The following is a 57671-nucleotide window of genomic DNA, read 5'->3' as shown; positions in this document are numbered from 1 at the left end:
ATTGAATAGCGTAAACATTATTGCCCGAAAACCCCTTATAGAAAGACAAATTGATAAAACAGTACTGAATGTCGAAAACAGTGTTTTGGCAGCAGGTAATACTGCACTGGAAATTCTGGAAAAAGCACCAGGTGTGAGCGTTGATAAAGAAGGGAACGTAAGTCTGAGAGGGAAAACTGGTGTAACAGTTATGCTGGATGGCAAACCTACTTATCTCTCCAGCGAACAACTGGCTAACCTTTTACGCTCTACAGAAGGTAATGCAATACAGTCTATTGAACTGATTACTAATCCTTCAGCTAAATACGATGCTGCCGGAAACTCGGGAATTATCAATATTAAACTGAAAAAAAACCGCAACTATGGTACCAATGGTTCCATAACAGCAGGTGCAGGCTACGGCAGATATTACAAAGCAAACAGCGGGGTATCACTCAACCACAGAGAAAAAAAGTTTAATGCATTCGGTGAATTTAATTTTGGGAAGAACAAAAAATTCCATAACCTGGATATTGACCGGGTAAATAATACCGCAACAGATCAAACCTTTTTCAGACAGACAAGTGCGCAGATAGGGCAGAGGCAGAATTATAATTATAAGGCTGGGTTAGATTATTTTATCAATGATAAAAACACAATTGGGGTAGCAGTGAATGGCTACAGGGCTACCGGTGATAATAATGATACTAAAGTCGTAACCCTGATTGGAAGTCAGCCTTTTAAAACAGATTCATCAGTTGTAGCCTCTAATCCAAATCAATATAAATATACAGGTATCACTTACAATGTGAACTACAAAGGTATTATTGATACTGCTGGCCAGGAGATTTCGGCTGATGCAGATTATTCAAAATATAGCGGATTACAGAATTCCAATTACAATAATACCTATTTAAATGCTGAAGGTCAGCCCTCCAAAGCACCATACATCTTTAGAAACAGGACACCATCCTTAGTGAAAATATGGGCCGGAAAGGTAGATTATACTTTACCTATCAATAAAAAGATGAAACTGGAGACCGGGCTGAAAAGCAGTAAAGTCAGTACAGACAATGTCTCCTCTTTTGAAAATTTCCTGAATAATAACTGGCAGAATGATCTTGTCCGCAGCGATCACTTCATCTATGATGAAAATATAAATGCTGGTTATGTAAATCTGAACCGTGAATTCAAAGGATTAACTGTACAATTGGGACTCAGAGCAGAACAAACGAATTCTAAAGGTAATTCTGTGTCCAAACAACAAATCTCTGACCGCCATTACTTTGATTTGTTCCCAAGTGTTTTTGTAAACCGGGTACTTTCTAAAAATCATGAAGTTGGTTTTTCTTACAGCAGAAGAATTGACCGTCCTGATTATGAAGATTTAAACCCTTTTGTGTACTTCGTGGATTTATATACTTACAGTATAGGAAATCCCTTTCTGAATCCTCAGTATACGAACTCGTTTGAAGTTTCCTACGCTTATAAAAAAACGATAAATGCTACGCTTGGCTACAGCCATACCAACAATGCTATTTCAAGGGTACTGGTTTCCGATACAGCAAAGAAAACATTATTTATTTCTTCTCAGAACCTTGCACAAAAAAAATCATACAGCCTGAATATCAATTCTCCTTTAACCCTGTTTAAGTGGTGGACAACAAATAATAACCTGACCGTTTTTTATAACGAATTCAGTACACCAAATCTTTTGGGCATACCCTATAAAGGAGGTAAAACTGCTTTTAACTTTAATAGTAACCAAACCATCACTTTGAACAGTACAACAAACTTTGAGCTGTCAGGTTTTTACCGTTCGGCTCAGGTAGATGGAACATTATCCGTAAAACCTAATTACGGTATTGATTTAGGTGTCAGTAAATCATTTATGGAGAAAAAACTTAGCCTTAAACTAGCTGTAAATGATGTATTTAACTTACAGAGATTCAGAATTACGAGTGAAATTCCATCTCAGATTTATTCAGTAAATGAAAAAAGTGAAACCAGGGTTTTCCGTTTAACTTGCAGCTATAGATTTGGCAGTACAGCCATTAAAGGAGCGCGTAATCGTTCTAAAGGATCATCAGAAGAAGAAAGCCGTGTGCGGTCAGGAGGATAAGCACGGCTCAGCACTATAATTATCTTTATAAAGGCAGCCCGATTTCGGCTTTTGACTGCGAGATCACCAATGAACTATGTACATTACCCACCCGTTCAAGCGGAGCAATCTTTTGGCGAAGAAAAGCATTATAAGCATGCATATCTGGAATGATAATCTTTAACATGAAATCATACTTTCCCGTAATATGATAACATTCCAGAACTTCAGGATATGAAATAACGGTTTTCTGGAAAGATTCCAAAGCATCTTCACTATGACTGGTGAGTGCAATCTGGGGGAAAGCAACCAGAGAGGTTGTGATTTTTTCCCTGTCCAGTATGGCAACATACTTTTTGATATAACCCATTTCTTCCAGTCTTTTTCTCCGGTCAAAAATCGGAGAAATTGTTCTGTTCAGCTGATGTGCAAGTTCTTTGTTGGTTAACCTTCCATTTTCCTGCAGAAGATTTAATATTCCCAAATCAGTAGGATCTAAATGCGAATTCATAAATAGAATTATTGGCTTAGTGTAAAGTTATTTGCAGGTAAATGATAACTCAAATATAAGGTATTTCATAATTGAGTAGGAGCTAAAACGGGTAAAAAATAGACTTACAAGGGGGATAGTGTAAAATGCTATCAACAATTATTCAATGATAAAACGATTTTATAATAGCACATGACACAGCTCTCAACAGCATCATGCGCTATTATAAAATTCAATTCATTAAGGCTGGTTCCACCAAAGAGGTGTTAATAACCTGGTCTTTTCAGAATTATCTGCTACATTTTTCGGATTTCTTGTCGCTTCATTTGTCTCATAGACCATCCCCTGAATCCATGGATCAGCATCGTTTGAAGAGAAAATTGTCGTATTGATATTCAGCGGTTTTTTAAGGCTGGGACCATAAATCTCTTTGCTATAGTCCATTCTGCGCATATCTACCCAGGTTTCATTATTTAAGCATTGCGTAATATACTTCTGACGGAAAATATGACTTAATCCCTGCCTCTGGTTGGAGAAATGTGAAACGAGGCCATCACTAAGCTGTGCTGTCCAATACGCATTAATATCCTGAGCGTTCACGCCCAGCTTTCTCATGTTAGCTTTCACGCCCAATTCATAATCAGTTAAAGCACCAGCTATATTGCCGGAACGTAATTTAGCTTCAGCTTCGATTAATTTCACTTCAGAATAAGTAATAAAAGGGAATGGAGAGGTGGTATTCGTATAATATCCACTCTTACTGAAAGGGCCATAATCAGCAACCGCAGTTTTGGTCGCATCACCATTTGAGCCATCTGCCAATATACCCTGTCCGCCAGCAAGAGCGCCTCCAGACCTTAACCCTCTGTACTTTCCATCAGATGCTGCGGGAAGCATAATCTTTTTGATGCGCGGATCCTGGTAAATGTTATTGGTTACCGGGAAGCTGGTTAGCATATTGACAAAAAACTGGCTCCATGTAAAGTACCTTGGATCTGTAGTACTTGTAAAACCACCCCAGCTTGACCATGGACTCTCATCAGTTTGCAATGCACCAGCGATATAGTCAAACTGTGCATCCATACCATCTGCATTAAAAGCATTTTCGCAAGCTTCTATTACTTTTGCCGGATTATAAAGTGCTGTCTTTTTTGTTAAATGATTCAGATAGCGTGCTTTCAGCGCATAAGCAAAACGTTTCCATTTACTCACGTCTCCCTGGTAGAGGATATCTCCATTTTTGGAATTCAGGGCGGCAGTTTTATTAGTGCCATCAAAAGAGACGATTGCCTCATCCAGTAAGGTTTGAATGCGTTGATAAGCCGTTTGCTGGTCATCAAATGAAGGAACGAGATTGATTCCTGAAACTCCATTGTAAAAATCATTCACCACAATTGAACCATATTGATCTGTTAACATGCCGAGATTTAATGCAAGCAGTGTTTTTCCTGCTCCTGTGAAATGGGGGTTACCCTCAGTCTCACCCAAATTGATCAGATCGACGCAGTTCGGCATCGTATAGACATAGGCATTTTGCCAGAAAAAATAAGAGGCCGTATAACGCCACTGTTCTGCGTTTCTATTGGTTCCGGTATTTAACTGTGTGGTTCCATATTGTACTAATCCGGCAATCTCTCTGGAACCACGCCACATTGCAGCGCCGTTAGTAGTGGTAATTGCACCAACCAGACGATTTGCAGCAGAAACTGAGGTTGGATTATTTGGATCTGTATTCACATCCAGGTATTTTTTACAGGACGTCACCAGTGTTAAAGCAGCAAGGCTTAAAACAGAAATAACTTTTATATATAATGCTTTCATGATTGATAATATTAAAATGATAATCTCAAACCCAGATCAAATCCTCTTGTTGCCGGGATACCCAGGTTGTCAAACCCAAAAGAACCCGAACCATTTACTCCGGCCCCGCTGCCTGAAACTTCAGGATCTGAACCAGAATAATTAGTGATCAGAATCAGGTTACGGCCAGTTAATGAGACCTGTAAATTGGATAATCCAATCCCCTTAATCCTTGCTTTTGGAAAGCTATAACTTACTGTAGCATAGCGAAGGCGATACCAGCTGCCATCTTCCACAAAATCGTATCCTTGTTTAGCATATAATGTTTGATAATAATTCTGATCAAGATTGATGCTTTTTGTATTCACCAGGCCCGTAGATTCTATGATTCCATCAAAAACTCTGGTCGTTCTGTCCAGTGTCTTTTTACTGGTACCTGAATAAACCATCGCATTCTCTGTATTGTTGAAAATATCGCCACCCCGTCTGATATCAATCATAAAGGATAAAGACAAGTTTTTATAAGTGAAAGTATTCGTGATCCCTGCTGTGAAATCTGGATTTCTATCACCAATTACACTTAGTGCTGGTGCTACCTGAGGAGCCCCGTTGTTATCTAACAGCAATTTTCCGGCACTATTGGTTTTCCATGTCGTTCCATTGATACCGAATAAAGAACCATTCAGGAATGCAGCTGCCTGTGCTACATTTGTACCACCGGCAGCTACCCACGCATCTGATAATTCTATTCTGTCTAATTCGCCCGGTAATGATTTTACTGTCGATTTATTCTTTGCAAAGTTCAGATCTACAGACCATTTGAAATTTTGACTGACCACAGGCTGGATATTTAATATAGCTTCCACACCCCGGCTATTGATAGAACCTCCATTCAAATAAGCCAGAAATGCACCAGATGAAGGTGTTGTGCGTGTGCCAAGAATCTGATTATCTGATGTAGAATTATAATAAGTTATGTCCAATCCTATGCGGCTTTTGAAAAACCGGATATCTGCTCCAAGTTCAAAGGAATTTGTGAATTCAGGCTGAAGTAATGGATTTCCATAATAAGCACCTGAATTTATAATGAAACCCCTCGGGTTTATCGTAGAACTATTAGTTGTTGTACCTAACGTGGTTGCCAGTACGTAAGGAGGGGCATCCTTACCAACCCTTGCCCACGAAGCCCTGAACTTTCCGAATGAAAACACCTTGTCATCAGATTTGAGACCCATTTCCTTTAATATTTCAGAGAACAGGATAGAAGTACTTATTGCAGGATAAAAGAAAGAACGCGCATCTTTCCTGACCGTAGATGACCAATCATTACGACCACGGAAATTCAGGTAAATCAGGTTCTTATAATCCAGATTCAAATCTGCAAAAACGCCCATGATTCTTCTTCTGGTAATGTTATTGATGCTTGTCCTGGTATTTGGTAAAGTATTGTTCAGTGAAGTGAATGCCGGGTCGATGAATCCTGAACCTGTTGTAGTTACCCCTTCATATGCAGTCGATTCAAGATTATGTCCAAGTGTAAGGCTGGTGTTAAAATCATTCCAGAAAGTCTTCTTTCCAGTAATCAATAGCGTAGATGTAGTGATCTGATTGGTAGAAGCGACTTCAGAAATTGCCCCTTTTTCTTCACCAACAACAGTTGTACCGGCTCCTCTTATGCTCTTAAATTTCTCATTATAGAAATCTGTTCCCAGGCGGTAAGTTACATTCAGAAAAGAAAACGGATCATATACTATGTTCCCATTAGCAATTACCCTGTTCACTTTGTCGGTAACCGGTTTATAGTTCCGGCTCCAATATGGATTATCTATCCCCGTAAGTGTCCGCTGACTGCCATCCGGATTTAAATATATACTCATGTTATCACTTGTTGGCCACAGGGAAGCACCCATTACGCCGCTGCCACTGCCTTGCAAAACATATTTACGATCAGACTCTACATAATTCAGCGTTCCGCCAACCTTTAGTTTCTCCGTAATTTTACTATCCCCGCTTAACCTGAATGACTTGCGCTTATAATTCGTGTTCTCTACAATTCCCTGCTGATCCAGTAAACCGGCTGAAGCAAAAAAAGTTGTCTTTTCATTGCCGCCACTTGCTGAAACATCATGTGTTTGCGAGAACCCGGTTTTAAAGAAATCCCGGAGATTCGTGTAAACCGGATCTCCAGGATTGGATAGCGAACCCCATGAACCAGTAGCTACAGCATTAGAAACACCCTGTTCTCCCTGTTTATAAGTGGATTGAAGTTCTGGTAGTTTATTAATCCTGTCAAAAGAGAAATTATTGGAATAGGTGATCTTACCAGCTCCGGAAATTCCTTTTTTGGTGGTAATTACAATTGCACCAGAAGCTGCCCGTAAACCATACAGTCCGGCAGCAGCAGGGCCTTTTAATACCGTAATACTTTCTATATCTTCCGGATTGATATCAATTGCCCGGTTGGAAGCTGGTGCTGCACTTGCAACCAATCCGCCTTGTGAAACAGGCGTACTATTGTCAATAGGAATCCCGTCTACCACAAAAAGCGGCTGGTTATTTCCGCTTAATGAAGATCCACCGCGAATGTTAATACTCGCTGAAGAACCCGGAGCACCGCTTGAATTATTGATTTGCACACCAGCAACTTTTCCCTGAAGTGCATTTACAATATTAGGCTGATTAGATTCTACGATCTCCTTTGCCTTTACATTTTGTGTGGCATAGCCTAGTCCGCGTACCTGTTGCTTCACTCCAAAAGCAGTTACTGCAACTTCATTCAAACCCTTTGAATTTTGTTTCAGACTCACGTTAATTGTGGTTGTTGTTCCAATAATTTGCTCCTCATTCATCGAACCAATAAAGGAAAACACCATGATTTGTCCTGGTTTGGCTTTGATTGCATAATTTCCATCCGTGTTAGTCATCACGCCCAAAGGCGTTCCTTTAATTTTTACAGTTACCCCAGGGAGTGGTAATCCATCTTCTGTTGAAGTCACTTTTCCCGATACTATTTTTTCCTGTCCCGTTACCTGCAGGGAAAAGAATAAAACAGCCGTCAGGAATAAGAGTATAATTCTTTTCATTTCTTAATGGTTTAAGTTGATAAATAGATTAATATATATTTGAAAGAAGATAATAAATCCTGTGGAAATACCAAGGCCACTTCGTGATTTTATCTGAAGATAAACCGAAGGGAAATACTGAGCCAGAATAGGGTTCTGGTCAAATAGCTAATAGCGGAACAGGAGAGCAGGGGAGAGTTTCGTGTCAAAAAAAGAACGGGCAATAATGCCCGTTCTGTACTGCATTAATATTCTACAAATACCTCGTCCGGATAACACCATAACCAGCGTTCTCCAGGTTCAGCAGAGGAGATTACCGGATGTTTACTTTCATGATAATGTTTGGTCATGTGCTTTTGTGGGGAATCATCACAGCAAAGTGTTTGTCCGCAAGTCTGGCAGATGCGTAAATGCATCCATTCAGTATGTTGCTTAATACACTCTTCGCAAACATAATCCTTACTTAATTTGACGTCTTTGATAGCAGTAATATGGCTGCAAACTTTTTGTTCATCCATTCCTTTGTCGTTTATGTGATATAAAGTTAAATAATATATCCAATCAGTTTGTGTGAAACTCCATTAACGCAGACCCTTATTTATAATACAATCTGACGCTTTTAAATTGTCGTCCGTTATCATTTGAGAAGTTGGTTCTGCTATGTATAATTCTGTGGTTATTGAGTACTAAAAAATCTCCCTCATTCAGAAAATAATGCTCTCCAATCTCATGGATAATATCTTCAAGCTTTTTAAGTACATCTTTGGCAATGTGTAATAAGGTAGTGGTATTGATTCTTTCCCCATTATAGCGCAGCTGGTACTCCTCCTCATTTTTAGTGAGTACTGCAGCTTTTCCCGAGCTGAATTCGAATATTGGTGTGCTTAGAATCTCTATATCAATTTCAGTCAGCTTAGCCAGAATTTTATCGATAGTACATAACACAGCTGGCTTATTGTTTGTGTGAGCTGAATTCAGGCATAAATGAGCGATGACATCATGAAAATAGTCATCCTCACTCGAAACCTCAAAATACTGCTCTGTGATAGGTGAACCAACTTCATTACAAATTGATTTAAAAAGATCGAGTGAATTGACGGAAGTATTTTTGACAATACATCCAAATTTGTCTTTGTGTAAGCTCTCGGCTATTGATGTAGAAATGGCAGAGACATAGTCATGTCGCAGCTCCTGATTCTGGAGATCAATGATGTGCATAATTGTAAATTTAAATGTTTAAAACAGGTAGGTAGTTTTAATCACTACGCGCAAGGTTAAATACTATTTTGATATTTCAAATGATATTTCACCTATTAGTGAATAGTGTAATTTACTGATAATTATTCAGTTATTGAAAAATAAAGGAAGAGTAATTATTTTTTAGCCTGAGTATAGCTCCACTTCACAATCTGGCGGAGGCTTTTGATGATTCTTTTTTGATCAGGCAGTTCATTAATATCCAGACCACAAAACGTACTGCCATTTGACTTTGTATGTAAAATCAGGTAATAGATACCTCCAATTAAAAGGGCCTGTATAGCTCTTATATCTACATCAGTTCCGCCAAAATGCGGGTCAGTAAGCTTAAAGAGTTCGTTCCCTAAAACTTCTCTGGCATCGGCTATTTCCCGCATCAATTCATTCTTTTCACTGATTTCCCAAAGAATAACTTTCTGCATTTCTTCTGCATCAAGAAAAAAGTTAAACTGATCTACTAAGATCTGGCTGGCAAGTTCCTCACCGAAGTTGCCTTGATTTGCTTCAATTAATCCCTGGATACCCTCAGAAAAGGCGCTCCAATAATCCTTTTGCCTTACATAAGTTTCTACGAGCTTATCGACATTTTCAAAATAAAGATAAATCAGTTTCTTATCGGCTTTGGCTTTAGCGGCAATATTATTTACCCCCAAACCTTTATACCCTTCGGTTTTTATAATTTCACCAACGGCATTCAGCAATTTTAGTCTGGTTTTTTCTTTATTCCTTATCGGTCCTTCGGTAATTTTTCTTACCATCCTATACGCTTTGTCCTGCAATATCAAGTTTTTGATTTACAAATTCAAACGCACTCAGGGCTTTATCTAATTGTTCCCTCGTATGAGTTGCCATTAAACTCATCCTTATCCTGGCATCTTTTTTTGCAACAGCAGGATATAATATTGGATTGGTATAGATACCAGCCTTCAATAATAACTTGCCAGCGTCACCAGTTTTATGGGGATCTCCGATTTTAACAGGAATAATAGCAGACTCCGTAGTACCCGTATCTATACCTATATCCAGAAGTCCTTTTTTAAAGTAATTGATGTTTTCCCATAACTTTAACTGCCATTGCGGTTCTTCATCAATTAATTCAATTGCTTTAATGATGCCCGCTGCTGCCGGTGTGCTGGTTGCTGAAAATATCTGTTGTCTGGACTGGAACTTAAGAAAGTTGATGAGGTGTGGATTTGCAATCACATAACCGCCAATATTTCCAAATGTTTTACTGAAGGTTCCCGAAATAAGATCGACCTCATTCAGCAGGTCAGACTGCTCTAAAGCTCCTCTTCCGGTAGCACCAAGCACTCCAATTCCATGCGCATCATCTACCATAACATACGCACCATATTGCCTGGCTAACCTAACAATTTCGCGTAAAGGTGCAAGATCACCATCCTGAGAATACACACCGTCAACAATTACCAGTTTAGTTCTGTATTGAGTTCTGGCAGCTTTTAAAATTCGTTCCAGAGACTCCATATGGTTATGAAGAAAGGTTTTCGTATTCGTTAATATGCAGCCTTCATAAACACTCGAATGCACAGCCATATCAACTATTGCCAGATCCTCTTTTTGTAAAAGGCTCATTAAAGTAGCACTATTGGCTGTATAACCTGTCGTGAAAATTACAGACGAATCTTTGCTTCGCTTAAAGAAACCTGCAATTTTCTCTTCTAAAATCTCATGGTAAGAAAAATGTCCACCAATTAGCGGGGATGCACCTGCACCAGTGCCGAACTCTGTTATTCCCTGTATCGCAGCAGCTTTTACTTTTGGATGCTGCGTAAAACCAAGGTAATCATTGGAAACAAAGCTTACATAATCAAAGCCCTGCTGATGTATTGAAGTTTTTACACGCATTTCTGGCCCGCATCCTGAGAAATTCTGAAGCCGGTAATTCATGTGGCCATTATCGTTCATGTACTGCAGGAAATCACCGAAAACAGCTGCTCTGTCATACATATCATGACCTTCAATGTTCTCGAAATTTTTAAAAGTGGCGGTTGCGAAATCCATTTTCATGGCTGTTTAAGATTGATAAGTGAGCGAAAATAATTTAATACAATGCTAGTCAACGTTGTTTGAGTTTGCAAATAAATTTCACATTAATCCTGGGTGATAATAATTTATCTGGCGAAGAAGAAGATAAATGACGAATTTCATGTTATAATAGCCAATAATTGCAAGGGCTATTATATTTACTTTATTTTTAATGGACAGTAAATATATCTCCTTATTAATAACACACAATTGAGCAAACTAAAAACATATTTTAACTGGAGTACAGGCAAAGATTCTGCCCTTGCTTTGCACTATCTGATGCAGGATAAGAACTATAACATAGCGCACCTGCTGACCTCAGTTAACCAACAACATAACCGGGTCAGTATGCACGGTCTGCGCAGAGAACTATATCAACTGCAAATCGATGCATTGAACTTGCCATACAGCACTATAGAATTGCCAGAACAACCCTCTATGCAGGAATATGAAACATTGATGGAAAAAGAAGTTTCCAGCCTGCAACAACAAGGATTTACCCATGCTGCTTTCGGTGATATCTTTTTAGAAGATCTGAGGAAATACAGAGAACAACAATTATCGGCTCTGAACATAAAATCTGTTTTTCCACTTTGGAAAAAAGATACCAGGGCACTGCTCACTGAATTTATTGATCTCGGATTTAAATCTATCCTGGTCTGTATCAAAGCAGACTTACTTGACCCGGAATTTGCCGGAAGAATTATTGATGCAGACTTTATTAAAGATTTGCCTTCAAATGTGGATGTTTGCGGAGAGAATGGTGAATTCCATACCTTTTGTTTCGATGGGCCAATCTTCAATAAGCCTATTCCTTTTGAAATAGGGGAAAAGGTTTACAGGGAGTATCAAGCTCCTGAAACGGATACTGACTCCTGCTCAGCCCAACCCGTCAAAAACAATAGTGGTTATTGGTTTTGCGATTTATTGCCAGTGAAAAACAGCTAATCATTATAAATGAGATCTATGAACCGAAAATATTTCATTTCTTCTTTGATGGCCTCGGGAGCGGTGTTTTCCACTTTCAAAAGCTGGGCTAATCTGTCGGTAAACAATGAAACCAGTAAGATTAAAATTCCTCCCTATTTAAAACCAGGCGATACGATAGGCATTACCAGTCCTGCGGGATCTATTAGCTTAGCAAGTATCCAACCCGCTGTTCAGCTTATGGAAAGCTGGGGATACAAAATTACAATTGGTTCAACCATAGGAAAAAAAGATTTTACTTATGGAGGTACAGACAGAGAAAGGCTTGAAGACCTTCAGCATATGCTTGATCATCCGGCTGTCAAAGCAATTATGTGTGCCAGAGGTGGATATGGTATAGTGCGTATTATTGATCAGCTGGATTTTACTGAATTTATCAAACATCCTAAATGGTTAATCGGATTTAGCGATGTCACCGTTTTACACTGTCATATTAATCAGAATTTTGGTATCGCAACCCTGCATTCTAAAATGTGTAACAGCTTCCCTGATGATTGGACAAAAGCAGAACCCATACAGATTTCTACAATTTTATCAATCAGACAGGCATTAGCGGGTGAAGATTTCAAATATACTGCTCCGATAACGCAATCAAACCGCATTGGTAGGGCAGAAGGAATATTAGTTGGCGGTAACCTAAGCATTATTGCCAGTAATTCTGGTACAAAATCAGATTTAGATACAAAGGATAAAATCCTGTTTCTGGAAGATACCGGTGAATACTTATACAATCTCGACCGGATGTTCTGGAATTTGAAGCGTACAGGAAAACTGGCTCATCTTGCAGCATTGATCATTGGCGGATTTAATGCAAAGCCAGATGATCCGGGTGAAATATTCGGTAAAACTATAGCGGACATTGTATTGGAGAAGGTAAAAGAATACAATTACCCGGTTTGTTTCAATTTTCCTTCAGGACATCAGCGTGCTAACTTTGCGCTGAAATGTGGAATCAAGCATCTGCTTGAAGTCGGAACCGGAGGAACGACACTCAGTTCATTGAAATAAGCAGAGCAGACGGCTCTCTTTCTAACGCTGATTATTTTTTAGCCGCATGAATTCCGGTTTGATGTATTTGTCATTTTAACGTCTTATTTTAAATCAGTCTAAATAATGAGTACTTAGAATCAGTTGATGTTGTAAGTTTGTTGCCTCAAACAACACACACCAATATTTATGCTTTTTTCTACAATAAAAATCGCTGTAACCGCATTTTTTCTTTTGCTGGTTATTTCAGTTTCCTTCGCGCAAACAGGAGGAATCAAAGGAATTATAAAAACATCAGACGGGGTGCCAGTAGAACTGGCCATGGTTGCAATTAAAGGCGTTGCTAATACAGCGACTGATCAAGATGGCCAGTACCTGTTGAAAAATATTCCAGCCGGGACTTACACCATAGCTGCACGCCTGGTCGGTTTAAATTCAGTATCTCAGAATGTAACCGTAACCAAAGGGGAGACTACAATTGTAAATCTAAGCTTTACAGCTTCCAGTCAGCAATTAAAAGAGGTTATTGTGAGTGGTGGGAAGACCAATAAATTTGCAGTAAAGGAAAGTAATTATGTTTCCAAAATGCCTTTGAAGAATCTTGAAAACCCACAGGTTTATGCTGTGATCTCTAAAGAACTGATGACAGAGCAGGTGATCACCAACTATGATGATGCTTTAAAAAATACGCCTGGTATTGACAAATTATGGTCTTCTACAGGACGTAGCGGCGACGGTGCTGGTTATTTTTCCCTCAGAGGTTTTGCCGTTCAGCCTACGCTGGTGAACGGTTTACCAGGATTAACCAATGGTAGTCTGGATGTTTCCAATATAGAGCGTATTGAAGTACTTAAAGGCCCTTCAGGAACTTTATTTGGAAGCAGTTTGATTTCTTACGGCGGATTGATTAATACGATAACCAAACAGCCTTTTGATGGTACTGCAACAGATATTACATATACAGCAGGAAGTTATGGATTAAATAGAATAACCGCAGATTTCAATACACCGATTGATAAAAACCATAAATTACTTTTTAGAATGAATGCAGCATTCCATAATGAAAACAGTTTTCAGGATGCCGGATTTAAGAAAACAAGATTTATTGCGCCATCGTTGTCTTACAAAGTTAATGACAGGTTATCATTCCAGCTGAATACTCAGTTTTTAAGCTCAAAAGGCACGAACCCTACGATGTTGTTTTTTGACAGAGGTACTGCACTGAAAGTGACTAATCTGGGTGGTTTAAACTATGATCCTAAGCAATCATTTACAAGTAATGATTTGAGCATGAAGACCCCGGTTGCTAATGCGCAGGGCCAGATGAATTATAAAATATCAGATAAATGGAATTCTCAGACTATAATTTCCATAGGTTCTGCTAAATCTGATGGTTACTATTCTTATTTATATGAGTCGGGGAAGTCAGTTGCCGGATCTTCTAAATTTGACCGTTATATCAGTGACCAGAATTCAACTACAAAGACTACTGATATTCAACAGAACTTCACCGGTGACTTTCATATCGGCGGTATGCGCAACAGAATTGTTGCCGGCCTTGACTATTTTAACAGAACATTTATAGACAAGAGTTCTCCTTACGCTGGCTTAGGGCTGGTTACCCTTGGTGGAACTGATACTGGTATATTGACCAGGGAAAGTGCAGATGCTGCGATAGCAGCGTCAGGAAGTTATAATGACAGCAATACCAGTCAACAGGTTTATAGTGCTTATATCTCAGATGTTTTAAATTTTACACCTGCGCTTTCAGGAATGTTCAGTTTACGCGTAGACAGATTTCATAATGGCGGAAAAACATTAACGGCTGCGGAAAAATATTCACAGACAGCATTATCTCCTAAATTTGGACTAGTCTATCAGTTATTGAAAGACAAGCTTTCCGTTTTTGGAAATTATATGAACGGTTTTACCAATGTGCAGCCAGTAAATGTTACTATCGATGGGGTTTCTTCTACAAAAAACTTCAAACCTGAACATGCTAATCAATGGGAAACAGGTGTGAAGGCTGATTTATTAGAAGGTAAATTAACCGGTTCTTTGAGCTATTATGATATCCGTGTAGCAAATGTTGTCTTGAATAGCGGTCAGAATGACGTTTCACAAGGCGGAAAAAATTATAGCAAAGGATTTGAAGTAGAAATCCAGGCTAACCCTTTCCCTGGTTTTAATATCAACGCAGGTTATAGTAAAAACACCAGTAAACTTACAGGCGCAAGTGCGGACTATGAAGGCAGAAGACCTGAAAGTGCAGGACCTTCAGATCTTGTCAATGCCTGGTTTAGCTATAAAATTCTGAATGGCAGTGTAAAAGGACTGGGTTTTGGTTTTGGCGGAAATTACGCAGGAAAAAACCTGATTCTGAACAGAGCGACAACCGGGGTATTTACACTTCCTTCTTATACAGTGCTGAACGCTTCGGTTTCTTACGGTATAAAAGCCTTTACTTTTGCATTTAAAGTAGACAATCTGACCAATAAAGAATATTATAAAGGCTGGAGTACAATTGAGCCGATGAGGCCAAGAACAGCAGTGGGAACAGTAGGTTATCACTTTTAATAAAAAATAGAGGAAGAAGTCGTTTGAATATCAGTATTCAGACGACTTTTTTATTTGATCAGGATCTGGTCTATCGCCTTGTCGGTAAAACGATTCCCGCTATAGAAGCTATTATAAAAATCTAACCGGTTCCTTGAATAATTCAGCTCACTGCTTACCGGAACACCTGTTCCTTCATAAGTTTTTCCAGCTGGATCAGTATAAATCTCATTCGATAAACTGAATTCCCATCCATTAGGAAGTTCTTTCCATAAAATTTCCGAGAAGATACCATTAGTTCTGGAACCTATAGTTTTAATACTCGGGTAACTGTGTGCTGCCAGGGCGAAAATTTCTGCTGCACTTGCTGTCTGACCACTTAAAAGTAAGTAGACTTTACCTGTATAAGCAGTATTTGCCGGCTTCAAAATGTATTTTTGTATTGCAGTATTGCCCTGATCGGTTTTGGCTTCCACAGAAAGAACGTGTTTGTTTTCTCTAACAAAATAGCTCAAAAGTTTCAAAGCTACCGTTTCCAGTCCGCCGCCATTGAACCGAAGATCAATAACTACGGAACCGGATTGCCCAATGTCGGCCAGTATTTTTTTCATCACGTGGTCGACTCCGTTAAGTTCATCATCAAACTGCACCAGAGGTTGTTTGGAATCTTTGCTCTTATTATTGTAGTCTTTTGCAAAATTGTTCATATCCCTGATCAGGATATAACCGCTATTTGAGCCTTTCAACTTTCCCCAACTGATTACCCCATGATTATAAGTACGTGTGTCTGCTAAATAAGTATCTTGTATGGCCTTAATGAGATCATCCTTTTTTAGTCTGATTACTGGTTTAGCTGCAATTACTTTTGTTTTCAGAGAATCCGGGATCTCCAGTCTGATATGACCGTCATCTATTTTTCTGACGATTTCAAGCAGGATATTTGCTAATTCCTTTTGCGAATGTATTTTCTTTACCCTTGGCAGGTATTCTTCATAAACCTGTTTCCAATTTATATTTCGTTCCTTGAAAAAGGCATAATTATCATTGAAAGTTTCCCAGAAAATCTTAAAGTTTTCCTCATAGGAGGCCACAGCACTATCGGCATTAATGCACATCGGAGGTAATGAATCAACACGCTTAAAAATATAATTTACAATTCCCCCGGGATTAAGAACAAGTTTATTCTTATCTAATGAGATTATAGTGAACCTTCCTTTCAAGTTGCCTTCTGCCAGGGGCTTACAAGTCAGGCTATTCGTATTATAGTAAGTGTAATTAGATTCCTCAATCTTTAAGCATCTTCCATAACCCTGTTGAACCCAGGACGTGTTTTTTAATTGTTCTTCAGGATCTTGCTGGGCAATGGCACCTGATGCTATGAGCAGGATGCAAATAGTGAAATAGAAATTTCTCATAATTTTTTAAATTTTATTCCTGCTTTAGATATTTGGACATATTTGCCTGATTAGCCTTGAATATATGCCATGAAACGCTGATTAAAGTAGTAGAAATTAAGGCAATGACTGCTAACCCAATTGGTAACAAAGAAAATTCAGAGTGGGTAGATAGCTGCTTGAACATGCTGTCGGTCAGGAAAAAAGAAAGAGGTACACCCACTATAATTGCCGTGGTCAAAGCAAATAAAAACTCTTTGTATATCAGGTAAATAAGATGAATGATGTCAGCACCCAAAACTTTACGGACACTAATTTCTTTCATCCTTTTTCCTAAAATAATAAGTGCAAGTCCAAAAACCCCTGAAATTGATATTACAGTCATTAACAGGGAAGTAACTACTAAGACTTCTGAAATTATGGAAAAACCATTGAAATACCCATTAAACACCTGATCCTGATCATAAAAATCAAATGGGAGATATGGATATAACTTCTGCCAGATGTTTTTGATTTCTTCATGCGCACCTGAAAATAGATTGGATGAACTTTTAATATAAACAAACTTCACATCTTTTGGAGTAGTGTTCATCAATAGGATAGGGGCAACCTCATATTCAAAACTTTCATAATGAAAATCATTTACCTGTCCAACAACCGAATAGTTGTGATTATTATAGCGGATACTTTTTCCAACAGCAGTTGACCAATTCATCATTTTTAAAAAAGCCTGATTGACTATTACAGCATCTTTTTGATCTGTTAACTGTTTTTCATTGAAATCTCTGCCCTCAGTAATTGTTATTCCCAGTTGATTTATAAAACCAGGTAATACACTGATACTTTTAACCTGCTTAGTTTTGCCTTCGTTTTTAATCAGAATTTCTTTCGTGTAATTACCTATAGGCTGAACCGATCCGGTAATAGCTACTATACCTTTACTTCGCTTCAGTTCTTCTTTAAAAGTCTGGTAAGATGAGCTGTTATCCAGGCTCACTACCACATTATTTTTAGGCTGATAGCCCCAGGGCTTACGTTTGATCTGTGTTGTTTCCTGTATAAATGCAATAGCAGCAGAAACAGAGAGAAAGGTGAGAATGAATTGAATGCCGAGTAAGACTTTCCTGAATCGATTATTACTGCCCATTTCAGCTTTTCCTTTCATCATACTTATGGTATCTAACGAAGAGATATAAAATGAAGGATATAAAGCCCCGCTTAAAGCAGAAACCAAAATAAGAAGTATTGCTGCTATCCAGATACGGGAGTTTAAGAAAAATCCTGTACCCAGCTGGAATCCTGCAACGGAGCTGAACCATGGGAAAAAGAAGACTTCTGCCAGAAATAATCCTAGAAATACTGCGATTGTGCAGATGATAATGTTTTCAATGATAAATTGAAAAATGATCTGTCTTCTGCTGCTACCCATTACTTTTCTTACACTGATTTCTTTCAGGCGGCTGGAGGCCGATGCTACTGTAATGTTGATATAATTGAAATATACCATCAGTAAAATCGAAACTGCAATTACAATGAGCATAATCAAGCCGATCGGTTCCATTGTACTGAAATGATTGTCGACAACTTTATAAGAGTGAAAGTTCATAGTTTTTAGCGCCTGATAATGAAAGGACACTATCTGATGATCAGGATGTACTGCGTTGTACTGGTCAATATATTTTTTGTCCTGAGACTTGATGGATGACAGCGTCTTTTCATCAGCTGTTTCAATAAAAGTGATATTGGTGGTTTCACTCCAATCACCAACTTTATCTATTCCTAAAGAGACCATTCTCGAATGCGGTATGAGCGCGGAAAAACTAAAGGATGCGTTGGCAGGATATTTACTGAAAACACCCTTAACTATGAAATTCTCTGTTACGGTACGGCCTTTCACATTAAACGTAATCGCCAGCGGATTACCAACAGCGTTCCGATGACCAAATAACTTTTCCGATAATTCTGAAGTCAGCACAATTCCATCTTTATCAGTGAAATGATGCTTGTTGCCCCATTTTACAGCATAGTCGAACATCTTATAAAAGTCATCGTCAACAAAAGTCACCTTGTCCCTGAATACGTTATCCTTTTGCTTGATGATGACACTGTTGTAGTTTAAGCGGGCTATATTTTTTACCTGAGGGAAGTCATTTTTAAGAGCGGGGCCTAAAGGAGATGGGCTGTCACCATGATACTGCTGATTCCCGTTTTTGTCCGTCACTTTTTCAATCACAAACAAGTGATTTATCCTGGTATTAAATGCATCCTGATGCATTGCCCAGTAAGTATACTCGAAAACCATTAAACAACAACCTACAGCTAATGCCAGCCCGGAAATATTGATAAATGAAGATGCCTTATGTTTAATCAGGTTACGAAAGCCCAGCTTCAAGTAGTTTTTAAGCATAATATAATTTAGTCGGATAACCAGTTTTGTTTACAAGGGCAAGCTATCAACATGCCAAAGTAAAGACGGCAGCTGATTGCATATCAGGGCATTAATTCAGGACTAAGATACAGTAAGGTGTTCATTATCGAACTTTGGTGAACGAAACTGTACAGCGGAAACTTGTACTGCAAAGTTTGTAAATTATTCTTTAATAAAATCCATGACATATTTAACATGGAGTCCAGTGCTTTTGTGAATTCTGAAATTGCATGCTCTTTGGCAGTGTGTTTTTCGATTTTAGATTCTTCGGTTAATGCTTTTTCATGAATAATTTCAGCTCTAGATGATTTTTATATCCTTACAGTAAGCTATTAATTGTTCATTTTTTGAAATATTCAGTGCTGTTTTCATTTCACTCAAATGTTTCTCAACAGTGCTTAAACTCGATGGCTTGATATTGTCTTTTTTTAGATAAACCGGAATATCTTTTTGAGGGATCCCTTCTGATAAAAGCAGGATGATTTTTTTATCTAAAGGTGTAAACTTAAAATATCTCTCTTCCTCTGAAGTCTTTTTAAGATTATTCGAGACATATTTCTTATTATTTGCAATTGTTTCTATCGCATTCTTCAAATCTTTTATATCCTGCCGGCCTTTTGGCACAAATGCATCAATGTCTAAGTCTCTGATCAATGAATTAACAATAATAGATCTGTTTTCAACAGAGAATACTAAAATCTTCAGATCAGGCTGGATTTTTTTGACTGTTTTTATAAGTTCGGCACCTCCAGAAATAAGCTGAGGTACATCTTCATTAAACGAAAGATCGGTAATTAATAAATCATAGGGTTGTTCCTGGCGAATTGCCTTTTTTATACGACTTAAAGCGTCATCGCAATAATAGGCATAATCACATTTGTTATGCGCTATATTGAGATCTGATAATGTCTTTTGAACGGAAATATTTATACTTTCGTGGTCTTCCGCAATCAATACTTTTTTGAACATATTTCGGGTAATTAAGAAATGGGGTTGGAGTTCAATATTTTCACTCTCTTTTCAACTTTATGTTTCAAAGATAATTTCGTCATGAATATGCTTTATACGGTTTCCCTTTTTTGAAGGCGTTAGAAGCTTATTGAGCTTTATAAGACTCTGGAAATTCTATGATGGTCATCAGGCTGATTATTCCATTACGACTACGGGTAACCGTAATAGTTTTAGTAATTGTACCCTATTTTTATGCTTCAATTTTTAACGGATGTTTGAAGAATATAAAAAAGAAGTATTAGAGTTTTACTTTTTTAAAAAGGGAGCGGGCGAACTTTCCTCTAATTTGGAAAACCCGGGACGCTTAAAGTTGAAAAATGAATGCCTTAAAATTTTTGCAGAAAAATATACTAAGAAGGATGATCAAATACTTAAGCTGTTTTTCGATCCTTTAGGCAAATTTAATGACCATATAAAAAGTATTGAAAAATTCGGATTAGATAAATTCAGGCCCTTAGTTAAGTTCTTAAAAGAAGGAACAAGTATCAGAGATGAAGCAGCTGTAAAGCTCCTGGCATGGTTAACAGGCTTCGATTCTTACCAGGATTGGAGGTCAAAAAAAGAAAGTAGAGAACCGGATGAATCTGAAAATTCAGACACCGGTCAGCAGGGGGATTCCATACCTGAAACAGGAGACAAAGAAATAAGTGAGGAGAATGACAATTCTCTGAGTAATTCAGCTGGAACTTCGACTGAAAAAAACATCAACAGCAATGAAAAGGCAGATGATAACGAAGACAAAGAAGAGGAAGTAGTAATTGATTCTGATACTATTGAACCTCAGGGCACACCGATTAAAACTGTGACCCTAACCTGTGTTGCGCTTCTGTTTCTGGCCAGCGGGTTCTTCTTTTTATTTAAAAAAAGTACAATCAGGCAACCGTACGCGGATGAGCAATGTATGTATTGGGCAGGTGATCATTATGAACCTGTTAAATGTGATGAAAAAATTAAAGATGTCACCTTAATCCCTATAAATCAAAAGGCTTTAAACAACTTAAGAAAAATTAATGTGATAGATACACTAACCAGGTATTCCATTGGGAAGGTTTGGTATACAAGAATTGGTGGTAAACATGAATTCTTTACAGATAGTGGAATGCATCCTGTCGATACACTCAAAAGACTTAGGCCATTAAGCACCTATATCTTAAGCAATCATATTTCTCACGACAGGTATTTATTAAATCTTTGGAGGTTGTCAATTGCTGGAATAATTGCGGTTGTATTATACGTGATTTGCCTGGTTTATTTTTTCAGACGGCAGAAAAAATTTAAGAGTTGAATCTCAAACGGTACGGGTACACAGCCTTACAACGAAGAATTTGATTTGCCTGTTTGTGGATCATATCCTGCGTATATTAATATAGATAAGTAAATTAATAAATTGAGCTATATTGCTATTATGATAGATTTATCTTACGCTGAGCATCAAATTCATTGTGTCACAAACTTTCAGGATCTTGTTTCTACGCGATTTAATGGAGAAATGAATGCGATTTGCTGGACTCGCGAACTCACAGGTGATTTTTCTGAAATTGTTAAAAAGGTAGAGTTAAGTGAAAATATGACAGTACTTGAAGAAGACGAACTTCGTGAACTTCAGTTGAGTGAACAAGGGCAACTAGCCCGCGAAATTCTCTTGAATGATTTGAAGGTCTTGGAAGCACATGGCGCATCGCCAATCCTTAATGTAATCAACTACTATGATCGGGATGATTCCTACCCATTTTTCCCAACCGATGTTTATTCTTTTCATGTAGACCGCTCTCCAATACCAACAGATACCTTTTTATGCACTTACTACGGCGATCCGAGTGAAATATTGCCAAATTCACAAGGCACAAAGAAAATACTTATTCCAGAAATACGTATTGAACTCAAAAAACTATATCATGGAGCAGAGGAAGATTTTGAATCATTCTTAAGTGAACATTTCTTTGATTTACACTATCAGGCTAAACCTGATGCACATCCAATAAGCCTGGGCCTTGGTCACCTATGGAGATTGGCAGTTGATCATCCTGAAAGTCAGGTTCCTCCTTGTCTTCACCGTGCACCAAAGGAAACATCCGGACAGAGAAGGTTGTTGCTCATCTGCTGAACATAAACTTATTTTTTAACCTCATTCAGTAAATGCTGTAATTTTTCTTTGCTTTCCGGGATTTCTTTCAACGTTAAGGCTTTTTTGAAACTTTCTATAGCGCTGGCTTTATCTCCGGTTTCAAGGTATAAATCACCAATTGAGTCATAACAATTGCCACTGTTAGGATTGTTTGCAATATTGAGTTTGAATAAAGTTTCTGCCTTTTTGAATTGTTTAGTACCTATCATTTTGTAGCCAAGATTATTAACCTGGCTTTCATCTGGCTTAATATTATATCCCATTTTTTCAGAGACGTTCTTATAATGTGAGACCAATAAAGAATCTAATTTAAAATCAGGATTGTTTATTTCGCTTTCATAAATTTTAAGCTTATAAAAATCAAAGATGAATCGTAGCGCATCATATTCTCCGATCAATCTTACCGAAGGATGGTTATCATCTTCGTAATACTTATATTTAAAGCGCAAATGGTTTTTTTTGTTTTTAGAAACGTCTTTGATGAATTCCAAATTGCTGCGAATAAGTGCCGTCGACCCGCTTGTATCTTTCTGAACACTTAGCGTATCTACTCCTCTTTCCATACGATTGGCCATGGCGATAAACAACGTTTTTCCTTTATAATTTTGAGTGGGCAAAATATCTTTTGCTTCTTTTACTATTTTTTTATTATCCCACCACAAAGATCCGTCAAGAGAAACATAAGAATTGAATAAATCCGGTTGATGCAGGAAAGCGTTCATGACCGTTAAGCCTCCAAGAGAATGGCCGATAAATGTTTTATAAGTAGTAGTTGGATACGTTGTATCGATATAAGGAATAAGTTCTTTCCCTACAAATGACATGAATTTTTCTCCATTGCCAGCAATTCCAGGCAATTCTTTATCAGCACCAATTGTTAAATCGCTTACTCTGTTTGCATGCAGAATTCCAACTACAATCATCGGCGGACAAAAACCTGATTCACTCATATGTTCTGTAATACTTACAACGGTATTGAAATTTTCACTTCCATCCAATAAATAAATTACCGGATAATGTCCTTTGTCTTTTATCTTATTTCCTCCGTTGCTATTAGGGATATGTATCCAGAATTTACGTTCCTGTCCAAGGATTTTTGAAGAAATTTTTTCTTCAAATCCAGTATTAAAAGGGCTGTTTTCTTGTGCATGGATACAAAAAGAAAATAATAGGAAGAAGATTAAAAAGTAAAAAGATTTCATGAAGCTGTTTTAGCTAAAGGTCAATAAATAATATTTCATTTTTTTTAATAGACACCTGTTTTTTGACTTCGTTACAAATATTTCACATTTATTTTTTAGCCTGTAATTTAGAGATGCCTTTCGAAATGAAAATATTTAACCAGTTAAAGGTCGAATAGCTATAAGTTAACAGCATGAAAGGTAAAAAGTCAGCGATAAATGCTGGAACTTCATTTAAGCAGGTCCTTGTTTAGCTGGTTGACCAGCCTTTCTTTTAAGTCGTCGAGTTGGAAAGGCTTGGGCAAATAGTCATTCATACCGTAGTCCTTTGCGCGCGTTTGAACCTGGTCTGAAACGGAGGCGGTGAGGGCGATGATATAGGTATCCGCTTTTGCCGGGTCCGGTAAATTTCTGATGTGTCTGGTCGCCTCCAGTCCATCCATAACCGGCATGTGCATATCCATCAAAATCACATCATAATTTTTAGTTTTTAGTAAATTAAGTACCTCCTGGCCGTTTTCAGCGATATCTGCAATGATATTCCAACGTTTAAAAAGTTGTTTCATAAAAAAGATATTCATCATGTTGTCCTCTGCCAGCATAATGCTTAAATGACTCAGGTCAAATGAACTGTTATCTGGTTGCTGTCCGGTCGCTTTGGTGACAGTGCTGAGATCTTCTTTCATTAACAGATCAAAAGAAAATGACGAGCCGCTTCCCGGAACGCTCTTTAAAGTAATCTCACTTCCAAGCCGTTCGATCAGTTGCTTCACGATAGAAAGCCCTAAACCAGTACCTCCGAATTTCCTGGTCGTGTTGGCTTCCGCTTGCTGAAAGGGTTCAAAGATCATTTTCTGCCGGGATTCGGGAATACCGATCCCGGTATCATTTACCTGGAACCGGATGCGGTAATCATTACTGCCAGACTTTAAAACTTTGACCTGAAGACTTACGGTTCCTCTTTCGGTGAATTTAATGGCGTTGCCAACAAGATTGTAAACCACCTGACTTAACCTGGCAGCATCGCCGAAAAATCGCTTGCCCTCGATCTTCGGATCTATTTGAAGTTTAAATTCCAAAGACTTTTCTTCTGTTTTGAACAGCATCCCCCTGGCTATACTTTTGAGCAGGCGGGCCAGGTCAAACGGTACATGCTCGAGTTCCAGCTTTCCGGCTTCCAGTTTGTTAAAGTCCAGAATATCGTTGATCAACGTCAGGAGTCCTTCTGCTGAAAATTTGAGCACATCCAGTTGCTCTTTTTGCTGAGCATCCGATTCTTCACTTAACAACAACCCGGCAAGTCCGATCACGGAGTTTAACGGGGTGCGCAGTTCATGCGACATGGTGGAAAGGAAGTTACTTTTGGTTGCGGCAAGTTCGGTCATCTTTTCACTTAGTAATTCACTTTCTCTCAGGTTACCGAACAAGACTGCATGAAAATAAATATGCGACATAATGATCACCAGGCAATTGATACCTATGTAAAGATCATTTAGGTTTTGCGGCAAAGGGTGCAGGCCTGTCCAGCGAAAAGGTAGATAATGGTATAAAATGACGGAGGCAAATGCGATTACGGCGTAAACGGTGCCCCATTTCTTACCTAAACCATAATAACCCGAGATCAGGACCATGAAGATAGCCTGCAGCGTGACCACATCTGCTCCGATAGCGCGGTTAAAAACCCGGTAATAAATATGCAAAATAGTGCCGGCTATGGCATAATGGATACCCCAGGAAATAATTTTAGGGAAACGGCGCAAAATCAGCATCAAGATAAGTGACGTTACCATCAGTCTGATCGCACGACCGCTGCCATCGCCCTGGTGGTTTCTTAAGGCATCAAAAAGGTAGATCGCACCCTTTAAAATATTAGCCCCAAGCATCAGGTAAAATAGCTTCAGTTGTGCTTCAATCAAGGAACTGTTTGCAGCTGATTCGTTTAATGAGGGGAGTACGCGGAAGATTTTATTAGGCATGATCAGTATTTACACAAAAGCTGGCTAATTCATAGGTCAATGGTGCAAAGTTAAAAAAAACGATTTGCTATCACTAACCTGCCTTAAGCAGTCCGGATTTGCTGAAAATTAGTATTATCTATTGCTGTTTATGCCCACAGCGGTAACACATTGCGGTGGCAATAGCCTTTTTCAGGTATAAAATAACTTCAGCCCTTGTGGAATTGTAAAAGGCTCATCGGTAGACAAGCCTTTAACTTTATATGATGGCTACTCTGCCCTTGTTGCCTTATCAAAAGATAAAACCAGCTTCTTCTGATCGATATCTTTCAGGGGGATATCATGCGAATCTTTTCCCAGTCCTTTAGTAAAATATACCGCTGCTTTATGGGTTGAACCTCTTTCCAGTCCATCCTCAAATAGCGCTATACCAAACAAATTACTGTCTGCTTTAGAATGGGCAATGATGCTTACCGTTCCTAAGTTATATTTGCCGTTATTTTTTAATGTAACCATGCCGTTAGCATAGGTATAACTGAGCCCCTTGACTGTAGCCAGATAAGTTTTGTTTTTGCTGGTAACAGGCTGATAGGTTTGTGCATAGCCTGAAATAATACCAGTTAGGAATAAGAATGAAGATAAAACGATCTTTTTCATGTGTTTTATAATTTATATAAAATTACTATCACAGACAAACTATCCAAAATATGGAAGGTAATATTATTGATAATATTTTGTTTATTCTTAATATGATACCCATGAGATTATTAAAGGATTTTACGGTAAGTACATCAGATTTTATTTAACTTTTTTACCATCTTTATTGATATAAAATGTTTCGCCTTTTTCATAAACTTCAATTTTGCCTTCATCAATATCTTTAATGTAACCATATTTTACAGGAGTAATTTCCAGCCCGTTAGTATTGGTCAGGCCATATTTCTTGTCAAGTTCTACAATAATTAAGTTTTGTGATTGCAGGTTGTCGTATATTTCAATTCCATCATATTTTAATGGAATCAACACTTCTCCCATTGTATTGATTAAACCACATTTATTATTGTTTTTTATTACAGCAATAGCGGGCAATTTATTATTATAGAATATTCCGATATCATCAAACTTTATCGGAGCGACTTCATCTCCTTTCTTATTAATCAAGCCGTATTTATTAATATTTTGATTGCCAACAACATTAATTATAGTCCCAACTTTTGCAATGCCATTTTCATCAAAATCAGTTATATGATCATATTTTACTGGAATTATTACTACTCCGGATTTATTTACAAAGCCAGACTTACCTTTTAATTTAACATCGGCCATTCCGTTTTTAAATCCTCCAACATAATCATATATAAAAGGGACAATAATTTGTCCTTTTGTATCAATAAATCCATGTTTATCATTGATAACCGCAGCTGCTCTTTCCTCAAAGAAATTAGCGCCTTGTTCATATTTTACAGGAATTTTTTCTACTCCTTCAGGAGATACAAAACCATATCTGAATTCTTTATTTTTGCCCTCTCCAATTTTTTTTCCTACTGAAATCAGTCCATCTTGCTCGTAGTCGCTTATGTAATCATATTTTAATTTCCAATTAGATGATTGACACGAAGCCATTTGGCAAAACAATGATAATAAGACAATGCTATTTAACGATTTTTTCATCAGTATAAATTTGTTTTTTCGTAGTGTTTAAGTTTTTAATGGTTCTGAAGAGCAATTGTGGTTTAATGCTGATAAAGCTATCATGTGCTACCTGATTTTGTTCATTTCGGTTGGTGTTCTGCTGCACATGATGGTATCATTTATTTAAGTCTGTTGGGTATAGAATACTTGAAGTAGAAAAAGTTGATTAATTGTTTTAGCGTCAAGATACTGATCAATACCAAAACTTGTGGGGAAGCGTGAAAATTTTTAGTTTTGGGCTTTGAATTTTACAGATGTTATCAAGTTACGAAGAGCTCCTACGTTTATTATTACCCGAGTTTATATTAGAGAATTTTGAGTTGAAATCTGCTCGTAAAGAGCAGGATATTTTACATATTGATCTGGAAGAGCTGAATTCTATTCCATTGGCATTTGAAAAGGATAAACTGGAGTCCAAAGGTTTCTTTCCTACCATCACCGTCCAGGATTTCCCCATGCGCGGACATCAGGTCTTTTTTCATATCAAACGACGCAGATGGCTGAACCATACCACCGGAAAAGTGGCTTACCGAGACTGGAGCCTGGTTGCTAAGGGAACGCGAATGACAGGGGAATTCGCGGTTTTTTTAAAACAACTCAGTCAGTACCGCCCCGAATGATATTCAAACGATCGGGAACTTTTATGGAGTAAAAGGCAGAAATCTTGGGCGTCAGTACAAGGATTTTTTGAGTGGCTTTAAGAGTTGGGATCAAAAAGAACATGCCAGTAAATGGTTGCTTTATCCAGACAATCTGGGTACACAACTTTCCATAGATGAGACCAGCGTGTCCCATGGCGAGCTTTATACCATTGTCACTAATAAAGCTGCCAAAGGCAAAAAAGGGGCAATTGTAGCGATTGTTGCGGGTGTAAAAGCAGAAACTGTCATTGAAGTGCTTAGAAAAATTCCATCGGATAAAAGGCGGAAGGTGAAAGAAATTACGTTGGATATGGCTGGTAATATGGAACTGATTGCCAAAAGAGCATTTCCTGTTGCGGTCAGGGTAACCGACAGGTTTCATGTACAGCAACTGGCCACAGAAGCCTTACAGGAAATGCGAATCAAGCACCGATGGGCAGCATTAGATGCTGAAAATGAAGCGATAGAAAAGGCGAAAAAAGGAAACTATGATTTCCAGTCCGGCTTTCTCCCTAATGGAGATACCCTCAAGCAATTACTGGCCAGAAGCAGATACGTTTTGTATAAACGTGCTGAATATTGGACTCAAAGTCAAAAAGAAAGAGCAGATCTGTTATTTGAGCGTTATCCGGATCTGAAGCAGGCCTATGATTTAAGTATGAACCTCAGCAATATCTTTGAAAAAACTACCGATAAAGTGTATGGTTTGGCCAGGCTGGCCAGATGGCACGAAAAGGTAAGGCAAGCGGGATTTAAAGCTTTTAATACCATTTCAAGAACCATTGAAAATCACTATCAAACGATCTTGAATTATTTCGACAACAGATCTACCAATGCTTCTGCGGAATCTTTTAATGCCAAAATCAAAGCTTTTAGATCCCAATTCAGGGGGGTGAGAAGTATCGAATTTTTCTTGTACAGACTGTCTCGGATTTACGCCTAATTTAATTCAGCCCCACAAGTTTTGGTATTGATCCCAAGATACTGATCTGAAAATATTGTTGCAAAAAAAAAGAGATCATTTGATCTCTTTTTTTAAGTCGGGGTGGCAGGATTCGAACCTACGACCTCCTGCTCCCAAAGCAGGCGCGATACCGGGCTACGCTACACCCCGAAAAATTGGTATCACCTTTTTCCCTCTTGCGAAGGGTCTGCAATCCTGCAGAGACCAAATTTCAAACGATCATAAATGATCTTTCTGATTTGGTGTGCAACAAAGGTAAGTAAAGAATTGACATTTTTATCGTTCACGAGCATTTAAACGGTAAAAATATCTTAATGTGTTGCTTTTCAAGGAGAAAAAAAATTAGTGAACTTGTAGATAGATAACAGACAGGAGGGGATTGCTTAAAAAAAAGCGTTCAAGTACCTGTTTAAACTTATAAAACGAAGCTTAAATACACACCTGAACGCTGAAAATCTCTTGAAAATTCAATTATGCGATCAATTTTTTCCTGCGATAATGTCTGAAAACGAAATAAACAGCAACAGCAACCAGTATTAATGCCCATAAGTTAGCCAGGATCAGAATAAATTCCTTAAATACACCCCAGCCATTCTCAAAACTTAACCAGAACCGTTTAAAAAAATCAGGGCGGTAATCAGATAAATTATCATTGACCACTATCATTTTCTTAATCGTATTGTCCTGGTAAAAATTTAAAGTAATCGTACTGTACCGTACATTCCGGTCAGTCTGCAAATTATTCATCCTATTATCTACTAATTCATCCTTCAATGCTAAAGACCTTTCCGCCACAATCACCTTTTTTCCTGAAACAGAATTATTCAACTGTGTTACCGCTTCAACCTTATTCTTACTTTTCAATTGATTACTCAAATAATTGAGACTTTGATCATCCTGTTTTAAAGATTGATCATCAATAAACACGGCCATCTTTGCTACAGTATTTGTAAAATCATCCAGTTTCTCCGAAGGAATTCTTGCCACGACCAAACCTTCCACCCGGTAAGCAATCAATTCCAGTAAAGAATCAGCAGAATATTTCACCTTTTCATTTTGCCTGATCATGCTATGTGTACTGAATTCGGCAATCATGCCGCCCTCAGCTTTCAGTATACTGCCTAATTTCTCTTTAGCAGACTGCACATCCTTTACCCTGAACCTCATGTCCGCCGTTTTAACAATCTTTTCCGTTACTACAGTATCTGATGATAAGGCAGAACTCTGTTTTTGAACATCTGCAGTTTCATAAGCGCCCGATTTTTTGTCACTGCTACAACCCAGTGCAGTTAAACCTAGTATTCCATAAATCAAATATTTCTTCATCATGTTAAGGATTAAATTTTCCCTTAATACTACTATAGGCTATTAAGTAACCCTATGTCACACACATATATCAGAACTCCTTTTAAAATTGATGTAAAGCCCTTTGACTATTCCCAACCTTCCATATCGGTAATCAACCCTTCCAAAATGGAAGGGTTTTAATTCCGGAGATTTCCTGATCAAATTCATTTTCATGGTTAAAATATTGAATTATAGCTGTTTATGTCGAGTTCTTCTTCTTTGGTATAGCGATTGGATAAGGCCATAAAAAATAAACACCATGATGACTGTACTATTATTAATCGCTCTTCTGGTCCTGACGTGGATCTGTTACAAATCAATCGACTGGTTCGAAAAAATCTAAAATTATGATCGCACTATTTATTATCGCAATCGCAGTATTCATCTATATGATTTACGTGCTGATTAAACCCGAAAAATTTTAATTGAACGCTATGAACACTGAATTATTTGGAATCTACGCTACCTACCTGCTTACCCTGGTTATAGCTATTCCTTTAGGTAAATACCTCGCAAAGGTATTTGCTGGTGAAAAAGTCTGGACTGACTTCTTAAAACCTATTGAATCTGGTATCTACAAACTTTCCGGAATTAACCCTAACGAGCAAATGAATTGGAAACAGCACATGAAAGCGCTGATGACCATCAACCTGGTGTGGTTAGTTTATGGATTCTTCGTTTTAATGAATCAGGATAAGCTGCCACTTAATCCCGACGGTAACCCAGGAATGTCTCCTGATCTTGCCTTTAACTCAATTATCAGTTTCGTTGTAAACTGTAACCTTCAACATTATTCAGGAGAAAGCGGTGTAACCTATCTTACACAACACTTTGTGATGATGTTTCTTCAATTTGTGAGTGCCGCAACCGGTATCGCAGCTGCTGTAGTCTTCTTTAAAGCCTTCAGAGATAAAACCTCTACTAATCTGGGTAACTTCTGGGAATTCTTTGTGAAATCAATCACCAGGTTACTATTACCTCTTTCCCTGATCATGGCTGTTATCCTTGCCTTTTCAGGTACAACAAGCAGTTACGAAGGAAAAGATAAATTCATCTCATTACAGGGCGATACTGTAAACGTATCAAGAGGCCCCGCAGCTGCATTTGTAGCTATTAAACATCTGGGAACAAACGGTGGTGGCTGGTTTGGTACAAACTCTGCACACCCTTTAGAAAATCCATCTTATTTCACTAACTCGGTAGAACTGATTGCACAGGTGATCATTCCTATAGCGATGGTGATTGCTTTCGGTATTTTTATCAAACGCAGAAGACTATCCTGGATGATATTCGGTGTAATGACCATAGGTATGTTATTACTACTGATTCCAACCGTAAGCAGTGAGCTTGGAGGAAATCCTGCAATTGCGAAAATGGGTGTTTCGCAGCTTACCGGTGCAATGGAAGGTAAAGAAGTGCGATTCGGGCCGGCAATTAGTGGTTACTGGAGTACCGTTACCACGATTATCTCTACAGGATCAGTAAACAGTATGCACGACAGTTCAATGCCACTAACAGGCTTATGGCAATTATTAGGGATGATGATCAACTCCTTTTACGGGGGCTGTGGAGTAGGGGTGCTCAATTACTTTATCTATCTCATTATCGCTGTATTCATCTCTGGTTTAATGGTAGGCCGGACACCAGAATTCCTTGGGCATAAAGTAGAAGCAAGAGAAATTAAGATTGCAGCATTAATCACCCTGTTAAGTCCTTTCCTGATTCTTGCAGGTACAGCACTATCAAGTTTTATCATCGTCAATCATGCCGATGCAGCATGGGCAGTACAACCAAAAGCATGGTTAAATAACCCAAGCTTCCACGGTTTCTCAGAGATGTTATACGAAATGACTTCTTCCAATGCAAACAACGGTTCTGGCTTTGAAGGCTTAGGCGACAATAATGTGTTCTGGAATGTATCTACAGGATTTTTATTATTCCTGGGCAGGTTCTTACCAATTATTGGCCCTATTGCTATTGCCGGATTACTGGGCGCTAAAAAATATATCCCGGAATCTGCTGGTACTTTAAAAGCAGAAACACTGACTTTCAGTCTGATGACTTTTGCGGTGATTGTTGTTTTAAATGCCCTTTCCTATTTCCCTGCCCTGACTTTAGGCCCGCTGGCAGAATATTTTACCCTGATTAAATAGATTATCATGAAGTCTTCTAATAAATTATTTGAACCTGCATTGGTTCAAACTGCCCTTAAACAATCCTTTATAAAACTTGATCCAAGGGTGATGGTGCGTAACCCGGTGATGTTTACTGTTGAAGTAGGAACACTGGTGATGGCATACGTTACGGTTTATTCTTTCAGCCACGCCGGACAAGGATCACCACTATATAACTTCTTTATTTTCTTAATTCTGTTCCTGACCGTCCTGTTTGCCAATTTCGCTGAAGCCATTGCTGAAGCCAGAGGTAAAGCTCAGGCAGACAGTTTAAGAAAAACCAGAGAAGAAACACCAGCTAAAGTAGTTCTGGCAGACGGAACTATTGAAATGCGTTCATCCAGTCAATTAAAAAAAGGTGATGTTTTTTTCTGTGAAACCGGAGATACAATCCCAACAGACGGAGAAATCATTCAAGGTATAGCTACCATCGATGAGTCAGCTATTACCGGAGAATCTGCGCCGGTAATCAGAGAATCCGGAGGTGATAAATCGTCCGTAACAGGAGGTACTAAGGTCCTGTCGGATGAAATTAAAGTGATGGTGAGTACTGAACCAGGAGAAAGCTTTCTGGATAAAATGATTGCCCTTGTAGAAGGAGCATCCCGTCAGAAAACACCAAATGAAATTGCTTTAACAATCCTTTTAGCAAGTTTTACCTTAGTATTTGTGATTGTCTGTGTAACCTTGAAACCTTTCGCAGACTACGCAAACACACCCATTACAATTGCCGCATTAATCTCTCTGTTCGTTTGTCTGATCCCTACCACAATTGGTGGTCTGTTATCAGCCATCGGGATTGCGGGAATGGATCGTGCCTTACGTGCAAACGTAATTACTAAATCAGGTAAAGCAGTGGAGACTGCAGGAGATATTGACGTACTGTTATTAGATAAAACAGGAACGATCACTATCGGTAACCGTAAAGCGACCAACTTTTACCCTACAGCAGCAGTGGATGTTAAATTGTTTACCAATGCCTGCGTACTGAGTTCATTAGCAGATGAAACCCCGGAAGGTAAGTCGATTATCGAGCTGGCCAATACACAAAATAATTTTGCATTGCCAACTACCCCGGAAGGCGCAGTATTTATCAAGTTTACTGCCGAAACCAGGTCCAGCGGTATTGATACCCCAGATGGAAGACGTATCCGTAAAGGTGCTTTTGACTCTATCCGTAATATCGTTCAGAAAGCAGGAAATATTTTTCCTCAGGATATCGAAGACGAAGTTAAAAAGATCGCTTCCAATGGAGGGACCCCGCTTGTAGTTTCAGAGAACGAGAAAGCACTGGGTGTAATTGAATTACAAGATATTATCAAACCAGGGATCAGCGAACGTTTCGACCGTCTGCGTAAGATGGGTGTAAAAACAGTGATGGTAACCGGAGATAACCCGTTGACGGCTAAATTTATTGCAGAAAAAGCAGGCGTAGATGACTTTATTGCTGAAGCAAAACCTGAGGATAAAATGAACTATATCAAAGACGAGCAGGCCTTAGGCAAGCTGGTTGCAATGATGGGTGATGGTACAAACGATGCTCCGGCTTTAGCGCAGGCAGACGTTGGTGTAGCCATGAACAGTGGAACACAAGCTGCAAAAGAGGCTGGAAATATGGTCGATCTAGACAATGACCCAACCAAACTGATTGAGATCGTAGAGATCGGTAAACAGCTTTTGATTACTCGTGGTACACTGACAACTTTCTCTATTGCCAATGACGTCGCTAAATATTTCGCTATTGTTCCAGCCTTGTTTATTGGTTCTATACCAGCCTTACAAGCCTTGAATATTATGGGTTTACATTCCCCTGAAAGTGCAATTATGTCGGCTGTTATTTTCAATGCGATTATCATCCCGATTCTGATTCCGCTTGCCTTAAGAGGTGTGGCTTATAAACCAATAGGAGCGAGTGCCTTGTTGCGCAGGAACCTGTTGATTTACGGTCTGGGTGGAGTTATAGCCCCTTTTATAGGCATTAAATTAATTGATATACTAGTTGGATTATTCGTTTAAAAAATTAAAATCATGAAACCTGCATGAGCTTGTTACTCTAAAATAATTGACAAAGCTCATGCAAGCTTCATAACCGTTAAAAAACAATATAAACTCATGAAAAAGTACATCTTACAATCTATACGTCTTACTGCAGTTTTATTAGTACTGCTATGCATCATATATCCTTTAATGGTTGCCTTTGCCGGAAGTTTCTCTAAAGGAGGCGGCGGCGGTGAAAAGATCACTCAAAATGGTAAAGTAGTAGGTTATGCACTGATCGGACAATCCTTCACTAAACCTCAGTATTTCTGGGGCAGACCATCTTCAGTTGGTTATAAAGCAGACGGATCCGGTGGATCGAATAAAGGCCCGTCCAACCCGGACTACTTAAAAGAAGTAAACAGCAGAATAGATTCTCTGCTTAAATACCACCCTTATCTGAAACGCAGCGATATTCCTGCCGATATGGTTACTGCTTCAGGTAGCGGATTAGACCCTGATATTTCTGTAGAAGGCGCAACTATCCAAATTAAAAGAGTAGCGATGAACAGAAAAATAAGTGAACAGGCCGTATCAGAACTGGTTAAAAAAACGGCTAATGGCCCATTGCTAGGCTTATTTGGCCCAAGTACAGTCAATGTACTGGAACTGAATGTTGCGTTGGATAACCTTAAAAAATAAAAGGAGCCTGTTTAAACTCTACGACCCTAACCAGGAAAAAATGAATTTGAACAGGCTCTTCAATACGCAGATCAGGAAGAAAAACACCTTACCATTTAACAATAATATAAGATACAATGAACAAATTTTTGATGACAGCTGCCACTGTTTGTATGGGTTTGGTTGCAAGCGCACAAGAAGAACCTAAAGTTAAAATTTCGGGTTATGCCGAAGTATATTATGGACACGATTTTAACAGACCGGCCAATAACAACAGACCTGGTTTTATATATGCACACAATAGAAGTAATGAAGTGAATCTGAATCTGGGTTATATTAAAGCGGCCTATGACTCCGGAAAAATCAGGGCTAACCTGGCTATTATGGCCGGAACCTATGCCAATGCGAACCTGGCGGCTGAATCTGGGGTGTCAAAAAATATCCTGGAAGCAAACGTTGGCTTTAAAATATCCAATAAAGCCAACCTATGGGTAGACGCAGGTGTATTCTCGTCCCATATTGGTTTTGAAAGTGCCATATCAAAAGACTGCTGGGTATTGACCAGGAATATTTCTTCAGAAAATACCCCTTACTTTGAATCCGGAGCGAAAGTTACCTACAGCACCGATGACAACAAATTTACAGCTTCAGCCCTCTACCTAAACGGCTGGCAGCGTATCGCACGTCAGGATGGAAACAGACAACCAGCCGGAGGCCTGCAACTCACCTGGAAACCAACCGATAAAATCACTGTAAATTATAGTAACTATCTTGGAACCGAAGGTGCTGACTCCGTAAGAGTAACCCGTTTCTACCATAATGTTTACGGTGTATTCCAGCTCGCTGATGCCTTTGGGGTAACCGTAGGATTTGATTATGCTACACAGCAGAAATCCAAAACCGATCATAGTAAAAACGAAGTATTATCCCCGGTGGTTATTGCCCGTTACACCATCAACCCTAAATGGGCAATGGCAGGAAGATTTGAATACTACCAGGATAAAAACGGTGTCCTGATTGCCACTGATACCCCTAATGGATTTAAAACCAAAGGCTATTCCTTAAACATTGACTATGCACCAATATCAAATGCGGTGGTCAGGCTAGAAGGTAAAGTATATGACAGCAAAGACAAAATATTTAAAAGAGATATAAGTGCTGTAAACTATAATGCAGCAGTTACTGCAAGTGTTGCTGTTTCTTTTTAAACCCTATAAAGTCACTTATTTAAAATAAATGGCCGGGGATAAAATCTCCGGCTTTAAAAACTAAAAGCTATAAACATGGAAACATTTTTAGAATTTTTATTTACCGCTTCAATCACTGTTTTTGCAGGATTTTTGTGTTTAAAATACGGGCCAAAAACAAGAAGAAAAGCAAGGATTGCCCGGCTGAAAAAAGGGCAGGAAGTCAGGCTTAAAAATCAGGATCAAACGATGGCAACTCAAACAATTTACCGGAATTATTCCGCTAAATTTATATTGATTTTATTCATAGGCATTACATTCATTACCGGTGTATCCTATCTGGTTGATATAGGATATGTGATTATTACATGGTAAACCGATTATAATTGTGGAAGATAATAAAGAACAATCAGTACGTCAATTCCTTGACCTGGTAAAGAAATCCCGCCGGGGTAAGTTCAAGGTATATATTGGTATGAGTGCGGGAGTTGGAAAAACCTACCGGATGCTGCAAGAAGCGCACGCTCTGCTCAAAAATGGAATTGACATACAAATCGGTTATATTGAAACCCATAACAGAGAAGAAACGCACGCCCTTTTAGCAGGAATTCCATTAATTCCCAGGCGTAAACTATTTTACAAAGGCAAGGAAATTGAAGAAATGGACGTGCAGGCTATCCTGAGCAGGAATCCCGAAGTAGTTATCGTAGATGAACTGGCGCACTCCAATATAGAAGGAAGCAAAAACACAAAACGCTGGCAGGACGTCATGGATATCCTTGAATCAGGCATTAGTGTAATCTCGGCTGTGAATATCCAGCACCTGGAAAGCATGAACGAGGAGATTGAGAAAATCACTGGAATCCCTATCACAGAGCGTATCCCGGATAGAGTGCTGGATATTGCAGATGAGATCGTGAACATTGACCTGACCGCTGATGAACTCATAGACCGGCTTAAATCCGGTAAAATATATGACAAAACAAAAATAGAAAGAGCCTTGGGGAACTTCTTTCAATCCGAACGAATCCTTCAGCTCAGAGAACTGGCGCTGCGGGAAGTAGCCCATCACGTAGAAAGAAAGATCAGTATAGAAATCCCTAAACAAATCAAGCTCAGACCAGAGCGTTTCATGGCCTGTATCTCCACCAATAACGTGACCGCTAAGATTGTTATCCGTAAAACAGCCAGGCTGGCTTCCTATTACAGATCTCCCTGGACCGTACTCTATGTGCAGAATAATAATGAAAGTAGTGACCGGATTAAACTAGATTTGCAAAGGCATCTGATCAATAACTTTAAGCTCGCCACAGAACTTGGCGCAGAAGTAATCAAAGTGAAAAGTGATGAAATCACCAAAACCATTATGAGAATTGCCCAGGAAAAAGAAATCACGACCATCTGTATCGGGAAACCTCATCTGAACCTCTTTCAGGTGATCATGAGAACTGCCGTATTCAACGAATTACTGCGGAACATTTCATCAACAGAAACAGATCTCGTTATTCTATCTTAAGCAATCCAACTAGTGAACGATTAAGCAATCCAATTAGTGAACCAGTAAGCAATCCAACAAATAAACCAATAAAAAAATGAAATTGTATGTCACTTTGCAACAGATAAACCTAACCGGTTATCCCAAAAAATATAGATGGTGCTAATGTGAAGAGCATTGTTTTTCTTTGCCCTTTTCGGGCCTAAGTAAACGTAGCTCGAACATAGCACTACCTATATTTTTGCGAAGCCAGGCAAACCCCCTTAGAACTTTCAACAAGTAATACAATGAAAATAAAAACCAAACTCCGCCTCGGATTCGGATTCCTGTTTGTAGTCGTACTCCTATTCGGTTCCATCTCACTCTATTACATGAACCAGATCTCGGTTAGTGCAAAAGTGATTCTGAAAGACAACTACGAAACCCTGAGTTACACCAGAGAAATGCGTTCCATCCTTGACCAGAACGACCTTCCCCTCACACCCGGACTACAGAAGAAATTTGCAAAACAACTATCCCTCGAATCAAAAAACGTGACCGAGAACGGAGAAGGAGAGGCCGTAGCAACCCTCAAAAAATCATTCCACGAACTCACCAACCCTGCACAGCAAAAAACAGCACTCGCAAAGATCAGATCTCAACTCACGATTATCGACAAACTTAACATGGACGGTATCGTCAGAAAAAACTATGTCGCTCAAAAATCCGTTGAAAAAGCCAGCCTGTACCTCATTACAGCCGCCAGTTTCTGTTTCCTCGTTCTATTCTCTTTTATTGTCAACTTCCCCGGATTTGTCGCTAACCCGCTTAGAGAATTCTCCGAAGCCATACAAGAAATCGGGCGTAAAAACTATAAACAAAGACTCGTATTTGACGGCACAGATGAATTTTCAGAACTTGCCAGCTCATTCAATGAAATGGTTGAACAACTCAATAAATGGGAAAACAGTAACCTTGCAAAAATTCAATCAGAAAAGCTGCGTATCGAAGCCATCATTGAACAAATGCAAGACGCCATTATCGGGCTCAACGAAAAACAGGAAATTCTTTTCATGAATAAAGTTGCCGCACAAATCCTGAACCTTGATGAAAACAAAGTAAACGGATCCAACGTCAAAGACCTGATGAAAAAAAACGATCTTTTAGCCAGGATCATGAATAACCAAAAAAACGATCAGCCCATAAAAATCTACGCAGACCAGAAAGAATCCTACTTCCAGCTCCAGAAAAGAGAAATTATCGTACCCATATTTGAAGACCAGGATTCACCAGTTCTGCAAACCGGTAAAACCGCAGGAACCGTATACATCCTCAATAACATTACCCAATTTAAAGAACTCGACGAGGCTAAAACCAACTTTATCGCTACCGTGTCCCACGAACTTAAAACCCCTATATCCTCCATAAAAATGAGTTTAAAACTTCTGGATGACGAAAGGATCGGGCTGATGAACACAGAACAAAAACAACTCATAGCACACATCAAAGACGACTGTAGCCGTTTACTGAAAATCACCAGTGAACTCCTTGATCTCGCACAAGTAGAAACAGGCAACCTGCAATTAAACTTTGTCAAAGCCGCCCCGCTGGAAATCGTCAACTATGCCCTGAACGCAGTCCGCTTTCAAGCCGGACAAAAAAACATTCAACTCGAACTTATCAGTAAAGAAAACCTTCCCGTTGTAAACGCAGACGTAGAGAAAACAGCCTGGGTACTCATTAACTTTCTCTCTAACGCCTTGCGGTACAGCTCAGAAAAATCAAAAGTTCAAATAGAAATACAAGAGAAAAAACAAGGAATAGAATTCTCTGTACGGGATTTCGGAAAAGGAATAGACGAACAATACCAAAAACGGCTCTTTGACCGCTACTTCCAGGTACCCACAGACGGAAACAATAAATCAGGCTCAGGATTAGGACTTGCAATTTCCAAAGACTTTATCGAAGCCGAAAACGGTAAAATATGGGTAGAAAGTGAAATAGGAGAAGGAAGCCGCTTCTGCTTCTTCCTTCCCGTTGCTGAATAATCTTTTGGTTAGGTGATCATACTAAAGGCCAGCGCAGCAGCTAACTTAGCCGTGCGCTGGTCTTGATCAAAAACCGGATTACACTCTGCAATATCCATACTGATCACCTTGCCACCAGCCATAACAGACTTTAAACAACTAAAGAAAAACGCATCAGGAATAAGACCACTAAAAGCGGCCGCACTTACCCCCGGAGCAAACGAAGAGGAAAATACATCCATACAAATTGTCAGGTAAATATGCGATGAACCTGCAATAAACTCCTCCAGTTGGTGCTTAATCACTTCCTGATTAGCAGCCATAAAACCCTCCGCATGGATATGCTTTACACCCAACCCCGCAGCCGTATCAAACAAATGCTTCGTATTGCTGTTCAGCTGAATTCCAACAGGCAGATAGCTGAAAGGTTTCCCTGACGCCTTACAATCCTCTGCAATCTGAAAAAATCCAGTGCCAGAGTTTGTACCATGCTCATTAGGTTCGCGTAAATCAAAATGTGCATCAAAATTGATAATCCCAAGGCTATCAGGCTTCTTCAAATAATCATTAATACCGGTATAATGACCATAAGCAACCTCATGACCACCACCAATAACCAAAGGCCGGTAACCATTCGCTAAAGCAAAGCTAACCACCTCAGAAAGCGAACGTTGCGCACCTTCCATATCCTGGCCCATACAAACCACATCTCCCAAATCAAGAAACACAGCATCCTCATCAAAATGAACAGGTAAATTGCAACAAGCCTTGCGGAAATGAGCAGGGCCATCCTTAGCGCCAACTCTGCCACCATTACGTCTCACCCCTTCATCACAAGAAAAACCAATTAAGGCAATTCCTTTTTGACCGGGTGATAGCAATGGGATAACCCCATGCAGAAGATCAACCAGAATCACCCGCTGATGCCAGCGCTGAACAGCCAGATCAGTTCCGTCATTACGACCAGTCCACGTTTCAGCCGATGTTTTTTGATAAAATAAAGAGTCTATCATATTCTTATTCCTTTTTTCCAGACGATGCCCGGTTTAATTTTTCCCTGATGGTATAAAATCTCTCTGTAATCAGCACAAGGATAAGCCTGCATATCAGCCAGCATTCCTTCAGCCAGCCTACCACGATCCATCAGGCTCAACGCTTTTGCCGCTCTGAAAGTCAGTCCTGCGAATACCTCAGCCGTACTCAGTTTCTCCGCAGCACTCATCACCGCAGCCTGCATCAGTAAATCTCCCATAGGCGCAGACCCTGGATTCCAGTCACTTGCAATAGCCAGACAAGCGCCAGCATCCAGTAACTTCCGGGCAGGCGCATACTGCATCCCTAAGCCCAGAGAAGCACCAGGAAGTACAACCGCTACCGTCTCCGAACCCTCCAATAGCGCAGCTTCCCTTTCCGTACTCGCTTCCAGATGATCTGCCGAAACAGCGCCAACCTCAATAGCCACTTCCAGTCCACTGGTTGTAAACTGATCAGCATGTACTGTAATTTCAAAACCCAATTCTTTTGCAGCCAGTAAATAAGAAACCGAAACCTGGGGGTCAAAAGCACTCTCTTCGATGAAAATATCTACCCGGTTTGCCAGATCCTCCGCCTTCACCAACGGTAATAAATCTGCCAGTACATGATCCAGATACTCCACCTGTGAACCCTCAAAATCTTTCGGTAAAAGATGTGCTGCCAAACAAGTAGGAATCAAATCGGCAACAGTGGTTAAAGCAACCTCTTTAATCGCTCTCAGCATTTTCAGCTCATTGCTTATATCCAGTCCATAACCACTCTTAATCTCGATTGTCGTTACCCCATCAGTTAAATGCCGCTGTACTCTTTGCTTCAAAAGCTCCACCAGCTTTGACAACGCTGCTGCGCGTGTCTGCGTTACAGAATCCCAGATACCACCGCCGCTTTTCGCAATTTCAAGGTAAGTTTTTCCCTGAATACGAAGACTATAATCCTTTGCCCTGCTTCCTGCAAAACAGATATGCGTATGACAGTCAATAAAACCAGGAAGCAAAACTTGTTCCCCTTCAATTTTTTCTAACGACAGCGCTGCATTTGCAAGGCGTAAGTCTTCAAAATCACCAGTAGCCACGATCTTCCCATCCTCCACAATAATACCGCCACCACGGATTATCTCAAGCTGGTCGTCATTTATAGCACCATTCAGCGCCAAACCCGACAAGGTCAGGATCTCGCTGAATGGTCCGATTAGTTTCTTCATCTCAAATGTGTTAAACTATCCTATTTTTAAACCGAACTTTTCAGCCCATATTTCTGCCTGCTCATAACCCGCATCCGCATGACGGAAGATACCCATAGCCGGATCATTATATAACACACGGCTGATGCAGCTCGCTGCACGCTCAGTTCCGTCTGCCAGAACAACCATTCCCGCATGCTGAGAATAACCCATTCCCACACCACCACCATGATGGAAAGAAACCCAGGTTGCACCACCCGAAGTATTAGCCATCAAGTTTAATAACGGCCAGTCAGAAACTGCATCAGAACCATCTTTCATAGATTCAGTTTCACGGTTAGGAGAAGCTACAGAACCACAATCCAAATGATCACGGCCAATCACGATCGGCCCTTTAACTTTGCCGCTTGCTACCAGCTCATTGAAAATCAGACCCGCTTTTTCGCGTTCGCCCATACCTAACCAGCAAATACGTGCCGGTAAACCCTGGAAACTAATTTTATCCTGAGCTTTTTGCAGCCAGTTAATTAAATGCGTATTTTCTGGAAATGCTTCCATTAGCGCACGATCCGTTACATAGATATCTTCAGGATCACCAGATAAAGCAACCCATCTGAACGGGCCTTTACCTTCACAGAATAACGGTCTGATATAAGCAGGCGTAAAACCGGGAAAGTTAAACGCATCTTTTTCTCCACCTTGTTTAGCAAACTCTCTTAAGTTATTTCCATAATCAAAAGTAACTGCTCCCAGTTTTTGCAATTCAAGCATGAAAGCCACATGGCGGGCCATACTTTTCAATGATAATGCCTTGTACTTTTCAGGATCACTTTTTCTTAAAGCAAGCGCCTCAGGTAAAGATAAACCGTTAGGAACATAACCATTCAAAGGATCATGTGCAGAAGTCTGGTCAGTCAGGATATCAGGAACTAAGCCATCAGCAGTTAAACGCTCCAGTAAATCTCCCGCATCCATGACGATTCCGATAGAAATAGCCGCACCAGTTGCTTTAGCTTCATTTACCCAGTTAATCGCTTCTTCATAAGAATGTGTAATCCGGTCAATATACTGCGTATCTACACGCTTTTGAATTCTTGTTTCGTCTACATCAGCACCTAAAAAAATAGCACCAGCCATCGTTGCTGCTAAAGGTTGCGCGCCACCCATACCACCAATACCAGCACTCACAATCAGTTTACCTGTCAGATCATGACCGAAATGCTGACGGCCACACTCTACAAATGTCTCGTAAGTACCCTGTAAAATACCCTGCGTACCAATATAAATCCAGCTACCCGCTGTCATCTGGCCGTACATCATTAATCCTTTGCTGCGCAATTCATTGAAATGCTCCCAATTTGCCCATGCAGGTACTAAATTACTATTCGCAATTAAAACACGTGGTGCCTGAGGATGGCTTCTGATGATACCGACTGGTTTACCCGATTGTACCAATAGAGAATGATGTTCATCCAGTTCCAAAAGAATCTCAATGATTTTACGTAAAGATTCCGGGTTACGTGCAGCCTGGCCAATACCGCCATAAACTACTAATTCTTCCGGGTTTTCTGCAACCTCTCCATCCAGGTTATTCAGCAGCATGCGCAATACAGACTCTGTCTGCCAGCTTTTAGCATGCAGTTGCATCCCTCTTGGTGCTTTATAAAACGGATGTTTGGCGTAGGTGTTAATAAATTCTGAAGTCGTCATCGTTGAATAGGTTAATATGGTTAGCAATGGCAGTTTCATTAGCAGTCTGCAATAATGAACCGTTAGTTATCAAATGATGTAATTGATTAATATCGTCCGCAAAAAGACGGTCTTCTTTGATATAAGGAACATGGTTTCTGATTAAATTGTGGCAGGCCTCGATTACTGGTGTTGATTTCAACGGCCGTCTGAATTCTATAGCTTGTGCAGCATATAAAAGTTCAATCGCCTGGATAAATTCCAGGTTATCAATTACCATATGCAGCTTTCTTCCACTGATAGAACCCATAGAAACATGGTCTTCCTGTCCCAGAGAAGTAGGGACGCTATCCGCACTTGCCGGAAAGCATAAAGTTTTGTTCTCGGTTACCAATGCTGCTGTGGTATACTGAGGGATCATTAAACCAGAGTTTAAACCAGCATCGGCAATCAGTAATTTTGGTAAATCATATTTGCCTTCATTCATCAGGTAACAACGGCGATCTGCAATATTTCCTAATTCTGCTGCGGCAACCGTTGCATAATCAAGCACCATCGCTAAAGGCTGTCCGTGGAAATTTCCACCACTGATCGTATCTTCTGCACTAAAAATAACCGGATTATCAGTCACTGAGTTCAGCTCAATTTCCGTTAATTCTTTTAAATGTAACCAGGCATTACGCGAAGCGCCATGTACCTGTGGCATACAGCGGATAGAATAAGGATCCTGTACGCGGCTGCAATTGATATGTGAGGTTCCGATTGCTGAACCTTCCAGGATTGCAGATAAGCGGTGGGCAACCAGTTTAGTGCCTTTATAAGGTCTTAAATTATGTAAACGTTCATCAAACGGACGGGTAGAACCAGTCAGGCCTTCTAAAGACATTGCTCCGCTTAAATCGGCCAGATCCAATGCATCGTTTAAACGCTGAACCGCTTTAACAGCGAAAGCAAGTATAAACTGCGTTCCGTTAATCAGGGCCAGGCCTTCTTTCGGGCCTAATACGATTGGTTTCAAATCATATTGTTCCAGCATTTTTGCAGCGGAAACTTTTTCTCCATGGATAAACACTTCACCTAAACCAATTAAAGGCAGGAACAGGTGAGATAGGGGAGCCAGGTCACCAGAAGCACCTACCGAACCTTTTTCAGGAACAAAAGGAATAATATCATTGTCAATATGCCAGATAATACGTGCTAATGTTTGTGGCGCAATGCCAGAAAACCCCTTAGCTAAAGCCTGAACTTTAGTAATCATCATAATTTTGGCAATTTCCAGAGGAATTGGCTTACCTACACCAACACTATGACTTTTAAGGATATTGCTTTGTAAAAGCGAAGTGTCTTTTTCTGATATATGGGTATCACATAATGGGCCGAATCCTGTATTCACGCCATATACTGGTTTTTGGCTACGAACAATTTTTTGTACTTCTTCCCAGGAAGATTGAATATTTGCTGCTGCTTCAGGACTAATCCGGCCTTTGGTCTGACCTGCTGCAATAGCCAAGCAAATTCCACTGGTCAGGTGGTCAGTTCCATAAAAAAATGAGTTATGCATTGGATGTAGATTTAACAGGGTGATGTATTTTATGTTGAATATTTTTAACGATATCGATGGATTTAAAGGTAGTTTCCAGCTTAGTCAGCGTAGCTAATATCGCGCTGCCTTCCTCGCTTGCTCCTGCTACTTCTTCCATGGTTGCAGTGATGGCATCCCAAACAGGAATGATCCGCTCTAAAAGTGCTTTGCCTTCTTCGCTCAAAGTCACTAATTGTTTACGGGCATCTTCAGCGCTGGTTGTGCTGATGACTAAACCTTTATTTTTAAGATTGGTCACCAGTTGACTGGCTGCGGGATGAGAGACTTCAATCTGTTCACATAGTTCCTGAATGGTTAATGTTTTGTTTTCAGAGAGTAAGTAGAATACAGGGAACCAGGTGGTTTCAAAGACGATGCCTTCTGCCTTGTATGATTTATTGATTTCTGAAAGAAAGAGTTCACTCAACCGTTTCAACCGGCTGCCTAACACTAAATATCCTAATGACTGATAGTAATTCATACTCAAATATATAAGTAATTATATAAGTACTTATATAATTAAGCGAAAATAATTGTAAATACTATGATATACAATTGTTTAGCTATATATGAGCAGTACTTGATAAATGGTTAAGCTCTACTTTGATAAAAGATAAAGCGCATTTTAAACGTGTCTTTGGTTGTGTTGTGCTTCAAACCCGTATGAAACTGCAAGAGAACCCAAGCAGTAACCCTGTTATTTTACTGTTGTTCATATAAACAAATAGAATCTTAAAGGGAAAGCAGAGGTCGTATATGCGAACAAAGAGATGGTGAAGATGGTTGCTTTGTTTCTCTCCGGCTAAATTTTATCATTTTTAAATGCCTTCTGGCTGATAAAAATCATAGATTAAATTTTAAGAAAATCTGGAGCAGATATTAAAGGAATATTAAGGAAAAACAAGATATAGTAATTATTACTTTGTGATAGTCAATTGTTTATCTATCCTGTTAAATTTTTGCTTTCCTGACAGATACTCAGGAATTTTTTCGGAAATCCTTCTTTTTATATTTATTATGTTTAGTTTTTTTTACAACTATTTAATGATAGGTTTGGGAGCTCTTATCAAATAATATATGGTCCAATTAATATTTAAAGGCAGGTACAGTGTTCTGTTTTCCTTTTTTGCTGTTTTTTTATTCAGCTCTTTTTTAATCCGGACAGGTCTGCTGGCCGTTTCATCTGGTAAGACAGATTTTTCCATACTATCTATTATTCAATTATATTTTACAGGCTTTTTCTATGACTTTGGGGTAGCCCTTTTCCTGGTTACACTTTTCAGTATATACCTGTTATTTTTACCTCAGAAGTGGGTAAACACCCTTACTAATAAAATCATTACTTATGGCTGGTTGTTCCTGATCCTGTTGATTTCCTTTTTCTCTTTCTTTGCAGAACTTACCTTCTGGCAGGAATTTGAAAGCCGTTTTAACTTTATCGCGGTCGATTACCTGATTTATACCTACGAAGTTGTAAACAATATCAATGAATCCTATCCATTACCACTTTTGATAGGAGGTGTGCTGTTATTGGTACTACTGGTGATGTTTCTGTTTGCGAAAAGAAAAGTTTTTACCCATGCTTTTCAATCCAGTACTCCGTTCCGCACCCGGTTAATGATTTCTGGTTCCTTATTAATCCTGACCATACTTTATCCTTTATTTGTTCGCAATTCATTCGCTGAAAGAGGAACTAACCGTTATCAGAATGAGTTATCTAAGGCCGGGATTTATTCTTTTTTTGCTGCTTTTAAGAACAATGAACTGGATTATAACGATTTCTATACTTTATTACCTAAAAATGAGGCTTTCAAGGTAATCAGAAATGAATTAAAAGAGTCGAACAGTACTTTTGTGACCAGCGGAAACTCTATCAAAAGAGAGATCAATAATACGGGAACTACCTATAAACCCAATGTAATCATGATTACGGTGGAAAGTCTGAGTGCTGATTTTATGGAACACTTTGGCAATACGCAGAAGCTGATGCCGGTACTTGATTCTCTGGCAACCACTAATTTGCTGTTTACCAATATGTATGCTACCGGAACCAGAACCGTGAGAGGGATGGAAGCCTTAACTTTAGCCAGCCCGCCTACACCAGGAAGCAGTGTAGTGAGAAGACAAGGGAATGAAAAACTAACTACGGTCGGACATATTTTTGAAAAGGCCGGGTATAGCAGAGCCTTCTTTTATGGTGGCGATGGCTACTTTGATAATATGAATGAATATTTTGGCAGCAATGGATTTGATATTATAGACAGAGGAAGAAATATTAAACTGGATGATGCTTATGAAACCAAAAGAACAATTATTCAGGACGATCAGGTTCATTTTGAAAATGCCTGGGGAATAAGTGATGAAGACTTATTTGCTGCGGTTACCCGTGGTGCTGATGCAGAATTTAAACAGGGTAAACCATTTTATAATTTTGTGATGACGACTTCTAATCACCGTCCATTCACTTTTCCGGAAGGTAAGATTAAGTATACCTCGGGAAGTGGAAGAGAAGGAGCAGTACGCTATACGGATTATGCAATCGGTGAATTCCTGAAGAATATAAGCAACAAACCATGGTATAAAAATACAGTCATTATTATAGTTGCTGACCATTGTGCAAGCAGTGCAGGCAGAAATGAGATTGATATTAATAAATACCATATCCCATGTGTCATTCTCAATTTGCCAAAAAAGGGCAGCCAGGTAATTGATAAAATGTGTTCTCAAATTGATATCTATCCTACATTATTCAGTTTGCTGGGCTGGAAATATGAGAGTAATTTATATGGAAAGAATCTTTTTGATCCCACTTATCAGCCCCGCGCAGTTCTGGGTACTTATCAAAAGCTGGCTTACCTGAAACAGGATAGCCTGGTGATTCTTGGCCCGCAGCAAAAAATGGAAACCTTCCTGTATAACAAGGCAAAGAATGAACAGGTTCCTGCTAAATTATCAAAAAGAGTAACCGATCAGGCAATTGCGAACTATCAGACTGCTTACGATTTATTCAAAAGCGGAGGAATGCACCAATAATTATAAATTTCCTCCAGTATTTATCTATCTTAACTTAACAGTTCAGTTTAAAAGGAGTTTTTTATGAAATTTTTCAGTTTTATCTTCGTGATATGTTTACCCGGAATGGTATTTGCGCAGCAGGTGGATACCCTCAGTAAAGATTCAGTTCAGCTCACACCCAAAGAATCGGTGATGAAGATGCGTGGATTGAATCCTCCTCAAATTAAATCCTTTATTATCCCGGCGGTACTGATTAGTTATGGCCTGATATCTTTAGGAAATAATGCCATCAGAAGACTGGATTACAGTACCAGGGCAGAGTTACAAGAAGACCACCCGACTTTTGCCCTGCATGCTGATAATTTTCTTCAGTTTGCTCCCGGAGCTGCTTTTTACGCGCTGAACCTCGCTGGTGTGAAGAGTAAACATGGAGTCGCAGATGGTACAGCAATTTATATACTGGCCGAAGCGATTATGAGTGGCTCAACTTTTAGTGTGAAACACCTGGTTGGTCGTCTGCGTCCGGATGGAGAGGATAACTACTCTTTTCCTTCAGGTCATACTGCAAATGCTTTTGCAGCGGCCGAATTTTTGAATCAGGAATACAGAGATGTTTCTCCATGGATTGGCTACGCAGGTTACACGGTAGCTACAGCAACCGGAGTTTTAAGAATGTATAACAATAAACACTGGGTAAGCGATGTGGTTGCCGGAGCAGGATTTGGTATTGCTTCCACTAAGCTGGCTTATTTGATTTACCCGCATCTTAAAAAGTTGGTTGTTGGAAAACAGGCTATGAAATATTCTTTAGTACCGATGTATCAGCAAAAAGCAGCAGGACTTTCATTCAATGGCACGTTTTAAGATCTATATATCAATTCTGGTGATGATCGGATTTGGATTGTGTTCAGTCAGGGCACAGCAGCCAGTTAGAAATCTTGATTATTTTTATCAGGAGGCAGTTAAACGCAGTCCGTTATTAAAAGACTATCAAAGCCAGTTGCAAAGCAGCAAAATTGATAGTATGCGTGTTAAAGCGGGTTATCTTCCACAAGTTTCAGCATTGGCCAATGGACTATATGCACCAGTAGTTAATGGATATGGTTTTGATGAGGTGCTGACCAATGGAAAAGCGCTGGAAGCCGTACTGAATGTTAATTATAACCTGGCGAGCAAAAAGAATATCAATAATCAATTGGAAGGTATCCATTTACAAGCAGATTCTATTCGGTTTGCTACTGGTCTTTCTGTGCTGGATTTACAAAAAGCAGTTACAGATCAGTATATCACCACTTTTGCCAGTCAACAGCAAGCCGCATTTAATCAGGAAGTTGATCAACTGTTGCATGAAGAAGAAATCGTTTTAAAGAAACTGACTCGCGCAAATGTTTATAAGCAGGTAGATTACCTGACTTTTCTGGTTACTTTTCAGCAGCAGCAATTACAAGGGAAACAGGCAGAACTACAATTGAAAAACGATTATTCTACACTGAACTATTTAACGGGTATTGCTGATACGACAACGCACGAATTAGCGGAACCTGCAATTGAACCTGTCCTGCTCAATACTGAAACTGGTTTTTTTTATCAAAAATTCGGAATTGACAGTTTAAAACTGGTCAATCAGAAAAAAGCAGTTGACTTTAATTATAAACCTAAAGCCAGTGTATATGCAAATGGCGGATACAACTCTTCTTTTGCCTATCAGCCTTACCGGAATTTTGGTGCGAGTGCAGGTTTCACGGTTGCAGTTCCGATTTTTGACGGACATCAGCGGAAAATGCAATATGATAAACTCTCGATTGCTCAACGGACTATAAATGTATATAAAGAGTTCTTCCAAAATCAGCATACCCAGCAGCTCAATTTACTCCGGCAACAGATTGCCGATCAAAATGGATTATATCAGCAAGTTTCTGAACAGATCAGATTTACTAAAAGCCTGATCCAGGTAGATAGCAGGTTATTGCAAACCGGAGATATCAGAATTGCTGATTTTGTGATTGCAATTAATAACTACCTGGCTGCGCAAAATCTAAAGAGACAGACCAATATTATAAGGTTAAAGCTATTTAATCAACTGAATTATTGGAATAGATAACCATAGTATATACTCAAATAGATAATCAGGCAACTCTTGAAAGTGGAAAAGCTTAAAAATATAAAAATGAAACAGTTTACAGTTAACGCCTTATTGCTTTTGCTACTTAGTGCAACACTGGTTTGCTGTCAGCAAGCTTCTAAACCGGAGGCAGAAGAAACTCCGGTTCCTGAAACTCCGGTACAGGTGACCACCGTAAATAATGAGACATTGAGTGAAAATGTCGTCTTAAATGCGACTTCTGCTTATCTGGAAAAAAGTTTTGTCAAAGCGAATACAAACGGCTATTTGCAAAGTTCAACCTTACAGGCAGGTGCTGCAGTGCGCAGCAACCAGGTTTTATTTAAACTGATCACCAAAGAGGCACGTGCCATAGGTAATTCGATTAACCAGCTGGACCCCGGTTTTAAATTCTCAGGAATTTCAATTATTCGCGCTGAGAAAAGCGGTTATGTGATCCTGGTTAATCATCAAAAAGGAGATTATGTACAGGATGGTGAGGCATTAGCGACGATCATCAATCAATCAAGCCTGGTCTTTTTACTGGATTTACCTTATGAAATGCGCAGTGTTATTCTTCAAAATAAAACATTGGAGTTAACACTTCCCGATGGGGAAAAGTTAAAAGGATCAATTACTTCGTCCTTACCTGCTGTTGATTCTTTAGCACAGACACAGCGTATGATTATTAAAGTGAATGCTGCACATCCGATTCCAGAAAACCTGATTGCCAGGGTAAAAGTAGTTAAATCTGAGGCTGCTCATGTACAGGTATTACCTAAATCGGCCGTATTGACTAATGAAACTGAAGATGAGTTTTGGGTAATGAAGCTGATTAATGATTCTACAGCAGTGAAAACAGTAGTGAAAAAAGGAATGGAAGATGGAAAGTCGATTCAGATTTTGTCACCAGTTTTTGGGGCGAAAGATCGTTTAATCACCATAGGGAATTACGGGTTGGCGGATACGGCAAAGGTTAAAATCACGCATGAATGAAGAACTTTTTTATTTCTCATAAAAATCCGCTGCTGGTCGTATTGATCCTGATATTAACGGGTGGGTTATTCTCTTATCAACGGTTAAAAACTTCTTTGTTTCCGGAAATTACCTTTCCGAAGATAAAGATTATTGCCGATGCAGAATTGCAACCTGTAGATCAGATGATGATTACGGCAACACGACCTTTGGAAAATGCAGTGAAGCAAGTGCCGGATCTTCATGTAGTCAGAAGTACAACAAGCAGAGGAAGCTGTGAGATTTCGGCCTATATGAACTGGAATGCTGATATTGATTTAAGTCAGCAGCGGATTGAGTCTCAAATCGGGAAGATTAGAAATAGCCTGCCTCCGGGTGTAAATATTTCAGTGGAGAAAATGAACCCTTCGATTCTTCCGGTGAGCGGATATACTTTAGAGAGTCATACAGAATCGCCGGTAGCTTTAAAAAAATTAGCTGTTTATACGATCAAACCATTTTTATCGCAGGTTGACGGCGTATCGGAAATCAGGGTAATTGGTGGTAAGGATAAGGAATACTGGATTCAGCTGGACAGGCAAAAGATGAGTACTTTGTCCATTAGTCCGGATCTGCTGAATACGGTTTTAACACAGACAAATTTTATCAAGTCTAATGGTTACTTATCAGATTATAACTATCTGTATTTATCAATTACCGATGCAACTATCAAAACAAAAACCGATCTGGAAAACCTGATTGTCAGTAAAAAAAATAACCGGATAGTCAGGGTTAAAGATATTAGTGAGGTCAAAATACAAGAAGGCGTTGCTTATACCAGGATCAATGCAAATGGTAAAGATGCAATACTGGTTGCAGTGATTAAACAGCCAAATGCAAATCTGGTTGAGCTGTCTGCGCAGCTACAGGAAAAGATCGTGGAGCTTAGAAAAATATTACCAAAAGGAGTAACGATCAAGCCTTATTATCAACAGGCTGATTTTGTAGAAGCATCGGTTAAAAGTGTCAGTGATAGTCTATTGATCGGACTGGTTTTAGCAATTGTTGTGGCCATTATTTTCTTACGTTCTGTAAAAGCGAGTGCAACAATACTGATTACGATCCCAATTACGCTGTGTTTAACTGTGATGGTGCTTTATGGGATTGGATATTCCTTGAATATTATGACTTTAGGTGCTATTGCTGCGGCTATAGGATTGATTATAGACGATGCGATTGTGGTGGTAGAACAGATTCACCGGACGCATGAGGAATACCCGGAAGAGCCTACCGTTAATTTGCTTAAAAAGGCAATAGATTACTTATTTCCGGCGATGCTGGGATCTTCTGTGAGTACAATCGTAATCTTCGTTCCGTTTATTTTAATGACGGGAGTTGCTGGCTCTTATTTTCAGGTGATGACCAATACGATGATTATCACATTAGTATGCTCGTTTTTTGTAACCTGGATAGGTTTACCGGTGGTGTATTTACTGTTAACGAAGGATACTGCTTCCAATTCAGTGAAATCGGCCGTGCATCAGGTACATCAGCAAAACTGGGTTTATTATTTTATAAAAAGGCCCTGGATCAGTTATGTTTCTATGGTGGTTTTAGCGGTCATTATTTTTTTAATTCTGCCGCGGTTGGAAACTGGATTTCTGCCAGAAATGGATGAAGGTAGTGTCGTTGCCGATTATACTTCTCCTGCGGGAACTTCACTGGTAGAAACAGACCGGATGTTAAAAGAGGTAGAAAAATTGATTGTTAAAATACCAGAGGTACAAACTTACTCCCGCAGAACGGGGACTCAAATGGGGTTCTTTATCACTGAACCTAATACTGGTGATTACCTGATCCAGCTAAAAGCAGACCGAAAAAGAAGTACAGAGGAAGTGATTAGTGAGATCAGATCGAAGATACATGCTTCTCAACCTGCATTAGTGGTCGATTTTGGGCAGGTCATAGGAGATATGCTGGGTGATTTAATGAGTTCTACTCAACCTGTTGAAGTGAAAATATTTGGTAACGATCAGGATAAGTTAAAGGCTTTATCAAAGCAGGTTGCAGCAATGATGGGTAAGGTTACCGGAACTGCGGATGTGTTTAATGGGATCGTTATCGCTGGTCCGTCTGTTAATATCCAGCCCGATTTTGCCCTGCTGGCACAATATGGGATTACGCCCGGTGATTTTCAGTTTCAGGTTCAAAATGCATTACAGGGGAATATTATTGGGAATGTATATGAGCAGCAGCAGCTTACACCGATCAGGATGATTTATCCGGGGAGTAAACAATTCGGAGTGGCTGATATCAGTAAATTGCAGTTGTTTTTGCCGGGTGGCGGATTAGTTCCTATTCAACATCTATCGAGGGTAGTTATCAAAGCCGGCGATGCAGAAATTAAAAGAGAAAATTTACAGTCCATTGGTGTGGTCACTGCAAGGCTGGAATCCAGAGATCTGGGGAGTGTAATGGCCGATATTCAAAAAGAAATTGGTGCAAAGATTAATCTGCCTGCGGGTTATCACATTGAATATGGCGGAGCTTATGCGGAACAGCAGCAGTCATTTAAAGAGTTGCTTACTATTCTGGTAGCTTCAAGTTTACTCGTATTTAGTGTGATCCTGTTTCTCTTTAAGGATTTTAAAATTGCTTTTCTTATTCTGATTATATCCTTATTGGGGATTTCAGGAAGTTACCTGGCTTTATATTTAACGCATACGCCTTTAAATGTAGGGAGTTATACGGGGTTGATTATGATTGTAGGGATTATCGGGGAGAACGCGATCTTTACTTTCCTGCAATTTAAAGAATCTTTAAAGGATAAAACTGTAGAGGAAGCTATTGTTTATTCTATATCAACGCGGTTAAGACCCAAGTTAATGACTGCACTGGGCGCAATCATTGCGTTAATGCCGCTGGCTTTAGGAATAGGAGCAGGGGCGCAGATGCATCAGCCGCTGGCAATCGCAGTGATTGGTGGTTTTATTATCGCATTGCCATTATTGCTGATTGTTTTACCGAGTATGGTAAGAAGGTTTTACGAGGATAAATAAGCAAAAAGATCTGTATTTATTAATAATAAGTTATTTAAAGTTGTTTAGAATTATTTATATTATAATAGAGAAAATATCTGGCCGTTTCTATTTATTCTTCCTGAAAAATGGAAATTTGATCAATTGAAGAAAGTCAGCAGGAGAATGTCCATGATAAATGTCCAGTCCAAATTTGATCTCGCTGGATTTCATTTCCATATAAGTACCGAATAATCTGTCCCAGATACTGAATACATCGCCATAATTGCAATCTGTATAGGGCAACTCAAAGTGATGATGTACGTGGTGAAGGTTGGGGGTGATAAATAATAAGCCACATATCTTTTCTGTTTTAGCAGGTAATTGCAAATAGGTATGTGCAATTAAATTTGCAAAGGTTTGTACGGTTTGTCTTAGTAACAGCAGTCCGATAGAAGCTCCGGCGAAAAATACCCAGATCACCTGAAAACATACTCTGACAAAAGTTTCACCGGGATGCTCCCTTACCGTAGTAGAGACATCCATTTCTATATCGGTGTGGTGAACTAGGTGGAAATTCCAGAGCGGACCTGCTTTATGCATAATCACATGATAAACGTATTCAAAAAAGTCCATTAAAAAGAAGCCGGCAACATATTTTACCCAGGCACTTTGACTATGTGGCAGCAAGTATAAAATTCCCCAGTGATGCAGGGAGACCCAGCCTGAAACAAAGATTACCAGAACAGTCATAGCGAGCTGAATTGGAAGGGCAGTCAGGATAAACATCAGGTTAATCGAAGTATGCTGCCATTTTTCTTTTAGAGAATGTAAGGCAATTCTGAATTCTGCAAGCCAGATAGAAACGATAACTACAAGATATAAAATGATTTGTATAAGGGTTCCATGATCATTTAGCATGGATGATATCGTATTCATTTTGTGTTGGTTATGAATTTTAAATTTAATATAAACAAGAGTAGGAATTAATACTACAGCAAAATTAAAGGTATCACATGTTTATTTACCACCACATTAAAAGGTGATTAAAATCGATTCATCCACATTTTGTGATTATCCTGATTTATCGTTAATTTGTGACATTTGACATCTCCCTTATGATTGGCATTTCCTGTTTATGTTTCACGCACAACTTTTAATTGTACTTACCCTGCTTTTTGCGGTTTTTATCCTCACTATGCTGGGGCAAAAACTCCATATTTCTTATCCTGTTTTTTTAGTGCTGGCTGGTTTAGGAATAAGTTTTATCCCTGCGATGCCCATTATAGCAATAGAGCCTGAGATGATCTTTTTGCTGTTTCTTCCACCATTGCTTTACGAAGCAGCCTGGTATACCTCCTGGAACGATTTCTGGAAATGGAGAAGGGCTATTGGAATGCTTGCATTTGGCCTGGTTTTTTTAACTTCTACTATTGTGGCCTTCGTTTCTACAGTGATGATTCCAGGTTTTACTTTGGCTATGGGCTTTTTACTGGGCGGGATTATTTCACCGCCTGATGCGGTTGCTGCAAACTCAGTCCTGAAAAATGTGAAAATTCCTAAGCGGCTGACAGCGACTTTAGAAGGGGAAAGCCTCATCAATGATGCTTCCAGTTTAATTGTTTTTCGTTTTGCATTAGCTGCAGTATTGTCTGGTTACTTTTCTATGGGACAGGCTGTTGGTCAGTTTTTTTTAGTGGCAGGCATGGGGATCGTCTTTGGTTTGGCAGTTGCACATATTATGTATGTAGTACATCGTTTTTTACCGACCACGCCCAGTATAGATGCTGCGCTGACCTTGATTACGCCCTATATCATGTACATCGCTGCAGAAGAATTTCACTTTTCGGGCGTAATGGCAGTAGTTAGCGGAGGATTATTTCTGTCTTACCGTTCGCATGAACTATTTACCACAGGCAATTCACGTTTGCAAACCATAGGCGTATGGGCCACTTTAATCTTTATTTTAAATGGTCTGGTCTTTATCCTGATTGGTTTGGAACTTCCGGTGATTATGGCTGATATGGGCGGTTATTCTATTGTGGAAGCGATTAAATATGGTGTAGTGATCAGTTTAATTACGATTGTAGTCAGAATTATATACGTGATGTCTCTTGCTTATGTGCCTAAATGGGTTGGAAGCACGAAAAGAATAGATCATTATAACCCAACCTGGAAAGCACCGCTAATTGTAGGTTGGGCAGGAATGAGAGGTGTGGTTTCTTTAGCTTCTGCACTGGCTATTCCGTTGCTATTGACTAATGGAGAGGCTTTTCCGCACCGCAGCCTGATCCTGTTCATTACTTTTGTGGTTATCCTGATTACTTTGGTTTTCCAGGGACTCACTCTTCCATTAATTATTAAATGGGTTAAAATGAAGGACACTGGTGATTATCTGCCGGATGAAGAGCAGCAGGCAGGGATCAGTCTACGGTTAATGAATATAGCAGTTAAAGAGCTGGATGAAAAATATGCAGATGATATACGGGTTAATCCATTTGTAAGCTGTTTAAGAGATCAGCTGCAAAATGATAAGACCATTATGGAGCAGCGTTTAGCGTCTTTGGAGTGTAATGATATGAAAAGAGAAGAAGTGGAACACTATAACCGGATTTTGTTGCATATCTATAAATTACAGCGTCAGGAGCTGCATGTGTTACGGACAGAAAATTTTTACAGTGATGAGGAGATTCGTAAACAGGAAAGCCAGCTTGACCTGGACGAAGCCAAATTGAGAAGTGAATAAGAATAGCTTTTAAATAGAAAAGGGTATCATCTAATAACCAGATGATACCCTTTTCTATTTAAAATGAGTTTAGTCCAGTAAAGTCCAGGTTCTTTTGGTCTGAACCTGCTGTACCATTTGCTGCTCTGCAACCACAATGTTTTCTTTACGCTGCCCGATATATTCAAGCATGCTTAGTTTATTCCAGAGTGCAACCATTACTTTTAAGAATTCTTCAATAGTTGACATCGAAGCATGGATATTCTGGTGGTCATAGATCATTTCGATATTACGCGCCAGCAATTCTTCAAAATTCCCGGGAGTGACATCACGCCATTCATAGAAATATTTCAGCATTTCTTCTCTTTCTTTAGGTTCAATAAGCTTGATACCTGTAAAAAATACGTGCGCCAGATTTGAACAATAACCTGCAATATAAACAGGTGATTGCTGATACCCCAGGTTCCTGTAGTTGAAAAAGATCTGGGCAATATAATCCAGCAGCTTTTCAGACAATAAACGGATATTTTTTCCAAGAGGCGTAATGGAATCTCTGGCAGCAGTTTTATCGATGATTTTAAAGGCGGCCAGTTGAAGATCGTTAATCAGTGTACTAAACGATTCATAGTACCTGATCAGGCCCGGGTGGCTCACTATAGAGCTGCTTGGCGGGATATAATTAGTATTGATAGAAATCCTGCCATTCTCCATTACAAACTGTCCGATAGTGAGATGATAGTTATCAGTTGCATTCGGAGTCATTTCAGAAGCCGGAAGAATTGATATGCTATACTTTTTACTGATGTCGGGATATCTTGGCGGGTTATCCTGCGGATCGGGAGTTCCTGAA

44 protein-coding genes and 1 tRNA gene (2 of these 45 cut by a window edge) are annotated in these 57671 nt (G+C 39.3%); 22 read left to right on the top strand and 23 right to left on the bottom strand.

Annotation, left to right across the window (positions count from 1 at the left end; all coding sequences use genetic code 11):
* Nucleotides 1-2101, top strand: the 3' portion of a protein-coding gene (locus AB3G38_RS10390; protein ID WP_367868413.1) for an outer membrane beta-barrel protein. The gene continues 359 nt to the left of window position 1, outside the view; the window shows 2101 of its 2460 coding nt (coding positions 360-2460); its start codon lies beyond the left edge, outside the window; it ends in the stop codon at nt 2099-2101.
* Nucleotides 2102-2126: 25 nt separating this feature from the next.
* On the opposite strand, the gene AB3G38_RS10385 is transcribed toward AB3G38_RS10390, so the two are convergent.
* From AB3G38_RS10385 to AB3G38_RS10355, 7 genes are all read right to left on the bottom strand, one after another.
* Entirely contained in the window at nt 2127-2591 is a 465-nt protein-coding gene (locus AB3G38_RS10385) for an Lrp/AsnC family transcriptional regulator (protein ID WP_183868136.1), read from the bottom strand.
* Nucleotides 2592-2810: 219 nt separating this feature from the next.
* Complete coding sequence (locus AB3G38_RS10380) at nt 2811-4391, bottom strand: SusD/RagB family nutrient-binding outer membrane lipoprotein (RefSeq protein ID WP_367868412.1); 1581 nt, start codon at nt 4389-4391, stop codon at nt 2811-2813.
* An 11-nt stretch (nt 4392-4402) separates the two neighbouring features.
* Entirely contained in the window at nt 4403-7453 is a 3051-nt protein-coding gene (locus AB3G38_RS10375; protein WP_367868411.1) for a SusC/RagA family TonB-linked outer membrane protein, read from the bottom strand.
* Nucleotides 7454-7677: 224 nt separating this feature from the next.
* Entirely contained in the window at nt 7678-7950 is a 273-nt protein-coding gene (locus tag AB3G38_RS10370; protein ID WP_367868410.1) for a UBP-type zinc finger domain-containing protein, read from the bottom strand.
* Nucleotides 7951-8026: 76 nt separating this feature from the next.
* Entirely contained in the window at nt 8027-8650 is a 624-nt protein-coding gene (locus AB3G38_RS10365) for a hypothetical protein (protein WP_367868409.1), read from the bottom strand.
* A gap of 155 nt (nt 8651-8805) precedes the next feature.
* The gene (locus AB3G38_RS10360) at nt 8806-9447 is read right to left on the bottom strand and encodes a TetR/AcrR family transcriptional regulator (RefSeq protein WP_367868408.1); all 642 of its coding nucleotides are present in this window, start codon (nt 9445-9447) and stop codon (nt 8806-8808) included.
* A gap of 1 nt (nt 9448) precedes the next feature.
* Entirely contained in the window at nt 9449-10711 is a 1263-nt protein-coding gene (locus tag AB3G38_RS10355; RefSeq protein ID WP_367868407.1) for an aminotransferase class I/II-fold pyridoxal phosphate-dependent enzyme, read from the bottom strand.
* Between the two features lie 234 nt (nt 10712-10945).
* On the opposite strand from AB3G38_RS10355, the gene AB3G38_RS10350 reads away from it, so the two are divergent.
* The 3 genes from AB3G38_RS10350 (at nt 10946) to AB3G38_RS10340 (ending at nt 15286) form a co-directional block, all read left to right on the top strand.
* On the top strand, nt 10946-11683 hold the full coding sequence (locus AB3G38_RS10350) for an ATP-binding protein (protein ID WP_367868406.1): 738 nt from the start codon (nt 10946-10948) through the stop codon (nt 11681-11683).
* 18 nt (nt 11684-11701) lie between these two features.
* Nucleotides 11702-12730 (top strand): LD-carboxypeptidase, encoded by a 1029-nt coding sequence (locus tag AB3G38_RS10345; RefSeq protein ID WP_367868405.1) that lies wholly within the window; start codon nt 11702-11704, stop codon nt 12728-12730.
* 168 nt (nt 12731-12898) lie between these two features.
* Entirely contained in the window at nt 12899-15286 is a 2388-nt protein-coding gene (locus AB3G38_RS10340) for a TonB-dependent siderophore receptor (protein WP_367868404.1), read from the top strand.
* Nucleotides 15287-15336: 50 nt separating this feature from the next.
* Here AB3G38_RS10340 and AB3G38_RS10335 read toward each other — a convergent pair whose 3' ends face one another.
* The 3 genes from AB3G38_RS10335 to AB3G38_RS10325 all read right to left on the bottom strand — a co-directional run bounded on the left by AB3G38_RS10335 (nt 15337) and on the right by AB3G38_RS10325 (nt 20056).
* Nucleotides 15337-16680 carry a S41 family peptidase gene (locus AB3G38_RS10335; RefSeq protein WP_367868403.1) on the bottom strand — a complete coding sequence of 448 codons (1344 nt, stop codon included), beginning with the start codon at nt 16678-16680 and terminating at the stop codon, nt 15337-15339.
* Between the two features lie 13 nt (nt 16681-16693).
* Nucleotides 16694-19066, bottom strand: a complete 2373-nt coding sequence (locus AB3G38_RS10330) for an ABC transporter permease (protein ID WP_367868402.1) — start codon at nt 19064-19066, stop codon at nt 16694-16696.
* Nucleotides 19067-19387: 321 nt separating this feature from the next.
* On the bottom strand, nt 19388-20056 hold the full coding sequence (locus tag AB3G38_RS10325; RefSeq protein ID WP_367868401.1) for a DNA-binding response regulator: 669 nt from the start codon (nt 20054-20056) through the stop codon (nt 19388-19390).
* Nucleotides 20057-20309: 253 nt separating this feature from the next.
* Here AB3G38_RS10325 and AB3G38_RS10320 point away from each other — a divergent pair, with 253 nt between their 5' ends.
* Both AB3G38_RS10320 and AB3G38_RS10315 read left to right on the top strand, forming a co-directional pair.
* Nucleotides 20310-21383 carry a hypothetical protein gene (locus AB3G38_RS10320; protein ID WP_367868400.1) on the top strand — a complete coding sequence of 358 codons (1074 nt, stop codon included), beginning with the start codon at nt 20310-20312 and terminating at the stop codon, nt 21381-21383.
* A gap of 120 nt (nt 21384-21503) precedes the next feature.
* On the top strand, nt 21504-22202 hold the full coding sequence (locus AB3G38_RS10315) for a DUF1826 domain-containing protein (RefSeq protein WP_367868399.1): 699 nt from the start codon (nt 21504-21506) through the stop codon (nt 22200-22202).
* 8 nt (nt 22203-22210) lie between these two features.
* On the opposite strand, the gene AB3G38_RS10310 is transcribed toward AB3G38_RS10315, so the two are convergent.
* From AB3G38_RS10310 to AB3G38_RS10295, 4 genes are all read right to left on the bottom strand, one after another.
* Nucleotides 22211-23425, bottom strand: a complete 1215-nt coding sequence (locus tag AB3G38_RS10310) for an alpha/beta hydrolase-fold protein (RefSeq protein ID WP_367868398.1) — start codon at nt 23423-23425, stop codon at nt 22211-22213.
* Between the two features lie 209 nt (nt 23426-23634).
* On the bottom strand, nt 23635-25380 hold the full coding sequence (locus AB3G38_RS10305; RefSeq protein ID WP_367868397.1) for an ATP-binding protein: 1746 nt from the start codon (nt 25378-25380) through the stop codon (nt 23635-23637).
* Between the two features lie 249 nt (nt 25381-25629).
* Nucleotides 25630-26016 carry a hypothetical protein gene (locus AB3G38_RS10300; protein WP_367868396.1) on the bottom strand — a complete coding sequence of 129 codons (387 nt, stop codon included), beginning with the start codon at nt 26014-26016 and terminating at the stop codon, nt 25630-25632.
* Between the two features lie 141 nt (nt 26017-26157).
* Entirely contained in the window at nt 26158-27030 is an 873-nt protein-coding gene (locus AB3G38_RS10295; protein ID WP_367868395.1) for a WG repeat-containing protein, read from the bottom strand.
* A 275-nt stretch (nt 27031-27305) separates the two neighbouring features.
* Here AB3G38_RS10295 and AB3G38_RS10290 point away from each other — a divergent pair, with 275 nt between their 5' ends.
* Entirely contained in the window at nt 27306-27671 is a 366-nt protein-coding gene (locus AB3G38_RS10290; RefSeq protein WP_367868394.1) for a transposase, read from the top strand.
* A 67-nt stretch (nt 27672-27738) separates the two neighbouring features.
* Nucleotides 27739-28635 (top strand): transposase, encoded by an 897-nt coding sequence (locus AB3G38_RS10285; protein ID WP_367868393.1) that lies wholly within the window; start codon nt 27739-27741, stop codon nt 28633-28635.
* A gap of 97 nt (nt 28636-28732) precedes the next feature.
* On the opposite strand, the gene AB3G38_RS10280 is transcribed toward AB3G38_RS10285, so the two are convergent.
* Together AB3G38_RS10280 and AB3G38_RS10275 are read right to left on the bottom strand one after the other, a co-directional pair.
* A tRNA-Pro gene (locus tag AB3G38_RS10280) sits at nt 28733-28806 on the bottom strand.
* Nucleotides 28807-29127: 321 nt separating this feature from the next.
* The gene (locus AB3G38_RS10275; protein WP_367868392.1) at nt 29128-29985 is read right to left on the bottom strand and encodes a DUF4349 domain-containing protein; all 858 of its coding nucleotides are present in this window, start codon (nt 29983-29985) and stop codon (nt 29128-29130) included.
* Between the two features lie 365 nt (nt 29986-30350).
* Here AB3G38_RS10275 and AB3G38_RS10270 point away from each other — a divergent pair, with 365 nt between their 5' ends.
* The 8 genes from AB3G38_RS10270 to AB3G38_RS10235 all read left to right on the top strand — a co-directional run bounded on the left by AB3G38_RS10270 (nt 30351) and on the right by AB3G38_RS10235 (nt 39544).
* A complete protein-coding gene (locus AB3G38_RS10270; protein WP_082035969.1) occupies nt 30351-30428 on the top strand; it encodes a potassium-transporting ATPase subunit F in 78 nt (25 codons plus the stop codon).
* A gap of 9 nt (nt 30429-30437) precedes the next feature.
* Nucleotides 30438-32156, top strand: a complete 1719-nt coding sequence (gene kdpA, locus AB3G38_RS10265; RefSeq protein ID WP_367868391.1) for a potassium-transporting ATPase subunit KdpA — start codon at nt 30438-30440, stop codon at nt 32154-32156.
* Between the two features lie 6 nt (nt 32157-32162).
* Nucleotides 32163-34193, top strand: a complete 2031-nt coding sequence (gene kdpB / locus AB3G38_RS10260) for a potassium-transporting ATPase subunit KdpB (protein WP_367868390.1) — start codon at nt 32163-32165, stop codon at nt 34191-34193.
* A gap of 96 nt (nt 34194-34289) precedes the next feature.
* On the top strand, nt 34290-34856 hold the full coding sequence (locus tag AB3G38_RS10255; RefSeq protein ID WP_367868389.1) for a K(+)-transporting ATPase subunit C: 567 nt from the start codon (nt 34290-34292) through the stop codon (nt 34854-34856).
* 116 nt (nt 34857-34972) lie between these two features.
* The gene (locus AB3G38_RS10250; RefSeq protein WP_367868388.1) at nt 34973-36043 is read left to right on the top strand and encodes a porin; all 1071 of its coding nucleotides are present in this window, start codon (nt 34973-34975) and stop codon (nt 36041-36043) included.
* A 75-nt stretch (nt 36044-36118) separates the two neighbouring features.
* Nucleotides 36119-36397: a hypothetical protein gene (locus tag AB3G38_RS10245; protein ID WP_367868387.1), complete on the top strand. Its 279-nt coding sequence runs from the start codon at nt 36119-36121 to the stop codon at nt 36395-36397.
* A 10-nt stretch (nt 36398-36407) separates the two neighbouring features.
* Entirely contained in the window at nt 36408-37538 is a 1131-nt protein-coding gene (locus AB3G38_RS10240; RefSeq protein WP_367868760.1) for a sensor protein KdpD, read from the top strand.
* A gap of 266 nt (nt 37539-37804) precedes the next feature.
* Nucleotides 37805-39544, top strand: coding sequence for an ATP-binding protein (locus AB3G38_RS10235; RefSeq protein WP_367868386.1), 1740 nt, complete (start codon nt 37805-37807; stop codon nt 39542-39544).
* An 8-nt stretch (nt 39545-39552) separates the two neighbouring features.
* Here AB3G38_RS10235 and hutG read toward each other — a convergent pair whose 3' ends face one another.
* From hutG to AB3G38_RS10210, 5 genes are read right to left on the bottom strand one after another with little or no spacing between them, the layout of a single operon-like run.
* Nucleotides 39553-40536 carry a formimidoylglutamase gene (gene hutG, locus AB3G38_RS10230; protein ID WP_367868385.1) on the bottom strand — a complete coding sequence of 328 codons (984 nt, stop codon included), beginning with the start codon at nt 40534-40536 and terminating at the stop codon, nt 39553-39555.
* A complete protein-coding gene (gene hutI, locus AB3G38_RS10225) occupies nt 40533-41759 on the bottom strand; it encodes an imidazolonepropionase (protein ID WP_367868384.1) in 1227 nt (408 codons plus the stop codon). The genes hutG and hutI overlap by 4 nt, the downstream gene beginning before the upstream one ends.
* A 15-nt stretch (nt 41760-41774) precedes the next feature.
* Nucleotides 41775-43448 (bottom strand): urocanate hydratase, encoded by a 1674-nt coding sequence (gene hutU / locus AB3G38_RS10220; protein WP_367868383.1) that lies wholly within the window; start codon nt 43446-43448, stop codon nt 41775-41777.
* The gene (gene hutH / locus AB3G38_RS10215) at nt 43426-44988 is read right to left on the bottom strand and encodes a histidine ammonia-lyase (RefSeq protein ID WP_367868382.1); all 1563 of its coding nucleotides are present in this window, start codon (nt 44986-44988) and stop codon (nt 43426-43428) included. Before hutH ends, hutU begins: the two co-directional genes overlap by 23 nt.
* Nucleotides 44981-45490: a MarR family winged helix-turn-helix transcriptional regulator gene (locus tag AB3G38_RS10210; RefSeq protein WP_367868381.1), complete on the bottom strand. Its 510-nt coding sequence runs from the start codon at nt 45488-45490 to the stop codon at nt 44981-44983. Before AB3G38_RS10210 ends, hutH begins: the two co-directional genes overlap by 8 nt.
* 596 nt (nt 45491-46086) lie before the next feature.
* Between AB3G38_RS10210 and AB3G38_RS10205 the strand changes: the two genes are divergently transcribed.
* The 5 genes from AB3G38_RS10205 (at nt 46087) to AB3G38_RS10185 (ending at nt 54138) form a co-directional block, all read left to right on the top strand.
* Nucleotides 46087-48042: an LTA synthase family protein gene (locus tag AB3G38_RS10205; RefSeq protein ID WP_367868380.1), complete on the top strand. Its 1956-nt coding sequence runs from the start codon at nt 46087-46089 to the stop codon at nt 48040-48042.
* A gap of 63 nt (nt 48043-48105) precedes the next feature.
* A complete protein-coding gene (locus AB3G38_RS10200; RefSeq protein ID WP_367868379.1) occupies nt 48106-48888 on the top strand; it encodes a phosphatase PAP2 family protein in 783 nt (260 codons plus the stop codon).
* Complete coding sequence (locus AB3G38_RS10195; RefSeq protein ID WP_367868378.1) at nt 48875-50125, top strand: TolC family protein; 1251 nt, start codon at nt 48875-48877, stop codon at nt 50123-50125. The genes AB3G38_RS10200 and AB3G38_RS10195 overlap by 14 nt, the downstream gene beginning before the upstream one ends.
* Before the next feature lie 66 nt (nt 50126-50191).
* Nucleotides 50192-51121, top strand: coding sequence for an efflux RND transporter periplasmic adaptor subunit (locus AB3G38_RS10190; protein WP_367868377.1), 930 nt, complete (start codon nt 50192-50194; stop codon nt 51119-51121).
* Nucleotides 51118-54138, top strand: a complete 3021-nt coding sequence (locus AB3G38_RS10185; protein WP_367868376.1) for an efflux RND transporter permease subunit — start codon at nt 51118-51120, stop codon at nt 54136-54138. The genes AB3G38_RS10190 and AB3G38_RS10185 overlap by 4 nt, the downstream gene beginning before the upstream one ends.
* A gap of 87 nt (nt 54139-54225) precedes the next feature.
* Here the strand turns inward: AB3G38_RS10185 and AB3G38_RS10180 are convergent, their stop codons facing one another.
* Nucleotides 54226-55035: a sterol desaturase family protein gene (locus AB3G38_RS10180; protein WP_367868375.1), complete on the bottom strand. Its 810-nt coding sequence runs from the start codon at nt 55033-55035 to the stop codon at nt 54226-54228.
* Nucleotides 55036-55234: 199 nt separating this feature from the next.
* On the opposite strand from AB3G38_RS10180, the gene AB3G38_RS10175 reads away from it, so the two are divergent.
* Nucleotides 55235-56842, top strand: coding sequence for a Na+/H+ antiporter (locus AB3G38_RS10175; RefSeq protein ID WP_367868374.1), 1608 nt, complete (start codon nt 55235-55237; stop codon nt 56840-56842).
* 69 nt (nt 56843-56911) lie between these two features.
* Here the strand turns inward: AB3G38_RS10175 and AB3G38_RS10170 are convergent, their stop codons facing one another.
* Nucleotides 56912-57671, bottom strand: the 3' portion of a protein-coding gene (locus tag AB3G38_RS10170) for a hypothetical protein (protein ID WP_367868373.1). Its footprint extends 398 nt past the window's final position; 760 of the gene's 1158 nt are visible here — the last part of the coding sequence; the start codon falls outside the window, past its right edge — the gene reads right to left on this strand; it ends in the stop codon at nt 56912-56914.

The organism is Pedobacter sp. WC2423 (assembly GCF_040822065.1).
GTDB lineage: Bacteria > Bacteroidota > Bacteroidia > Sphingobacteriales > Sphingobacteriaceae > Pedobacter.
This window is presented reverse-complemented; position numbering and strand designations above follow the sequence as displayed.

Coding starts and splice junctions, on each gene's coding strand:
- AB3G38_RS10385 (WP_183868136.1), bottom strand. CDS start 2,591: ATGAATTCGCATTTAGATCCTACTGATTTGGGAATATTAAATCTTCTG.
- AB3G38_RS10380 (WP_367868412.1), bottom strand. CDS start 4,391: ATGAAAGCATTATATATAAAAGTTATTTCTGTTTTAAGCCTTGCTGCT.
- AB3G38_RS10375 (WP_367868411.1), bottom strand. CDS start 7,453: ATGAAAAGAATTATACTCTTATTCCTGACGGCTGTTTTATTCTTTTCC.
- AB3G38_RS10370 (WP_367868410.1), bottom strand. CDS start 7,950: ATGGATGAACAAAAAGTTTGCAGCCATATTACTGCTATCAAAGACGTC.
- AB3G38_RS10365 (WP_367868409.1), bottom strand. CDS start 8,650: ATGCACATCATTGATCTCCAGAATCAGGAGCTGCGACATGACTATGTC.
- AB3G38_RS10360 (WP_367868408.1), bottom strand. CDS start 9,447: ATGGTAAGAAAAATTACCGAAGGACCGATAAGGAATAAAGAAAAAACC.
- AB3G38_RS10355 (WP_367868407.1), bottom strand. CDS start 10,711: ATGGATTTCGCAACCGCCACTTTTAAAAATTTCGAGAACATTGAAGGT.
- AB3G38_RS10345 (WP_367868405.1), top strand. CDS start 11,702: ATGAACCGAAAATATTTCATTTCTTCTTTGATGGCCTCGGGAGCGGTG.
- AB3G38_RS10340 (WP_367868404.1), top strand. CDS start 12,899: ATGCTTTTTTCTACAATAAAAATCGCTGTAACCGCATTTTTTCTTTTG.
- AB3G38_RS10335 (WP_367868403.1), bottom strand. CDS start 16,680: ATGAGAAATTTCTATTTCACTATTTGCATCCTGCTCATAGCATCAGGT.
- AB3G38_RS10330 (WP_367868402.1), bottom strand. CDS start 19,066: ATGCTTAAAAACTACTTGAAGCTGGGCTTTCGTAACCTGATTAAACAT.
- AB3G38_RS10325 (WP_367868401.1), bottom strand. CDS start 20,056: ATGTTCAAAAAAGTATTGATTGCGGAAGACCACGAAAGTATAAATATT.
- AB3G38_RS10320 (WP_367868400.1), top strand. CDS start 20,310: ATGTTTGAAGAATATAAAAAAGAAGTATTAGAGTTTTACTTTTTTAAA.
- AB3G38_RS10315 (WP_367868399.1), top strand. CDS start 21,504: ATGATAGATTTATCTTACGCTGAGCATCAAATTCATTGTGTCACAAAC.
- AB3G38_RS10310 (WP_367868398.1), bottom strand. CDS start 23,425: ATGAAATCTTTTTACTTTTTAATCTTCTTCCTATTATTTTCTTTTTGT.
- AB3G38_RS10305 (WP_367868397.1), bottom strand. CDS start 25,380: ATGCCTAATAAAATCTTCCGCGTACTCCCCTCATTAAACGAATCAGCT.
- AB3G38_RS10300 (WP_367868396.1), bottom strand. CDS start 26,016: ATGAAAAAGATCGTTTTATCTTCATTCTTATTCCTAACTGGTATTATT.
- AB3G38_RS10295 (WP_367868395.1), bottom strand. CDS start 27,030: ATGAAAAAATCGTTAAATAGCATTGTCTTATTATCATTGTTTTGCCAA.
- AB3G38_RS10290 (WP_367868394.1), top strand. CDS start 27,306: ATGTTATCAAGTTACGAAGAGCTCCTACGTTTATTATTACCCGAGTTT.
- AB3G38_RS10275 (WP_367868392.1), bottom strand. CDS start 29,985: ATGATGAAGAAATATTTGATTTATGGAATACTAGGTTTAACTGCACTG.
- AB3G38_RS10270 (WP_082035969.1), top strand. CDS start 30,351: ATGATCGCACTATTTATTATCGCAATCGCAGTATTCATCTATATGATT.
- kdpA (WP_367868391.1), top strand. CDS start 30,438: ATGAACACTGAATTATTTGGAATCTACGCTACCTACCTGCTTACCCTG.
- kdpB (WP_367868390.1), top strand. CDS start 32,163: ATGAAGTCTTCTAATAAATTATTTGAACCTGCATTGGTTCAAACTGCC.
- AB3G38_RS10255 (WP_367868389.1), top strand. CDS start 34,290: ATGAAAAAGTACATCTTACAATCTATACGTCTTACTGCAGTTTTATTA.
- AB3G38_RS10250 (WP_367868388.1), top strand. CDS start 34,973: ATGAACAAATTTTTGATGACAGCTGCCACTGTTTGTATGGGTTTGGTT.
- AB3G38_RS10245 (WP_367868387.1), top strand. CDS start 36,119: ATGGAAACATTTTTAGAATTTTTATTTACCGCTTCAATCACTGTTTTT.
- AB3G38_RS10235 (WP_367868386.1), top strand. CDS start 37,805: ATGAAAATAAAAACCAAACTCCGCCTCGGATTCGGATTCCTGTTTGTA.
- hutG (WP_367868385.1), bottom strand. CDS start 40,536: ATGATAGACTCTTTATTTTATCAAAAAACATCGGCTGAAACGTGGACT.
- hutI (WP_367868384.1), bottom strand. CDS start 41,759: ATGAAGAAACTAATCGGACCATTCAGCGAGATCCTGACCTTGTCGGGT.
- hutU (WP_367868383.1), bottom strand. CDS start 43,448: ATGACGACTTCAGAATTTATTAACACCTACGCCAAACATCCGTTTTAT.
- hutH (WP_367868382.1), bottom strand. CDS start 44,988: ATGCATAACTCATTTTTTTATGGAACTGACCACCTGACCAGTGGAATT.
- AB3G38_RS10210 (WP_367868381.1), bottom strand. CDS start 45,490: ATGAATTACTATCAGTCATTAGGATATTTAGTGTTAGGCAGCCGGTTG.
- AB3G38_RS10205 (WP_367868380.1), top strand. CDS start 46,087: ATGGTCCAATTAATATTTAAAGGCAGGTACAGTGTTCTGTTTTCCTTT.
- AB3G38_RS10200 (WP_367868379.1), top strand. CDS start 48,106: ATGAAATTTTTCAGTTTTATCTTCGTGATATGTTTACCCGGAATGGTA.
- AB3G38_RS10195 (WP_367868378.1), top strand. CDS start 48,875: ATGGCACGTTTTAAGATCTATATATCAATTCTGGTGATGATCGGATTT.
- AB3G38_RS10190 (WP_367868377.1), top strand. CDS start 50,192: ATGAAACAGTTTACAGTTAACGCCTTATTGCTTTTGCTACTTAGTGCA.
- AB3G38_RS10185 (WP_367868376.1), top strand. CDS start 51,118: ATGAAGAACTTTTTTATTTCTCATAAAAATCCGCTGCTGGTCGTATTG.
- AB3G38_RS10180 (WP_367868375.1), bottom strand. CDS start 55,035: ATGAATACGATATCATCCATGCTAAATGATCATGGAACCCTTATACAA.
- AB3G38_RS10175 (WP_367868374.1), top strand. CDS start 55,235: ATGTTTCACGCACAACTTTTAATTGTACTTACCCTGCTTTTTGCGGTT.